This is a genomic window from Virgisporangium aurantiacum (genome assembly GCF_016863635.1).
GTDB lineage: Bacteria > Actinomycetota > Actinomycetes > Mycobacteriales > Micromonosporaceae > Virgisporangium > Virgisporangium aurantiacum.
On sequence record NZ_BOPG01000044.1, the window covers coordinates 1 to 57,671 of the forward strand.

The 57,671-nt window shown below is 67.1% G+C and carries 41 protein-coding genes and 3 pseudogenes (1 of these 44 running past the window's edge); 16 read left to right on the forward strand and 28 right to left on the reverse strand.

All coding sequences use genetic code 11. The features are described from left to right. Together Vau01_RS65705 and Vau01_RS65710 are read right to left on the reverse strand one after the other, a co-directional pair. A pseudogene (locus Vau01_RS65705) lies at positions 1 to 167 on the reverse strand (IS3-like element ISTesp3 family transposase); the annotation flags it as partial. Between the two features lie 27 nt (positions 168 to 194). Then, positions 195 to 377: pseudogene (locus Vau01_RS65710) on the reverse strand (transposase); the annotation flags it as partial. Between the two features lie 253 nt (positions 378 to 630). On the opposite strand from Vau01_RS65710, the gene Vau01_RS32080 reads away from it, so the two are divergent. Then, positions 631 to 861 carry a hypothetical protein gene (locus Vau01_RS32080; RefSeq protein WP_204000408.1) on the forward strand — a complete coding sequence of 77 codons (231 nt, stop codon included), beginning with the start codon at positions 631 to 633 and terminating at the stop codon, positions 859 to 861. Here Vau01_RS32080 and Vau01_RS32085 read toward each other — a convergent pair. Further along, on the reverse strand, positions 834 to 3,659 hold the full coding sequence (locus Vau01_RS32085; protein ID WP_204000410.1) for a class I SAM-dependent DNA methyltransferase: 2,826 nt from the start codon (positions 3,657 to 3,659) through the stop codon (positions 834 to 836). The two genes, Vau01_RS32080 and Vau01_RS32085, sit on opposite strands and share 28 nt — an antisense overlap. A gap of 583 nt (positions 3,660 to 4,242) precedes the next feature. Between Vau01_RS32085 and Vau01_RS32090 the strand changes: the two genes are divergently transcribed. Then, positions 4,243 to 7,683 (forward strand): PDDEXK family nuclease, encoded by a 3,441-nt coding sequence (locus Vau01_RS32090; protein WP_204000412.1) that lies wholly within the window; start codon positions 4,243 to 4,245, stop codon positions 7,681 to 7,683. 165 nt (positions 7,684 to 7,848) lie between these two features. On the opposite strand, the gene Vau01_RS32095 is transcribed toward Vau01_RS32090, so the two are convergent. From Vau01_RS32095 to Vau01_RS32110, 4 genes are all read right to left on the reverse strand, one after another. Further along, on the reverse strand, positions 7,849 to 8,427 hold the full coding sequence (locus tag Vau01_RS32095; RefSeq protein ID WP_204000415.1) for a hypothetical protein: 579 nt from the start codon (positions 8,425 to 8,427) through the stop codon (positions 7,849 to 7,851). Between the two features lie 296 nt (positions 8,428 to 8,723). Beyond that, positions 8,724 to 9,293 (reverse strand): hypothetical protein, encoded by a 570-nt coding sequence (locus tag Vau01_RS32100; protein WP_204000418.1) that lies wholly within the window; start codon positions 9,291 to 9,293, stop codon positions 8,724 to 8,726. A gap of 177 nt (positions 9,294 to 9,470) precedes the next feature. After that, the gene (locus Vau01_RS32105) at positions 9,471 to 9,977 is read right to left on the reverse strand and encodes an RNA recognition motif domain-containing protein (RefSeq protein ID WP_204000421.1); all 507 of its coding nucleotides are present in this window, start codon (positions 9,975 to 9,977) and stop codon (positions 9,471 to 9,473) included. A gap of 13 nt (positions 9,978 to 9,990) precedes the next feature. Then, positions 9,991 to 12,504, reverse strand: a complete 2,514-nt coding sequence (locus Vau01_RS32110; protein ID WP_204000424.1) for a tetratricopeptide repeat protein — start codon at positions 12,502 to 12,504, stop codon at positions 9,991 to 9,993. 160 nt (positions 12,505 to 12,664) lie between these two features. On the opposite strand from Vau01_RS32110, the gene Vau01_RS64735 reads away from it, so the two are divergent. After that, complete coding sequence (locus tag Vau01_RS64735; RefSeq protein ID WP_275423975.1) at positions 12,665 to 12,793, forward strand: hypothetical protein; 129 nt, start codon at positions 12,665 to 12,667, stop codon at positions 12,791 to 12,793. Positions 12,794 to 13,924: 1,131 nt separating this feature from the next. Here the strand turns inward: Vau01_RS64735 and Vau01_RS65330 are convergent. Beyond that, a pseudogene (locus Vau01_RS65330) lies at positions 13,925 to 15,757 on the reverse strand (glycosyltransferase family 4 protein). 880 nt (positions 15,758 to 16,637) lie between these two features. On the opposite strand from Vau01_RS65330, the gene Vau01_RS64740 reads away from it, so the two are divergent. Further along, positions 16,638 to 16,769, forward strand: a complete 132-nt coding sequence (locus Vau01_RS64740; protein ID WP_275423976.1) for a hypothetical protein — start codon at positions 16,638 to 16,640, stop codon at positions 16,767 to 16,769. A gap of 101 nt (positions 16,770 to 16,870) precedes the next feature. Here Vau01_RS64740 and Vau01_RS32120 read toward each other — a convergent pair whose 3' ends face one another. Together Vau01_RS32120 and Vau01_RS32125 are read right to left on the reverse strand one after the other, a co-directional pair. After that, the gene (locus Vau01_RS32120) at positions 16,871 to 17,707 is read right to left on the reverse strand and encodes a protein kinase family protein (RefSeq protein ID WP_204000430.1); all 837 of its coding nucleotides are present in this window, start codon (positions 17,705 to 17,707) and stop codon (positions 16,871 to 16,873) included. A 61-nt stretch (positions 17,708 to 17,768) separates the two neighbouring features. Continuing rightward, positions 17,769 to 18,149, reverse strand: a complete 381-nt coding sequence (locus tag Vau01_RS32125) for a hypothetical protein (RefSeq protein ID WP_204000433.1) — start codon at positions 18,147 to 18,149, stop codon at positions 17,769 to 17,771. A gap of 569 nt (positions 18,150 to 18,718) precedes the next feature. On the opposite strand from Vau01_RS32125, the gene Vau01_RS32130 reads away from it, so the two are divergent. From Vau01_RS32130 to Vau01_RS32145, 4 genes are all read left to right on the forward strand, one after another. Further along, positions 18,719 to 19,318: an RNA polymerase sigma factor gene (locus Vau01_RS32130; protein WP_204000436.1), complete on the forward strand. Its 600-nt coding sequence runs from the start codon at positions 18,719 to 18,721 to the stop codon at positions 19,316 to 19,318. Further along, on the forward strand, positions 19,315 to 19,791 hold the full coding sequence (locus Vau01_RS32135; RefSeq protein WP_204000439.1) for a hypothetical protein: 477 nt from the start codon (positions 19,315 to 19,317) through the stop codon (positions 19,789 to 19,791). Before Vau01_RS32130 ends, Vau01_RS32135 begins: the two co-directional genes overlap by 4 nt. Positions 19,792 to 19,820: 29 nt before the next feature. After that, complete coding sequence (locus tag Vau01_RS32140) at positions 19,821 to 21,440, forward strand: S8 family peptidase (protein WP_204000442.1); 1,620 nt, start codon at positions 19,821 to 19,823, stop codon at positions 21,438 to 21,440. Positions 21,441 to 21,509: 69 nt separating this feature from the next. Continuing rightward, the gene (locus Vau01_RS32145; protein ID WP_204000447.1) at positions 21,510 to 24,014 is read left to right on the forward strand and encodes a CHAT domain-containing protein; all 2,505 of its coding nucleotides are present in this window, start codon (positions 21,510 to 21,512) and stop codon (positions 24,012 to 24,014) included. Between the two features lie 653 nt (positions 24,015 to 24,667). On the opposite strand, the gene Vau01_RS32150 is transcribed toward Vau01_RS32145, so the two are convergent. After that, a complete protein-coding gene (locus Vau01_RS32150) occupies positions 24,668 to 24,889 on the reverse strand; it encodes a hypothetical protein (RefSeq protein WP_204000450.1) in 222 nt (73 codons plus the stop codon). A gap of 1,340 nt (positions 24,890 to 26,229) precedes the next feature. Further along, entirely contained in the window at positions 26,230 to 28,644 is a 2,415-nt protein-coding gene (locus Vau01_RS32155) for an NACHT domain-containing protein (protein ID WP_204000453.1), read from the reverse strand. 1,333 nt (positions 28,645 to 29,977) lie between these two features. Here Vau01_RS32155 and Vau01_RS32160 point away from each other — a divergent pair. Both Vau01_RS32160 and Vau01_RS32165 read left to right on the forward strand, forming a co-directional pair. Beyond that, positions 29,978 to 30,562 carry an RNA polymerase sigma factor gene (locus Vau01_RS32160; RefSeq protein ID WP_204000456.1) on the forward strand — a complete coding sequence of 195 codons (585 nt, stop codon included), beginning with the start codon at positions 29,978 to 29,980 and terminating at the stop codon, positions 30,560 to 30,562. Next, positions 30,543 to 31,415, forward strand: a complete 873-nt coding sequence (locus Vau01_RS32165; RefSeq protein WP_204000459.1) for a hypothetical protein — start codon at positions 30,543 to 30,545, stop codon at positions 31,413 to 31,415. Before Vau01_RS32160 ends, Vau01_RS32165 begins: the two co-directional genes overlap by 20 nt. A 426-nt stretch (positions 31,416 to 31,841) precedes the next feature. Here Vau01_RS32165 and Vau01_RS32170 read toward each other — a convergent pair whose 3' ends face one another. The 6 genes from Vau01_RS32170 to Vau01_RS32190 form a co-directional block, all read right to left on the reverse strand. Beyond that, positions 31,842 to 32,153 (reverse strand): hypothetical protein, encoded by a 312-nt coding sequence (locus Vau01_RS32170; protein WP_204000462.1) that lies wholly within the window; start codon positions 32,151 to 32,153, stop codon positions 31,842 to 31,844. A gap of 166 nt (positions 32,154 to 32,319) precedes the next feature. Beyond that, positions 32,320 to 32,829 (reverse strand): 3'-5' exonuclease, encoded by a 510-nt coding sequence (locus tag Vau01_RS63670; protein WP_239152020.1) that lies wholly within the window; start codon positions 32,827 to 32,829, stop codon positions 32,320 to 32,322. Next, a complete protein-coding gene (locus tag Vau01_RS32175; RefSeq protein ID WP_239152021.1) occupies positions 32,747 to 33,649 on the reverse strand; it encodes a UvrD-helicase domain-containing protein in 903 nt (300 codons plus the stop codon). The genes Vau01_RS63670 and Vau01_RS32175 overlap by 83 nt, the downstream gene beginning before the upstream one ends. Further along, on the reverse strand, positions 33,646 to 35,568 hold the full coding sequence (locus Vau01_RS32180; RefSeq protein WP_204000465.1) for an ATP-dependent nuclease: 1,923 nt from the start codon (positions 35,566 to 35,568) through the stop codon (positions 33,646 to 33,648). Before Vau01_RS32180 ends, Vau01_RS32175 begins: the two co-directional genes overlap by 4 nt. A 441-nt stretch (positions 35,569 to 36,009) precedes the next feature. After that, positions 36,010 to 36,183 (reverse strand): hypothetical protein, encoded by a 174-nt coding sequence (locus Vau01_RS32185; protein ID WP_204000468.1) that lies wholly within the window; start codon positions 36,181 to 36,183, stop codon positions 36,010 to 36,012. Between the two features lie 67 nt (positions 36,184 to 36,250). Continuing rightward, positions 36,251 to 36,955, reverse strand: a complete 705-nt coding sequence (locus Vau01_RS32190; RefSeq protein WP_204000471.1) for a hypothetical protein — start codon at positions 36,953 to 36,955, stop codon at positions 36,251 to 36,253. Positions 36,956 to 38,092: 1,137 nt separating this feature from the next. Between Vau01_RS32190 and Vau01_RS32195 the strand changes: the two genes are divergently transcribed. The 5 genes from Vau01_RS32195 (at position 38,093) to Vau01_RS32215 (ending at position 45,835) form a co-directional block, all read left to right on the forward strand. Beyond that, a complete protein-coding gene (locus tag Vau01_RS32195; RefSeq protein ID WP_239152022.1) occupies positions 38,093 to 38,818 on the forward strand; it encodes a transposase family protein in 726 nt (241 codons plus the stop codon). A gap of 60 nt (positions 38,819 to 38,878) precedes the next feature. After that, positions 38,879 to 41,449: a DUF8426 domain-containing protein gene (locus Vau01_RS32200; protein ID WP_204000474.1), complete on the forward strand. Its 2,571-nt coding sequence runs from the start codon at positions 38,879 to 38,881 to the stop codon at positions 41,447 to 41,449. A gap of 32 nt (positions 41,450 to 41,481) precedes the next feature. After that, entirely contained in the window at positions 41,482 to 42,747 is a 1,266-nt protein-coding gene (locus tag Vau01_RS32205) for an McrC family protein (RefSeq protein ID WP_204000477.1), read from the forward strand. 1,005 nt (positions 42,748 to 43,752) lie between these two features. Further along, positions 43,753 to 43,932: a hypothetical protein gene (locus Vau01_RS32210; protein WP_204000480.1), complete on the forward strand. Its 180-nt coding sequence runs from the start codon at positions 43,753 to 43,755 to the stop codon at positions 43,930 to 43,932. A gap of 55 nt (positions 43,933 to 43,987) precedes the next feature. Further along, entirely contained in the window at positions 43,988 to 45,835 is a 1,848-nt protein-coding gene (locus Vau01_RS32215) for an HEXXH motif domain-containing protein (protein ID WP_204000483.1), read from the forward strand. A gap of 15 nt (positions 45,836 to 45,850) precedes the next feature. Here Vau01_RS32215 and fxsT read toward each other — a convergent pair whose 3' ends face one another. From fxsT to Vau01_RS32245, 5 genes are all read right to left on the reverse strand, one after another. Further along, complete coding sequence (gene fxsT / locus Vau01_RS32220) at positions 45,851 to 49,690, reverse strand: FxSxx-COOH system tetratricopeptide repeat protein (protein WP_204000486.1); 3,840 nt, start codon at positions 49,688 to 49,690, stop codon at positions 45,851 to 45,853. Beyond that, the gene (locus Vau01_RS32225; protein WP_204000489.1) at positions 49,687 to 51,750 is read right to left on the reverse strand and encodes a VMAP-C domain-containing protein; all 2,064 of its coding nucleotides are present in this window, start codon (positions 51,748 to 51,750) and stop codon (positions 49,687 to 49,689) included. Before Vau01_RS32225 ends, fxsT begins: the two co-directional genes overlap by 4 nt. 13 nt (positions 51,751 to 51,763) lie before the next feature. Next, complete coding sequence (locus Vau01_RS32230; protein WP_204000492.1) at positions 51,764 to 51,964, reverse strand: hypothetical protein; 201 nt, start codon at positions 51,962 to 51,964, stop codon at positions 51,764 to 51,766. Positions 51,965 to 52,900: 936 nt separating this feature from the next. After that, a complete protein-coding gene (locus Vau01_RS32240; RefSeq protein ID WP_204000495.1) occupies positions 52,901 to 53,197 on the reverse strand; it encodes an AzlD domain-containing protein in 297 nt (98 codons plus the stop codon). Continuing rightward, positions 53,194 to 53,871, reverse strand: coding sequence for an AzlC family ABC transporter permease (locus tag Vau01_RS32245; RefSeq protein WP_239152023.1), 678 nt, complete (start codon positions 53,869 to 53,871; stop codon positions 53,194 to 53,196). Before Vau01_RS32245 ends, Vau01_RS32240 begins: the two co-directional genes overlap by 4 nt. Positions 53,872 to 53,923: 52 nt before the next feature. On the opposite strand from Vau01_RS32245, the gene Vau01_RS32250 reads away from it, so the two are divergent. Then, on the forward strand, positions 53,924 to 54,478 hold the full coding sequence (locus Vau01_RS32250) for a CGNR zinc finger domain-containing protein (protein WP_204000498.1): 555 nt from the start codon (positions 53,924 to 53,926) through the stop codon (positions 54,476 to 54,478). Here the strand turns inward: Vau01_RS32250 and Vau01_RS32255 are convergent. The 5 genes in view from Vau01_RS32255 to Vau01_RS32275 are tightly spaced (at most 12 nt apart) and all read right to left on the reverse strand, a layout consistent with a single transcriptional unit that may run on beyond the window. Further along, on the reverse strand, positions 54,475 to 55,284 hold the full coding sequence (locus Vau01_RS32255; RefSeq protein WP_204000500.1) for a phosphotransferase: 810 nt from the start codon (positions 55,282 to 55,284) through the stop codon (positions 54,475 to 54,477). The genes Vau01_RS32250 and Vau01_RS32255 overlap by 4 nt on opposite strands. Further along, complete coding sequence (locus tag Vau01_RS32260) at positions 55,281 to 56,060, reverse strand: class I SAM-dependent methyltransferase (protein ID WP_204000503.1); 780 nt, start codon at positions 56,058 to 56,060, stop codon at positions 55,281 to 55,283. The genes Vau01_RS32255 and Vau01_RS32260 overlap by 4 nt, the downstream gene beginning before the upstream one ends. Next, positions 56,060 to 56,470, reverse strand: a complete 411-nt coding sequence (gene tsaA / locus Vau01_RS32265; RefSeq protein WP_204000506.1) for a tRNA (N6-threonylcarbamoyladenosine(37)-N6)-methyltransferase TrmO — start codon at positions 56,468 to 56,470, stop codon at positions 56,060 to 56,062. The genes Vau01_RS32260 and tsaA overlap by 1 nt, the downstream gene beginning before the upstream one ends. A 12-nt stretch (positions 56,471 to 56,482) precedes the next feature. Further along, entirely contained in the window at positions 56,483 to 57,421 is a 939-nt protein-coding gene (locus tag Vau01_RS32270) for a cytochrome d ubiquinol oxidase subunit II (protein ID WP_204000509.1), read from the reverse strand. Beyond that, positions 57,418 to 57,671, reverse strand: the end of a protein-coding gene (locus Vau01_RS32275) for a cytochrome ubiquinol oxidase subunit I (RefSeq protein WP_204000511.1). Its footprint extends 1,030 nt past the window's final position; only the last 254 of its 1,284 coding nucleotides appear in the window; its start codon lies off the right edge, out of view; it ends in the stop codon at positions 57,418 to 57,420. Before Vau01_RS32275 ends, Vau01_RS32270 begins: the two co-directional genes overlap by 4 nt.

The following is a 57,671-nucleotide window of genomic DNA, read 5'->3' on the forward strand; positions in this document are numbered from 1 at the left end:
GATCTGACACAACCGCTTCACGCCGAAGCGCTCGGAGTGGTCGGCGACGAACTGGAAGCGGGTCACCAGCGCGTCTCCCCGGCGAAATACCGGGCCGCCTTCCTCAAGATGTCGCGTTCTTCCTCAAGCTCGCGGACCCGGCGTCGCAGTTCGGCGTTCTCGTCCTCAACCGAAGCCGGCGCCACCTGTGCCTGCCGCGCGGATCCGGCCGACGCGCCAGTACCGCGACGCTGATCGTCGGCACGGACCCAACTCCGCAACGTCTCCCGATTGATCCCCAGGTCATCGGCGATCGACGCGATCGTCGCGCCCGGCCGAGACCGGAACAACGCCACCGCATCGGCCTTGAACTGAACCGGGTAGTGCTTGTTCACCATCGTCTTCCAGGACTCCTGTCCACCAGGACCATCACGATCCCAGTCTCAGGTGTCCAAGATCAGGGGCAACTCCCATGCGCTCTTTCGAGCGTTGCTGGCAAAGTGACCTCCTGCTGGCGCACCAGCCGAGTCGGGATGGTGGTCAGCCAGTACCTGTGACGGCACCGATGTGGCGCCCTGAGCCCGCCGGGGGGCACGGGTCGGCCGTCCGGGCTGGGGGCGGCGGCGCGGCACCCGGGCGGTGGGTGTGCTGATGCGGCGCTGGTCGTTGGCGCCCGAGGCGGTGGCCGCCGGTCGGGACATCACCGGCACCGTGCACACCGGGCCGATGTACGTGCAGGTCCTCGCGGGCCGTTTCGACCGGCTGCACGATGCGATCTTCGACCCAGCGCCGTTGGAAGAGCAGTTGGACCTGGCCCGGCAATCCCAGGACGGCCGGTTCTGCACGGGCCGGTCTCAGATCAGAGCCTGCTCGATCTCGTGATCGCGGCCGCTGCGGAACGTCGCCACGTCGTCGTGGATGTCGTTGAGCACGAACAGCTCCCACTGACGGCAGTCGAGGCAGAGCCGGGTCTTCGCGACCGGCGCAAGCCGGATCGTCCGGGTCGAGGCGAGGTTGTTGACATAAACCTGGTTCGGTGCCACCGCCTCCGACACCAGGCGTTCGAAGGGCTCCCACTCCGGGTGACTGCCCCGCAGCCGCCGGCCGATCAATCGGAATGCACTGCCGGTGTACTCGCACCGGTCCACCAGGTCGAACTGCATCTGCGCGAGCCAGCTGACCGACTCGAGCGTGGAGACGACGACAGGCTCGATGCCCGCGATCTCCTCCTCGAGCTCGTGGGCGGCACGAACTCCGTAGGCGTGGCCCGAGCTGTTCCGGGCGCGCTGGATGCGGAGGAGAAGCTCGTGTGGGCCGTCGGCGCCGAGCACGACGTCGAACTCACTGAGTTCCGGCACTGGGCCCTGCTGAACGAGGTCGCGGATCAGGGCGGTCCAGGTGCCGAAGGTCGCACCCCGGCTGAACCGAGCGCGAAGCCTCCCGCTGAGGACGCCAGCGTTGCGCTCTGCCAGCACCGCGAGCGCCAAGACGCCCATCGTCCGCGCGATGCTCTCGCCGAGCTTGAGTAGGGCCTCCTTGCGCTGGGGCAGGGACGTGGCGATCCGGTACTGCCGGGCGAGGGTGGCAATGGGGAACGGGTAAGCCCACTCGGCGCTCCAGACCGGATCGGAGAGTGGCTGGACAAGCTCCGAGGCGAGCCTCGCCCGGGACGTCGTGGCCGCGAGGTTCCGCAGCAGTTGGGGAAAGTCGCCGCGCAGGTCGTCGAAGACGTTGGGCATGAGCGTCGATACGACGCGGGCGAGGTCGGCGCGCGTCTGTTGCAGATCGTCGAGCCAGTCGTCGACTTGCGGATCGTCGATGAGCGGCAGCGGAACGGGGACGTCCCGCAGGCGTCCGTGGGCGGCGACGTCGGCGTTCTGCGCGGAATCCAGCCACTCCTGGATCGCCCGCGCCGCGCCTTTGACCGGACGCAGAACGGTCAACGGGGTCACGGCGTCGCCGAACGCCGCTGGCAGGACCCGCCACAGCCCCGGGCGGCCGACGATGTCGCCGCCGGCGCACGGCCTCAGCCCAGCGGACGACTGCGGCTGCGAGTCACCGAGCCTCGGCAGGTCCGTCACCGACGACGCAGCCCCGAGATGCTGCACGGTCAACAGCGGGCTGTCCGGATCGGGCCGCCGGGCCGGGGAAACGAAATCCACTACCCCGCCTAGCGGAACATTCTCGACGCCGAGCGGAATAGCGAAGAAATGATATGGCCGGATCTCGTAGCCGATTTTGATCGTGTCCGGGTCGATCCAGGCATCCGGCGTCCGGGGTCTGATCTCTTCGGCGAGGAAGAGGTCCACGTCCCGGTTCAGTGGGAGCTCGTGGACGGTTCGGAGATGGGGGTCGGCCCCCGACTGTGCGCCGTCGCCGCGCGGGGGACGGTCGACGGTGACTCGTCGATAACCCAGGTTCACGGCAGGTATCACGATCGCCGGGCCGCCGCTCGGGGTGCGGCCGTCCACCGCCGCCCGGTAGATGCCGGTGATATAAGCCGTCTGCTCGTGGGTGATGTACTTTCGCTTCTGGTCCAGCTTGCCGCGCGTGATGGCGAAGCGCTGACGGCAGTCGAGCAGCACGACGTTGCCGTGCCGAGGACTTTCCTTACGGTTCGACAGGATCCAGACGTAGGTGCCGATGCCGGTATTGGGAAAGAGCTGATCGGGCAGCGCGACCACGGTCTCCAGCAGGTCCCGCTCGATCACCCATCGACGGATCTCGGACTCACCCGAGCCCGCGGCGCCCTCGAACAGCGGCCTCGATGCGAGGACGACGGCCGCTCGGGAACCACCCTGCTCGGCCGGCCGCATGTGGGCCACCAGGTGCTGGAGGAACAGGAGAGAGGAGTCGGAGACCCCGGGCAGCCCGGCACAGAATCGACCCGCGGCCCCCTGCGCCGCCTCCAGTCTGATCTGCTTCGCCGCTCTGGCCCAATCCATTCCGAAGGGCGGATGAGCCACCAGATAGTCGAATGTCTCCCCGGCGTGGCGATCGTCGGTGAGCGTGTCGCCGAGCAACACACCACCCGCGTCGATTCCCCTCATCGCGAGGTTCATGCGGCTCAACGCATAGCTGTGCGCGTTGATGTCCTGGCCGAAGACGTCCAGCCCCGTAACGCCGCCGAGAAAGTCGCTCGCTGCGGTGAAGGTTCCACCCGTCCCGCAGACCGGATCGTAGAGGCGGACCCTCGCCACCCGGCGGGAAAGCCTCTCGGCGTCCGGCGCGAACAGCACTCCGGCCACGAGCGCCGCCACGTCGGGCGGTGTAGAGAACTCCCCAGCCATGTGGGTGAACAGGTCCGTGCTATGCCGGACCAAACCCGTGAAGACGGCACCCATGTCTTCGTCCGGCACGGCGGCGCGGGTGAGGTCGATGGCGGCGAACCGCGCCGCGAAGTCCGAGAGTATGCGCACGTCAGCCAGCCGCTGGACGACCTGCTCGAACTCCAGGGAGCGAAAGACCGCCATATCGTCGACAAGATCCATGACGTCCGCCAGGAAGGGGTCCGCTCCCTCAACGCCGCCGAGGATGCTCGGCTGTCTGGGGCGGGCAAGACATTCGAGCCGTCGCAGGAAGGCGAAAGGCAGGAGGACGCGGTAGTACTCGCTCTGCTTGAAGTCGCCCCGCAGTAGGTCGGCCGCGGACCACAGCAACGATGTCAACTCCACCGTCACGCGTTCACCACCCCATCAGCCCGAGCCGATGTCACGTTAGAAGTTGTATCAGATGGTCGGGATGAGGCCTTCAGGCGTCGTCGACAACGGCGGGAATCACCGGCGTTCGCCGTGGTGGGGGACGCGGGGCATCCCGCACACCATCCCGGAGCGGGTCGATGTGCGGGCAAGCCGCGCCCGCAAGGATCGCGCGGCGGTCGGCCACCGAAGGTCAACCCGGTCCAGTACAAGACGCGTAACCGAATCGAACGCGGGTCGGCCGGCTCAAGCAGTTCCGGGCCGTGGCCACCCGCTACGACGAACTCAAAGGCCGTTACCTGGCAACGGTCACCATCGCCTCAATCATGATATGACTCCGCGCGGAACCCGACCGCACCTGCCCATGATCCACCAGATGCGCTCTAACATTGCGGCCTCGCCTTACCGTCGTCCGTCGAGTCGCCGCTGCGCGCCTGGTAGCGCCGTGCGCCGCTGGCCTCCCAAGAGTCCCAAGGCCGGCGAGAACAAGTAGCCCGTGGCTCTTGGCTGGCCGCGCTCGCGTCGGCGCACAATCGCCGGGATGACCCGAGCAACAATGTCCGACGTGAGTAACGAACCGAGCGGCGGACAGGGCAACGATGTCGGTACTGGTCCCGAGCGCACCCCAATCGCAGTCGATGTGGCCGAGGCGGTCTGGCGTCCTTTTTTCGTAGACCCGATCCTGTCTCGACCGCCGACGCCGGTCGGCCCAGGGAATGTCCCCGCCGGTGGCGACCTCGACCTGGGTATCGGGTGGGACCGGTTCGAGCAGCTGATGGTATTCGTCGCCCGGGGATTGCTGGGCCTCAACCGGGTGAAGTTTCGCCGCTATGGCCTGCCCGGTCAGGCTCAGCACGGCATCGACCTGGCCGGCCGGCACGCCGATGGGTCCTACACCGTCGTGCAGTGCAAGGAGTACGACGAGTTCAAGGCGGCGGATCTGCGGGAAGCGGTGAGCAAATTCGCCGTCGGCGATCGGCCGTTCGGTTCCCGGCGCCTGATCGTCGCGGTCAGTGTCGTTACCCGCGATACCCGGGTCGAGGAGGAACTGGGCCGGCTGCAGGACCAGTATCCGGACTTGGAGATCGAGTTGTGGGGCGCTGAGCAGATCAACGATGTGCTGCGCGAGCGCGCCGACATCGTGGCTCGGTTCTGGACTCGGGAGACCGCCGAGACGTTCTGCACCGGTGCGCCGCTACCGGGAGTGTCGGCCCCACCGCCGGACTGGGCCCGGGTCGCCGATCAGGTGCTGCTCACCCCGCTGGGCGTGGACGGCATGGACGAGGATCTCGCCCGGGCGGACGAACTACGGACTGATCAACCGCTGGCCGCCGCGCCGATCTACGCCGACCTGGCCGACCGGTTGGACGCCGACGGGTACACCGGCCACGCCAATCTCATGCGGCGCCGGCAGCTCGACGCCCTGGCCGCCGCCGGTGAGGAGGCCGCCTGGGCTGCTCTGACAGCGCAGTTGGCCGCCACCGCGCTGCACGAGGGTGACTGGTTCCGGGCCAGGTCGCTGCGCATGAACCTCGACCCTCGGGCGCCACGCCCAGTACGTGTCCCGCCGCCAGAACCGGGCGACGCCGACTCGGGCGCGGCTGGTGACCCCCAGACGCGTGCCATCACCGCGTGGCACCTACAGCTGATCGCTGCCGCAGTGACCGCCGCGACGCACCAACTCGCCGACAGCAGCGCGCTGATCACGGCGTTGCGGCAGCCGCTGCCCGCCGGTGTCGAGGTACCCACCTACCAGCCACTGCTGGTGCTGCTGGCCGCCGAACTGACCTACGCCGACGCGGTGATCACCCCGCAGGACCAACCCACCGCCGGCGGATCCGCACCGGTGGCGAACCCGGTCGTCCCGGCGGTGTCCGCTCTCGACGACCTGATCTCGGCGGCGTTGCGTCAGCTGGCCAGCGCCCCACCGTCGCCGGACACTAGGGACGTCGCGGTCCGGCTGCAGCTGGTCCGAGCTACTTACGATCCGCAGGCCAGGGCGGAGTTGGTGGCTCAGGCACGACAGCGACGGTTGCCGCGCCATCACGCCGCGCTTGTCCTGGCGGCACAGGCCCGCCGCGAAGCCATCGACGGTTTCGCCGAGGAGGCGGTCGAGCATTTCCGCCAAGCGGTCGAGCACGGCCTGCACGACGGCCGGACCGACCACGCCGCCGGATGGCTGTATGCCATCCGCGCTGTCGGCATCAGCTACGGGCCGTTGACCGACCGCATGGACGAGGAGCACATGCTGGCTCAGGCGCTCCCGAAGACCGGTGGCCGCCGGCTGATCCGCCGCGTGCGCGATCCACAGACCGATGCCCGGCGTGAGGCCCTCGACGGTGATGCGATCGACGCGATCCGCGCGGCGCGGCGGTGGCTGGCCGACTGCATCGTCACCGGCGACTGGGCCGACGAAGACGTCGCCGCCGAGCTGCTCGGCGATCTGTACGCCGCTAACCTGGAGCCGGACCGCGCCGCCTGCTGCTACCAGTGGGGCAACGCGTTGACCAAGGCCATCAAGCTCGCCAAGGACGTTGGCGACCACGTGCTGCCGCGAGCGGCTACCGGATCCGGCCCGTGGTGGCAACGGGCGGCCAGCCTCGCCATCGCCGCCGAACAGCAGGATTTGATCGACGACGCCACCGCCGCCGCGCTGCTGCGCGAGCTGTTCGACCTCGTCGTGCGCGGCCGCGCCGGCGAACTTGTCGAAGGCCCCGGCCAACCCCTCACACGCCGGACCACCGCCACGATGTTGATCTTCGCCGGCCGGGGCAGCAGCGAGGACGCCCGGAGGGTGCTGGACCTACTCGCCAACGATGTCACCCGAGCGGCCGACCACTACTTCCCCCACGATGAGCAGCACGTGCAGGCCTGCCTGGCCATCGCCGCCCACCACGCCGAACTCGCGTGGGCGGCGTTCGTGCGGCTGTTCGACCTCGCCGAGGCCGGCGCGCCGAAGGCGTTGGAAGCGTTGCGGCAGCCAGCGGTGCGCGCCGTGCTCGAAGAATCCGCGCCAGCCGCTGACGGTGCGCCGCTAGGTGCGTTGACCGAACAGCAGCGCCGGACCCTGCGGGATCGACTGCACGCGATGGCCGCTGCGGGCCGGTACGAGGCCGGGCTGGCCGCCGCCATGCTCGGCGACACAGATCCCGCCGTCACGCAGCGGGCACTCGCCGCGCGTAAGCGGCTGCTCAGCCGACCGGAGCCGGATGGACACGGTCACGCCTTCGGCACCGCCATGGTTTCCGACTCGTACCTGGTCGGCTTCCTCGCCCCCGACCAGCAGCGAGCGTGCCTAGACAAGGTACTGGCGGTGGCCTCGGACCGTCGCGAGGCCGCCGTGAACCGCCAGGATGCCCTGACGGCCGCTGCAAATCTGGTACGCACACAGCCGGATAGCGTGAAAGCTGACGTGCATGCTCGTAGCCGGCCATTCGTCACGGGTGATCAGGACGGCAGCGCGCTCGATGATGAGACGACCAATCCACACCCGCTGAGCTCCTTCAAGATCAACTTTGGGTCGCCGTCGCTGCAGGCCGAGGGTCTGCGACTTGCACTGGGCAGCGCGGTGTCCGCCGAGGAGATCGCGTGGGTGCGCGAAACGGCGATGGTACTGATCGGATCCGGTAACCAGCGCCTGGCTCGCGAGAGCGCGCAGGTGCTGTCGCGGATGGGCGTCGACGTGGTCCAAGACTTGGACGTGACTTTCCTCGTCGGACATCCGGACCGGGTGGTGCGCGAGTTCGCCGCGTTCGTCGCGGCGACCGCGCCCAGCCGCTACGCCAAGATCTTGCGGGTGCTGGCCGCCGATGCGGACTGGACGGTCCGATTGCAGCTCGCAATGCGGCTCAATGCCTTCGTGAAGTCCAGCGGCGGCATCGCCGGCGACCCCGAACCCGCACGGTTGGACCAGTCTGCCCTCACCATCGCCCAAGACGTGCTCACCGCGTTGTCTCGGGACGTCAGGCATCGAATCCGCCGAGCCGCAGCCGACCAATCGCGGTGACCGGAGACGTGCGGCCCGCTGAGCCTCATTGACATGCCGGCCGCCGTTTCGGCGCCGCACCGTCGGCGCCAGCGAGAACGTCGGCAACATTAGCCTCCCCCTCGCCGGTGACGGCAAATTCGCACCGGGAGCGTTCGGGGCGAGCCGGTGACCGGAACTGCCGTCTCATGACGCAGGCAAGGCTCGGCGTTCGTGCGAACGCCTCTGAATTTCGGCGATCTCGTTGATCGCGCGAATCAGACGCAATCCGTTCCACGGCATGGTGACCAACCGGCGAAGCCACGACCGGTGGGCGAAGATGATCGCGGTGTCGAACTGCGCAATCATGTCGCGCACGATCTCTGCTTTGCTTGTGCGATCCCGGGCCGACAACATCACCCCGTGAACAGTGCTGATGTACGGGGTGAGCACCTTCTCCGTCAGCATTGGCGGGTAGACGCTCAGGTAGCGCGTCTGCTTCACCGGTAGCTCGGCGGCGCGCTCCACCAGCTTGCGGTAGTTGTCGTCCCGCAGGCGGGCGATCCCCTCACGGACATGCCGGTCAGCGTCTGCGGGAGCCTCCATGGTGCAGAGGGCAACGGCGTAGGTGAGGAGGAGACGCGCCTCCTCTAGAACCTCGCCGCGGATTCCACGCTTGGCCGCTCGGCTTTCCGCCCACGGCCGAATTACAGCCTCGGTGAGAACCGCGATCGCTCCCCCGGCCACGCCACCGCTGATAATCGCTTCCCAGTCCAACAACGCCACGCCAACACAATGACAGCCGGGCACCACTGCGAAGGGGACAGGCGGAGATTACCCCAGCCGGGCATGCCTCCATGCTTGGCAAAGGCTGGGCCGAGAAGTCCTCGAACCGAACCGGGTGTGACCGATCGCCGTGATCAATTCGGGGAGCGCGTCACACTTTCTTCGAGCCCACCCCGTGCGCTGCTGACGAATGTACTCACGGATTGTCGTCTCGCGCTCTCTCCGTCACTCTCCGTCGCCGCGCTGTGTTTGGCTGCTATGTCGCGTACTCAACACGCCTAATGCGGGCAAAGCGTTCACCACGACCTTTGACGGAACCGCCCTGCCGGGCGTTCCTCCCTCGGGCGGGCGTAATTCACCACTAGGTCGCGCCCACCGAAGTCTTTGCCATTCAGCTCGGCCACCGCTTGTTCCGCGCTGTGAGTCCGCATCTCTACGAAGCCGAAGCCTTTCGACCGCCCGGTCTCCCGATCCACGACTAGTTGCGCCGACACGATCTCACCGATCCGTCCGAAGTAATCTGCGAGGCTTGGCTCGGTGAGCTGATAGGGAAGATTGCCGACATAAAGCCGCCTCGTCGGCCCGGACGGTTCGGTTCCGGTTGTCTCGGCGCGTGTGGTTCGGGTAGGCGGTACCAGCTGCGGTATATGTGCCAACATCACGTCGGGCTCAGGTGCAATGCCGCGTCTGTCGGCGCTCCACCGCATCCACCGTTCTGGCTCGGAAAAGCGGTTCGTGGACCGGTGGAAAATCATGATCTTCAACTGTTCGATGGTGATGTGGGTAGCGCTCGTCGCTACGAGGGCATCGATGCGCCTACGAGACTCGGTCCGGGAATCGATGCGTGGCGAACGAGTCAGGTCCACGTCCAGATGATATCCGCGCTGCCACTGACCAACACGGCGAACGTTGCCTCACCGCCGTGACCTCGCCGTCAAGGTTCTCGCCAACTTGAGTTCCCTGCCTGTCCCCCGACCGCGCGGCACGTCCTGATCCGATGAGACACTCAAACTCCGGCGGGACGGACCCTGCGCTGGAGGAGCTCAGAAGCGATTTGAGCGCGGTGACCGCGGCGGCATCGGTCTAGCGAAGTTCACGGACACGCGGCGTCCATCGAGTTCCTGATCGTTCAATCCGTCGACGGCCCGCTCGGCATCTTCGCGAGTCCGCATCTCCACGAAGGCAAAACCTTTGGACCGCATAGTATCTCGATCAACTATTACGGCTGCGGAGACCACTTCGCCGAACTTCGCGAAGTGATTGGCGAGAATCTCATTGGTACTGCTGTACGACAAGGCGCCGACGAACAGTTCCTTCCCGGGACCGAACGAGTCGGCGCCCATACCGGTGGGAGTACCCGCTGTGGGTGGCGCCGAGCCCGAGTTTACGACGCGGAGCGTTCCCAAGTGCGTTAGTCCGTTGGAGGTGCTCGCGTCCCATCGAATCCACCGCTCCGCCTCGGCGAACCGGTTGAAGGCTTTGTCGAAGACAATGATCTTAGACTTGGTGCCGGCGACACGATCCAGGCATGGCGAACTCGTCGGGTTCACATTCGGATGGTACCTAGTCCGACGCGCTCGGTCTGTTAGTCGCCTCATGCCGCCAGTGATCGAGATTGATCCGGGTGGTCCGCGTATCGAGGTGGCCAGGTCCTAGAACCCGCAGCTGGTCGCCGAGTAGATCATCTAGTGCGGCGGCGGCCACTTCCGGCTGGCCGGCCGCGCCACGCCACGCGGCCAGATTGCCCCGTGTGCCCAGGGTGTCGGGGTGGTCTGGCCCCAGGACGCGCAGCAGATCGGCCAGCAACGCCTCGGTGGCTGTGGCCGCGCCGTGCGGGTCGCCCGATTCGCCTCGCCAGTAGGCGAGGTTGTTGCGGGTGCCGAGCGTGTCGGGGTGATCTGCGCCCATAACCCGAATGCGGTCGGCGAGCAGTTCCTCCATCGCGGCGACGGCCGCGGCTGGGTCGCCGGCCTCTCCCCGCCACCGGGCCAGGTTGCCTCGGGTGGTCAGGGTGTCGGGGTGATCGGCCCCAAGCACCCGCAGCCGGTCGGCTAGCAGATCCTCGAATGCCGCAAGCGCACCGTCCGCGTCGCCAGCTTCCCCGCGCCACCGGGCCAGGTTGCCAAGCGCGGCCAGCGAGTCTAAGTGGTCGGGTCCCAGTACGCGCAGCAGGTCAGCCAGCAATCGCTCCGTCGCGGCGACGGCCGCGGCTGGGTTGCCGGCCTCTCCCTGCCACCGGGCCAGGTTGCCTCGGGTGATCAGGGTGTCGGGATGGTCGGCCCCAAGCACCCGCAGACGGTCGGCTAGCAGATCCTCGAATGCGGCCACGGCGCCAGCCAAGTCCCCCGCTCCGGCTCGCCACCTCGCCAGGTGGTTCCGAACCGCCATCGTCTCCGGGTGATCGGCGCCGAGCATCCGCGTCGCTACGACGCACATGTCACGCCAGAAGACGACCGCAGCGCTGACCAGTCCGGCATCGCCGAGGCTGGGGCCGGCGCGGATCAACGCCGGATGCGGGGCGGACGACCAGAGAAGATCGCCACCGAATTCGTATACTTTCTCGATGTTGGATCGCAACGCCTGCCCGACCGCAGGCTCCCGATCCAATGGTGGCCAGACCTCCGCGATGGCGTCAGCGGCAGATAAACACAGGTCCTGACGGCGGCTGTTTGCCTGTTCACGGGTCGCGCGCTGCACCAGGCCGTGCACCCGGACCGTCCTGGCAGGTTGACCGTCGATGCCGATCAGGCTGAGCCGGCGCAGACCGTGAAGTGCGTCCCGGGCCTGCTCCAAATCGACTGGCGCCCCGCCGCTGCGATGCCTTGCCAGATAGTCCCGGGCGGGCGCGGCGGTGACAAGGCCGATGGGAATGCCGTTGGGGTCGAGGACGCTGGCCAGCTCTAGCATCGGTCCGGCGACGCCTTTGGGCTTGAGTTCGTTGGCCCATTCGATGGACAGTGCCCAAGTCGCCGCAAGCGTTGTCCGGTGATCGTCCGGGAGGGCGCCGGGCTCCGGAACGAGATCATCAAGGAGCCTGCGGCGGTCATTGAACCGCTGGCGGTACTCGGCGCATCCTAATCGTCGATCGCGCATATACGCGGTGGCCTGAGCCAGCGCCAGCGGCAGATACTCTAGATCCGCAGCCAGTTTGTCAGCCTCGTCGTCTGGGCCGATGCGATCGTGAAGGTACGCGACCGCCTGCCCGGCTGTGAACAGCCCAACATCGACGACGTGGCGCCCGCCCGTGGAGAGCACGGAATCCTGACGCCGCGTGGTCACCAGGATTCGTCCCTCCGACCGGTGCGGTGGCCACAACCCGCGCAGGTCTCCCGGATCGGCGAGGTCGTCCAGCACGACCGTCCACCGACTGTGCGTCACGCCTAGCCAGTTGACGAGAGCCGCGGCGGCGGTCTCTGGGTCACCACGGTCAAGCCCGAGCATTGTCGCGGCGGCCGCAGCATAGGCGGTGACAACCGCTCCGCGGCTGGCCGCCGATACCCAGATCAGCGCGTGCGTATCGCCGACATTCCACAGCTGCCGGGCCACCCCAGCGGCGAGCTGAGTCTTTCCTACCCCTCCCAGTCCTGACAGCACGGCTGTTCCGGTGCCGGATGCCGCCAGTACGAGCTCCGCCAATTGCTCCCGCGGCTGGAAGCAATCCGGAGCGGCGGGAATCCACCCTATGAGCCTTCTCGGTGGCTTGACTTCGGATCGGTCGACCGCCTTGCGTCCCTGGCTGGACCGGCGTTCTTGTTGCGCTTCCCGACGCCACACCTCCCAGACGTGTAGCGCCGGCGGCGTGTAGGCGGCGCTGTTCGACTTCGCCCGAATCATTAGATATTGGACGACCAACCCGAAGGCGCGCCCGGAGCGCGGGACGACCTTGCCCGAGATCCACTCCTCGACCGAACTATCCGTCACCTTCACCCTGTTAGTGCCGCAGTAATCGACGATCTGCCTGTAACTCGGTCGGCCCGCCGCCCGATAGAGCGACGTCAGCTGACCGGACAGGGCAGCGGACTTCGGCCCCGCGCGACTCTCCGCCACATCCGCCTCCTGCTCCCATCCGGTTCGCATCCGACTCGGAACCTTTCCGGAACCTTCTCCGCCACACTCTGACCTGCAATGACGTGACTCGCTCGTACACAACGCTTCGCCGGAACGCCTGATGATCTTGCTCGATTGCCCTCACCGCGGCCCGCACCGGCGCGGGCAGCAGACCTAGAGGGAGAACGTCATGAAAAAGGGTAACGACGAGGCCGAGGGCTCCTGGCGGCAGCGGTTCGGCTGGTCCGCTGTTCGCGGTGCCGTATCCGGCGGCGTCCACTTTCTCCTCGCGCGGATCTGGGACCTACTCAATTCGTAGACCACGATCATCACGGACTGTCCCGGCTCGCCGAGCCGGGACTTTTCGTGTCGTCGATCGATGCGGAAGCGGGATTCACCGGCGGCTAAGGTCTGGGCACAACCCCAGCAACGAAGAGTCGGCGCGCACATGATGGCACGGCGGATCATCTCGTAATCAGTGCGGTGGCGGAGGTCCTTCAAGTTCGGCGAGCGTCCATCGGATTTCTAGAGCAACGCCGCGCTCGTCGGCCCGGAGCAGATCGGATTCCACCGGCCGCTGCGCCCAACCATCTCGGCAACCACCGACTCACGGCGGCCAACCTCGCCGCGCTGGGGCGGACCTACCAACCACGCCGCAGACGTGCGGCGTGCCGAACTTGAGCGCGTTCGCTGCGGTCAGCGCCGTTCTTCTGTGAAGAAGATCCCGCAGCAGGGCACGAACCTGCCCAACATCCGGTCCCAGGGCACAGGCACGGAACGGTGCCCCCCGTTTACCCCCCGAAAACCAGTCCCAAGCATCGACCGCCCGTGACAAGAGACGACCGTCCTGGCGGTGCGTTTGTGCAGGTCAGTGTTAAAAATCTGATGACTAGCGACAACCGTGAGAGGGTGACGGTCGGTAAGCGTAGGTCGACGGTTCAAGTACCGCCGCTCGTACAGTCCAGCCACCCGAATCACGTGGTGCTGCGTGCAAATGCCCGCGTCCGCCGACAACGTCGTCGCTATGGGCGACGGATGAGTTTCGGCCGTTCCGTCCGACCGTCAGATGCCCACCGGAATTGCTAGGGATCTTGCTAGGGAACGGCACCGAACCAGGGTGGCCACAGTGGGACCGGCCGGAACGTCGCCGGCATGAAACAGCAGGTCAGCGACATGAGCCGGGATCGACTGGGCCAATTTCGAATGATCACCGGGCAGCGACGCGAACGCCTCGGAAGGCACGAACCGCAGTAGCAGTACCAGCGGGGCGGGGTGTGGGTCGACGTCGTAGCCGAGGGCGTGGAGTGCGCGGAGATACGTGCGGATGGCACGTTGGGTGACGCCACTGGAGAATTGGCAGATCTCGTCCGACCGCCGATGCGCAGTGTCCGTGGATCCGAACAGGGGACTGGCAGTTGCGGTAGTCATACGGCTGGTCTACCCGCGTGTGTCACGCAGTTGCGGCCAGAATCGCTTGGGCAGCCTGAGACCAGGAGCGCCTTTCGGCCATGACCCGGCGTAGAGTCTCCGCTCGGGCGAATGCCTCTGCAGGGTTCGTCAGCACTGCCGCAATCGCCGTACCCCACGTCTGGAGGTCGCGAGCGTCGTCCTTGATCGGAACGACTATTTGGCGGGCTTCGGATGGAGCAACCTCCCGTATGAGTTCACCGAGTCCGCTCCTGTCACTGATCAGCACAGGCGTGCCGGCGACAATTGCCTCGAGACCAGCCATGCCGAAGCCCTCAGCCCGAGACGGCATCAGAAGAAGTACCGCCCGTCGTAGGTCGTACTCCCACTCGTCGCAACCAACTGTGTAGGAGCGCGTTGTCACGCGTAATCGAGCGCCAGCCCAATCCAGCACCGCTGTCCTGATCTCGTCAAACTCGGCTTCCGGCACACCGCGGAGCACCAGTTCGAGCGTGGAAGGATCCAGCTCGTGGATTCGAGTAGCTTCGGCCAGGGCCTTTGCGGCAAGGTCCAAACCTTTGACACCGCGATCTTCCATTCGTCCCAGCAGCAGCACACGGATCGGGCCCCCGCTCGGAGATTGCCTCGGAGGCATGTCCACAAGGTCGAATCCGGGATCGATACGCACCGGTTCCGGTGCATCAGCGAAGGCGGCCAACTCGGCTCGTACGCGATCGTACAGTTGAGGTCCGACACCGGCGCCGATTGCGGGCGGCCGCAACAGCCGCCGTTCTTCCTCCATTCGCCGCTCGGCTGATTGGCCAGCATCGTGCTTCTGGTCCAGCTTGAGCCACTCGATCTCGTCTGGGTCTTAGTTAACTATGTGTAGCCGCCGGGGCATGCCTCTTAAATGATCTTGCGCGATCACCGCCGCCGGACCGCCAGTAATGCGCCCATGGCCGATGATCAAGTCTGGAACAAGGTCGGCGGGCAGGCTCGGTCGGCCGCTTAGGGCTTGCTGCACAGAGGTACCCGGAGGCCTGACGGTTTGTATGAGCGTCACGCCTCGGGCGGCAGCTGCCGCCCGATCCGATTCGGATGAGTCGATGACGACGCAGTAAACGGTTGCTCCCGAAGCGGCGAGGGCCTCGCACAGGTTACGGTTAAATTTGTCGAGACCCTTGAATCGAGACCTCCATCCTGTGGCAATAACGAGGATCCGTCTCGATTCAAGGGGGTTGGACATCATCGGCCGATTACGGGGATTGGGCACCGCTGCCCCGGGAGCCTGCCGGACGGCCCGGTATGCCTCTTCCCGTGCGAGCCCAGACGAGTCAGTTACGAATCGTGAGACTGGACCACCGGGTGACTGCGAAGGGTCGGCGGAGGTGCGGTCTCCGGCGTGGCCGCTTTCTCTGCCCGCCTGTTCAATGACCTCTAGCCGCGTTCGCATGACCGAATCGAGCCAGCTAGCCAGTTCTGGAGCCTTAGCGATCGGTGAGTGACCGGCATGAAAGTGCTTCCGTTGAGACTCGGGAATGCCCACGTTCGCACTGAATGGGCTCACAAATGCGTCAATTCCACCCGAAACCGAGAATACCGGAAGCACTGTACGCCCTGCCGCACCCTGCGCAATGTTATATCTGTCCACGTAAGTTGAGTAGAATGTATCGATTTCGTAGCTTGCAGCACCGAGCCTCCGCAAAATCCTTGACTCGTCGGGAAACAAGATCTTGAGCGGTCCTGCCCACCCGCTGCCCGCTCTCGGCGACGCCACCACCACCAACGCGGCTAGCGGCCCCGCCCCACGCCGATGTTGCAGCGCTCGCGACCGGAGATGGTCCATGGCGACGGCCTCGATCAGCTTCCCGCCCATGCTGTGACCAATTAGGAATATATGCTCATATCGGGAAGCAAGATCATTTACATGTTCTCTGAGGTGCTTCCGCCAGAACTCGAACGCCGCCGCGCTCGCAGTAAACCGGCGAAAGCCGCTCGGATAGTCATAGATCCCAATATCAACTGGATTCTGGGTATCTCGGGAGAATAGGAGTTTGGGCACGCTCCGCCACGTTCCGTACCCGTCACCGCTCAGCCCGTGCACGAAAACGGCCACAATCCGGCGAGGCACCGCCGGGAACACATGTAGGTTGAACCGTCCAGCGCCGAACGGCTCGGCGGTGAAGGTTACTTGCTCCAGCCGGTTGAGCAACCTACCTCCGCAGGCATCCGCCGATCGTGTCCGTGGAGCGCCTCGCACGAGTCACAGTCGACGACCCGGCTCCCGGGATCGCGCAACTGTTGACCCGAGGTTCGGCCGGTCTCGACCAACGCGCTGGCGACCTACGGATGATACGAACTGCACCCGGGTCGACGTGCGCCGCCCCACCGGCCTCAGGACGAGACGATGCGCCGGAACCGAGCCCGGACGCACCCAGCCCGGGCACACCGGCTTCCCAGGCGGGACCAGCTCGCCGTGCGGCTGGACCCCCGCACGTGCGACCTGATGCCGCAGTAGATCGGCGCCGCGCTGACTGGATTGTGTTCGCGCCCTACTCATCCTGGCCACCGCCGCGATGACCTGACGACCGCCCCCGGAACCGCCCCGCATTAGCCCGGCGAGCACGTTTCGGAGTAGTCCATCTCGAAGCTGACACCGGACACAGGCACCGTTCCGCTAATCCAGCTGCGTGGGTCGCGGGGCCTAGCGGCGGCGACCATGCCCCCCGTTTACCCCCGAAAACCCCTGTTGGGCGTTGACCGTCAGTGGCCGCCCGGCCTTCACCGGACTCGTCGTCACCCTCGCCGCCGTGCTGCGCTCCGGCGGCGGACCGATCGACCCACCCGCCGAAGCCCGCCGACTGGCCGGCCTGCTCGACGGACCATGACTGCAGGTACTGATCGGCGCACTGACCCATCACGACGCGCTCGACGTCGTAGCCCGCCATCTCGACCAGATCCATTGACCGGCGGCAGAGTACGAACGTGATCATGGTGTGGCTCGGGGCCGTGCGTGCCGTTGGGGACGGGTCAGACCGGTGGTGGTGCTGAGCGCCCATTCCAGCAGATCCGGGCGGGTGCGGGCCGCAAACGTCAGGCGCTGCAGCGCGCCGAGCGCCAGCACGGCCCGGCGCACGTCATCGGGCATCGTCTCGACGGCGGCGGCGACCTTCCCCGTCGAAACGGCCACGACCCGGTCATCGTCGACCAGCACATTCGAGCGGTCGAAGTCGCCGTGTACCACGTCGCCGAACCGGAACATCCCGGGCTCGACGCGGTGACCGATCTCGACGGCGACTTCCAAAACAGCGCGGATCCGTGGGTCGGGCGACCGCCACAGCACCTCGTGGTCGATGATCATGCGCTCGGTCCCGGTACGCAGCCCGGTCACGATGTCCTCGGCCCGCGCTCGGCCCTCCTCGCACGCGTCCTCGTTCGCTTTCTCGGCCGTGCCGGCGAACCGCTGCCACACCTGCACCAGTTGCTCCGCGTGCGGCAGCCGCAGGATGGCCGGCACCGCACCGGCCACAAACTCTTGGATCGTGTAGACCCGCCCATCGACAGTCCCCGTTTGGAGGAACCGCGGCACCGGGCATCCGGCGGCGCGCGGTCGCGGCGAGTTCGACCGTACGGGCCACTCGGCCGACGCTGAACCCGGATGGTCAGGCAGCACCTTGAACACCACCGAGGCGCCGCCGGCCGTGCGAGCCGCCGCGAAGGAGCCGCCGCCGAACCGGTGCTCCACGGTCAGCCCGAGCCGCGTCGCCACCGGGTTGGGTACCGCGGCATCATATCGACGATCGACGCCGTCGCTGGGCGTCGCCACGCGCAGGGTCAGCCGGGTCTGCGCTGGTTGGTCCCCGCTGACCTGGTGTGGGCTCCCGTGGTCACGAATAGTGATTGACAAGAACTCCGATCGGGACGGAAAGAAGGGCGCCCGATACGCAGAACAGTAGCTGCTCACGCTGATTTTTCCGCTGCCTTTGTGCAAGCTCGCCTTTGAGTTCGATCAACTCGTCAAGAACGACTCTATTGGATTTGATCAGGCGATCCGCCAGATCTTGACTATCGGCCTCATCCACCGACACCAGTTCGGCCGCGATGTCGGATTGCTCTTCGACCTCATCCGCAATATTGCTTGCTGAGACCAGTTGATGCTCCACACGCTTCTCGGCGTCCCTCCGAGCCTTGGCGAACGCGCCCACTCCTAGAAGCCCGGACACGATGGGGATTATGGAGCCAAGCATTTCGAGAATCGCGGGTGTCATTCTTGCTCCTCCAGGCGAATGTGAAGATCGAGATCAAGATGCCCAATGGCAAGGCCCCTTCGTCACATGGCGAAGCCGACTCGGCCAGCGGTATGAATCCGGCGTTCCAGCACGGCGGTCCGCTCACGTCGTGACGCGACCCGCGTGTGTTCCTCCTGTCTCGCCACTAATGAGAAGGTCCAAGGCAGGCTTGATACGCGGTTCGTCGCGCGAACGCAGCCGATGGCACGGGGTGGGGCCGAGTGTGCAACGCTAGATGATCATTTCGAGGAGGGCTGCGCAGTCATACAGCTGCGACCGAATGTGTGGCAGCGGTCGTCAAAGGTGATCTGCGCGGTCCGTTGCCAAGGCCGAGACATTTCCTGGTCATTGCCGTGATCCGCTACGTGACAGCTCCACGGCTCGAAGACCTGGAGGAATCCATCTCGCCTCGTCACGTTCCGCTGTGGGACAGTCACTGTCGACGTGGAGAATCCGCGCGAATGTTCCACCTCTCGGCTGTATCAGGGCCTGCCGTCGAGATCCCCTGACGGTGATGGTCATCCGACGAGCACGGATGGGGAGGAACGATGACGGCACTTCAAGCGGACGACGCCGCCGATTCTCCATGGTCGGCCGCGGCGGAGGCGTTCGTCGCCTGGCGGGACGAGGGTCGTGTGGAAGGGCTTGACCGTTTGGTGCAGCTGGTCACACCCACGCTGTGGCACATGGCCCGCGGCCACGGTCTAAGCGCGGAGGAGTCCAAGGACGTGATCCAGTCGACGTGGCAAGCGCTGGTCACCGCGCGAACGTCGATCAGGGATCCGCAGGCGGTCTGGCGATGGATCACCGTTACCTGCCGGCGCTTCGCGGCGAAAGCCGCGCGCACCGGTCGGCGCGAGGAACCTGTCGAACTCATGCACCTCGACCGCCGGACAGCAGAGGACGCCGATCCGCAATCGCTGGTCGTGCGGGACGACACGGCGGATCGGCTGTGGCAGCACGTGGCGAAGTTGTCGGACCTGTGCCGTCGCATTCTGCGGATCATCGCCTTCGACATCCAGCCGGACTACCGGGCGCTCGCGACCGAACTGGGTATTCCGGTCGGATCAATTGGACCCAACCGCGGCCGGTGCCTGTTGAAGCTGCGTCAGCTGCTCGGTGCGGACCCCGGATGGAGTGACCGATGAACCCCGAGAACCGAAACCTGTACGCCCTCCTACGAGACATGTGGGATCGGCGTGACCCGTGCCCCGACGATCTGACGGAGCACGTTGTGGTGGGGCTCGCGATCGACAACCTCGACGACGAGGTGATGGCACTCCAGCCCGTTCTTTCCACCGCCGACGCACGTGGCCCCCAGGCCGGCTCCCGCTACACCTTCGAGTTGCGTGGCCTCGGAATGACTGTCCTGCAAGGAGCGGTCCTGGTGGCGATGTCCGGGCGACGGCATCGACGCATCGACGGCTGGATCGCGCCGGCGACGGTCTTCGGTGTCCAGTTGCACACCGGCTCGGGCATTCGCGAATCCACTACGGATCAGGATGGCCGGTTCTCCTTCGACCGGCTGCTAGCCGGCCCGGTTCGCCTCGTGTTCGAGCGTGTGCACGAGACCGCTGTGCCGCTGACCAGGCCCGTCGCCACCGCGCAGTTCTCTGTCTAGCCACTACCCACATCAGACGGGAGCCGATGATGACCAGACCCACCGAGCCCGTTCTCGGCGATGTCGATCCGGCGCTGCCACCGCCCGACGTCCTGGCCCGCGCGAGGGCGCGCGTGCTCGACCCGGCCACCGCCACGCGGTTCGACCGTCAGGTCCTCCGGCCGACCGTGTATGTGGCGGACGAACTGCTCGTGCTCCGCAGCCAGGTCGATCGGGTCAGCGGCTTCCTCGTGGAGGCCGCCAAGGCCCTCGGTATGGGACCGCAGGAACTGCGCGAGGGGCGCAGCTCCGATTCCGGCCTCGTGATGCGGTTCATCCCGCTGCCCAAGCGGGCCGTCGAGGTCGACGCGTGGGAGGTGCTCCAGCGTGCGCGCCAACTCGCTCTCGAGGCCGGCGCCGATCTGCGCGGTGTCGGGCTGAACCACCTCATGTCCGTCGGCGCGTTCGGACCTGTCCCGTATGACTCGCCACAGCCGTACGACCCCGCCTATTCGCCGGGGTCGCCATATGCGGACCTGGCCTACAGCGGGCCGAGGCCCGTCGCGCTGCCGTTGGTCAACAAGCCGGCTCGGGGCAAGAAGCGCGAGCGGGACCTCGAGCACGTCGGACGCAGGCCCGTCGTCGCGGTCGTCGACACCGGCTGCGGCTCTCATCCCTGGCTGAACCACGGCGTCTATCGCGAGACGCTCGGATCAATGGGAACGGTGGCGGGTGGCAACACGTTCGACCAGGCGGAGCAACTCGGTAACGCCTTGGGTCGCCTGGACGGTATGCGGGATCCGTTCGCCGGGCATGGCACGTTCATCTGCGGCCTGGTCCGCCAGGCCTGCCCCGAGGCCGAGATCGTGTCGCTCCCGATCGTCAGCTCCGACGGGAACAATGACAAGGGCGCCCTTGCCGCCGCACTGAACCGAATCTTGGACCTCATCAAGGCCGGCGTTATCGCCGGCGTCGACGTCGTGTCGTTGTCCATGGGCTCGTATCTAGAGGAAGAGGACGACCCCAACCTGCCGTGGCGACTGCCGCCCTCGTCCGGCGACGGCACCGGCGACTCGGACGAGGAGGACAGGCAGCAGGTTCTCGATGTCCTCCTGGACGCCATCCAGAAGCTGACCGACGAGGGCATCGTGGTCGTCGCCGCGGCGGGGAACGACGGCACCACACGCAAGTTCTACCCGGCGGCGTTTGTCGAGCTGGACGGAACTCAACTGCCTCACAACGCCGTGTTGAGCGTCGGTGCCCTCAACCCCAATCGCAGCTCGATCACGCTGTTCAGCAACGGCGGCTCGTGGGTCAAGGCGTGGGATGTGGGTGTCGCTGTGGTGAGCACCATGCCGGACAAGTACCAGCACAGCTTGCATGCCAGGGCCCGCACGATCGATCAGGAGACCGGCGCGGCGCGGGAAAGCGTCGATGAGGACGACTTCACCGGGTTGTTCGCTATCGCCTCGGGCACCTCATACGCGGCCCCCGTCATGGCCGGCCGCATCGCTGGGGCGATCTACGACCGCCGGCGCGAGAACTTCGAGGCAGCCCGCCAAGCTGGGACGACGGGGGAGGCGCTGAAGGACAGCGTGAAGCTGACCCCGGATCAGATCGCAACCTGCGTCCAGGATCAAATCGACGGCACGCACCCACCCAAGGCCTGATCGAGCGACGGCGCTTCGACACGCTTCATTGCTTGACGGAGCGCCGCCGCTGCCCATCACAATGGCTCCATGGCCGCCGCGACCGCTGTGGAGCTGCACCGGCGTGCTCAGCAGGAGACTGAGCGCGGGCGCCACGCGGTGGCACGACGGCTTTTGCATCGTGCGTTGGGGTTGAACCCGGATCCGGTCTCTCGGGCCCGCATTCTGATCACGCTTGCCTATCAGGAAGCCGATCGCATGCCGGCCACGGGTCTCGACCTGCTCGATCAGGCCGAGGCCCTGCCGGATCTGCCGCCTCAGCTGCAAGGGCTGGTGGCGAGCCAACGCGGTCTGCTACACCTGCGCGCCGGCATGGTGAACGAGGCGAGTGTGTCGTTCGACCGGGCCGCAAGCCTCCTTGACGACTCCACGCCGGAAATCTTGGGTCGGAACCTGCTCAACCGAGGACTGGTACACACCCGATGCGGCCGGCACCGCGCCGCCCGAGCCGACTATGCGCGGTGCGCGGAGCTGGCGCGTCGGCACGGGCTGGTGCTGCTCGCGGCCAAGGCGGCGCACAACCTCGGCTACCTCTACCTCTTGTCGGGGGACGTTCCCGCGGCGTTGCGGGCGATGGACGACGTCGCCTCGGTCTTGAGCACGCAGTCAGCTGCGCATGCCGCGGTCTACCACACCGACCGGGCGCAGGTCCTGCTCGCCGCAGGGCTTTTCGGTGAGGCCGACGAGGACCTGGCCCGGTCGGCGGAGCTCTACCAGGCCGCCGACCTGCGCCACGATCAAGCGGTAACCGAGCTCGAACGAGCGCAGCTGGCGCTGCGCGAAGAGCGTTGGACCGACGCGGACAAGCTGGCCGTGCGCGCCCGCCGCCGCTTCGCCAAGCGTGGCGCGGCCTACTGGGAGATGCTCAGCTCGCACGTTGTCCTCGCGGCGGGTGTTGGCGCCGGAAAGCACCAGGGTGTGGCCTCGCAGGCGACCCAACTCGCAGCCCGGCTGGCGGCGATCGGCCTGGTCGACGACGCCAGGGCCGCGCGGCGTACGGCGGCCTTCGCGGCGCTGGAGGACACATCACCGGACGCGGTCGCCCGGGCCGAGGAACTTGCCGCTGGTGCGATGCGGGCCCGCCGCGGCGATTCGATCGCGACCAGGCTGCACCTTCGGAGGCTGCGTGCGGCGCTCGCCCACGCACGCGGCGATGCGGCACGGGCGCAGCGGGAGCGGGTGGTCGCGCTCAACGAGCTGCACCGTCACCAGGCGTCGTTCGGCAGCCTGGACCTGCAGACCGCGACCGGTGGCCATGCGCGGCGCCTTGCCCGCGACGGGTTGACGTGGGCCCTGCGCACGGGCCGGCCCGCGGCCGTGTTCGCGTGGGCCGAGCGGGCGCGTGCGCTGTCCGCGCGCCTGCCGACGGTGCATCCACCCGCCGACGAGCGCGCGGCGGTCCTGCTCGAGGAACTGCGCCACGCGCGGCGCGAGCTCCGGATGCAGGTCCAGTCCGGCCGCGTGGATCCGGATCTCCGCAGCCGCTGCACGGAGCTGGAACAGGACATCCGCCGGAGATCCTGGTACCTGCCGGGTCCGATGCAGACGATCGCGCCGGCACCGTTGTCCCGCGTGCGTGAACACCTTGCATCGGCGTCCGCCACGCTCGTCGCTCATCTGATCATCGGGGGGCGGCTGTTTGCCTTGATTGTCACCGCCCGCCGCCAGGAGGTCCGCGATCTCGGCCCGGCCGAACCGGCCGTCGAAGCGGGTCGCCGGCTGCGGTCGGATTTGGACATGCTCGCCTTGGAAGCGCTTCCCGGGCCGCTGCGCGAGACGATCCGGGCGGCAAGCAGGTCCGCGTTGCGCCGGCTGGATGAGCTGTTGTGGCAGCCGCTACAGGACGTGGTGGCGGACGGTCCGCTGCTGCTTGCCCCGTCGGCCGGCCTCGTCACCACGCCGTGGCCGCTGATTCCGACGATCCGCGGCCGTGCGGTGGCGGTGGTCGCCTCGGTGACCGGCTGGCTTGCACATCGCGGCCAGACGCCGGTGGAGAACCCGACCGTCGCCCTCGCCGCCGGTCCGGAGATCGATCGGGCCGCCGACGAGTTGCGGCTGTTGCGCCTGGTCTGGTCACTACCCGCGACGAAGGAGTTGTCCACCACCGCCGACGTCCGTGCCGCGGCCATCAACGCCGACATTCTGCACGTCGCGGCACACGGCACGCATGAACCCGACAATCCCCTGTTCTCGCACCTCCATCTGGCGGATGGGCCGCTGTTCGGCTACGAACTCGAGCAGTTGCCCCGGCTGCCCGCACACGTCGTGCTGTCGGCCTGCGAACTCGGCCTGGCGGGAGCCAGGGCCGGTGACGAGACCCTCGGTATGACGGTCGCTCTGCTGCACGGAGGCGCCCGTAGCGTGGTCGCCGGCGTCGCCCAGGTGTCGGACCGGATCGCCTGTCGGGTGGCCCCGGCACACCATGCGGCGCTTCGCCGAAGGCTGTCGCCGGCGGCGGCGCTCGCCGGGGCGATCGCGATGCTGGACCGGGAGGACGACCCGCCGCCGCTGGTGTGCTTCGGCGCCGGGTGGTAGCCGGCCATCTCGCCGAAGGCGTGGATAAATCCGTCGACTCATCAGTATCAGGGCCTACATCACCCGGCTCCTGTCGGAGCAATACCCGACGGGCCCACCTGTGGGCCGAATCCTACGAGGTGCTCATGGACAGAACAGCAACGGCTCTTGCCGGCCGACATCAGGGTTGCCGAATACCGCGTCAGTCCCGACATCGAGCAGAAGCAGACCGGCGAAAAGCATTCACATGCGAAGCAGACTCTAAGCGGTTCGACCGCCGTGCGAGCACGGATGGCGGCCGCTCAAAGCCGGGCAACCGGATAAACGACCGGTTCGCAACCGGTCGAGCGGGCTGGAGTGGCGCATCTCCGGCCCGCTTCCGTTTCTGCTGACGACCTTCCCGTAGACCTGGCCGTCGCTGGCGGTTGCGCCGGGAGCATCCTCTGCGGCGGCGGCTTCGCCAGCGGTGGTCGGGGCGGGAGGGGCTTCGGCGTAGGCCGACCGCAGGCGTTGAGGACCAGCACCTGCACCCCGGACCGGGCCAGCACCGCCCCAACGCCGGCCCATCGACGAGTTGTTCGTTGCCCTGACGTCAGGGTCTTCGAACAGGAGAAATCCGTGCCGACCCGGTCGGGGTGGTGAGGCGAAGTTGCGGCCGGTGTAGCGGTTACGACTCACACCCCCGACCCTCCGGCCGCAGTGCCGGACCTGACGCCGGTTTCGGTGTCGAGGTTGAGGCAGGTGCCGTGACCGTCGAAGTGCACCACCTGAAACGGCCGACCAGCCCGATACGCCGCATCGACCACCTCGATGAGTCGGGCGAACGTCGGCGGCCGCAACGCGTGGATCGCCAACCCGCCGGAGTCGCCGCCGAAGTGGACCAGGTGGCTGGCCACTGATCGGAACGGCACATCGACCCGTCCGGCCGGACGGCAGATCACCAACAACACCCGCAACCCGTCCCCGCCGGTGTCGCCGTCGGTGGCCTGGCTACGGGAACGAGTTTTGGCTCCACCTACGGGCCAGATTTAGCCCCACTTCCCGATCTTGGTGGCGATGATCGGGAACTGGTTCTGGCCCCACCAGAAGCCTTCCTCGCGGCCAATGATGGCCGCCGCTCGTTCCAGGTCAACGCCGTTCGTCCTCGCTACGCTGCGGGCGCTCCACGTTGACCTGCGCCTCGCCGACGGCGGGATGGCAGCGATCGAGGAAAGCCAAGGACTGCCGCTGATCTCGCGCCCTGGGGCCAACACTCGCTGGAACTGATTCCGACCGGAGCCGCGTGGGGCCAGCATTCACTCCCAGGTGGGGCCAACAGACTCTCCTGGAGCCAGTGGCCGCATCGGTAACCGCCGGGACGGTCAACGGCATATCGTTATCCGGGTCCCGCAGCAACTCCCACGGCAGCGCCGTCGCATCCTCGACCTCGGTGGCCACCTCCGCCCGCATCTGGGGCAGCTGACCCTGCACCCGCCCCACAACCGTGCCCCGTCCCGGGAATCGAACAGCTCGGCGAAGAACTTCCGGCCCAGGTCCCCCAACCGGGTCTCGATCGACGAGGCCATGGTCGGCGCCGGGTCGACCGGCTACTCCAGGAAGTCGGGCGACCAACCTCACCCCAAGGCCCAGCGGCCGGCACCGGCCGTACGGGCCATCGTTGGGCCAAGTCGCGCGGCAGCACGCCGGGCCGCGAGCACGACTCGGCCAAACGGCACGACAAAGGGCCACTACCGGACGCGGTCCGTAACCTGGCCTGGCGGGCCGCGTGGACCCCAGCGACAGGCAACGGCGCCCCCGTTAACCCCCCGAAAATTCCTGCCGAGCGGTGACTGTCAGTGCCAATGTTGATGAGCCGACAAGCAAGATCGGGCAGGTCAACGCCAAAGTCCGACGATCGATGACAAGTCCGCGGCCGTGACGTTCGGTAAGCGTAGGTTGTCAACTCTTATCATCGTTGTGCAACGCTTGCAGAGCGCCACGAGCTGGGCATCGACGACCACGACCGGTTGCAGCTGGCCCTTGCCTGGGACAGCCCAGGCGAGGCCATCCCGGGCCTTCGTGGCCACGTCCCTCGGTCGATTGGCAAGGAGTTCACGAGGGCGTAGCGGCTCTTGTCAGGTCCTGCGGATAGTGACCGTCAGCAACAGAGAGCCGTCGGTTCAAGTCCTGCCATCCCCGACAGAGACATAAGCCGCGAGAAGCAACTTTCCGCTGACAGGACCACGGCGTTGAACGCCTAACGTTCGTGCCGTGGCGCCTCTTCGGTCGGAATCAGCCGTGCCCGGACCTCCTGATCGAACGGGACTGCGAGATGCTCCTGGATGAGCCGGTGTGGAAAGACGTATCCGCTGCCGGCACGGTGCAGCAGGCCGCGGCCTTCAACGTCGCGTAGAAAACGCGCGTAGCGAACCGGCGCAAACCTCGCTCGGGCCAGAGCCATTCGGACGGCCGCATACCTGAGGATCGCGTACCCGCCGAGACCTAACGCCCGAGAGAGGCCGACGTAGGCGCCGACGATCACTCCTACGAGGGCTACCCGTCGAGGTGCTGCGTCCGCCATCATGGCGGCCACACCGCTGGCAGCCGCCCCGAATCCCACGCCGAAGATCGTCAGCGCCCCCACTGAATGTCGCACGGACCGCCGAATGCCCTCAGTCGGTCTGGGTCGGCGGTCGACTACACGTGGGGCTAGGCGGTCCGACAGGCTGAGGTTGAGCGTTGAGAGCACCAGCACAGCTCCAAGCAGGCCGTATGTATAGAGCCCAGTCAGGAGCCAGAAGATCGCCACCCAGAACAGCGACTGGAGCCCGGACATGGCCGTCAGGATCGCCACCAATCCGAAGTAAACGCCTCTGGGCAACGAGTTGAGGAACCGGTTGTATGGGCTGTCAGATTTGGGTGGCGGCGCCAGGCCGAAGGTCCCCTTCCATGAGAAATTGAGTTCTCCGCTCCACCGCACCTCTTCCACCGGCTGAGGGCCTTTGGCTAACAGTTGGTCCCAGACCGCTCCGGTAAACCCCACGATGGCCAGGGTGAGGACGACGGACACCGCAGGCCAGGACGCGGACCGGTCGGCGGCGATTAGTGCGGTGGCGCCGAGGGTTGCGCCGAGGATCGCAACGACGAGATAGCCAAGATTGTCTATGGTCAGCAGGGCGCGCCGGCCAACTCCCGGTACGGCGAGGGTTGCGGTTGTCGAGTCCTCGCCGACCCAGGTCGGATCAAGGCGATCAAGGTATAGGACGTGCTCGCTGCGTGCGGTGAGTGTTCGCGCAAGCCAGGTCAACCAACGCAGCGTCGACTCATGGTCGTATGCGCTTTGCCGGTGAGTCAGCATGCGTCGGACGTAAGCATCGAAGATCGGGGCTCGGTCATGCTCGTCGGCACCCAGCGCACGAAGATCCGTGGCCTTGGCGTCGGCGTAGGCGCGGCGGATGACATTGAGCATGAATGGCGACACCAGCAGCTTCCATGCCGACCGGTCCTCGTCGAGTGCTGAGCGCACGTCTGCTAGCGCCTGTGGATGAGCGGAGACGAACTTCTGGACCTGCGGCCGCGTGAGCGGTGCGATCTCGACGTACGCCCCGGCCCGAATGGTTCGGGCGAGGTGGTAGTCCCGGGACCGGCAGGTGACGGCGAAGGCGCGCCCCAGCCGCTCCCAACCGCTGATCTGCCGGACGCACACGGCGCGGTGTGGTTCGGCCACCTCATCCAGCCCATCTAGAAGGGGTAGTACGCCGGGCGCCTGCAACCAGGATCGCGCCTGCCCGATTGCGTAGCCATACTGGCGGTTGATCGCCGTGGCGAGCCATTCCTCCAGCGGCTGGCCCTGATAGGTGTCCAGGCGTAGCAGGAACGGCACGGGTTGGATTTCCCACCAGGGTTCGTGGCCGGGCTCGCCCGGTTCGCCTAGTCGGGCGAGCTGTTCCTCGGCCAAGCCGCGGGCCAGATGCGCGAGCTGGTAGGTCTTGCCGAGACCGGGCTCGCTGAGCAGAACCAGCCGCATGCCGGCGTTCTCAAACAGGTCCCGCACGGAGGTTTCGGCTGCGCCGCTACGGTTCCGGTGACCTGCGGGACGGAAGGTCGGCCGGATGTCGTCCACGACCGTGTGGCCCAGCACCTCGGCAGCCTGGTCGCGGATCATCGTCAGAACCACCCGCCGTTCCCAGGCGGCGCCTCGACGATGCCTCCGGAACAGCCCTGCAAGATGGCCAACGAGCACGTTCAGTTTCGTCCGGCCGCGAGGCCAGGCGGCCCAATCTTCCACGGCCCGTTCCGCAATTGGTACATCATGATCTTTGTCGTCCAGCCAGGGCAAGGGATCGAGCCCATGTTGGCGTCGGCGCTCGTCCTCTTCGCGCCGGGCGGTCGCCCACCGGTTGCGCCAAATCTCAAGATCATCGTTACGGACGCCGAGTGCCGATAGCAAAGGCTGGCCCTTGGGCCACTTCCACGGCTCACCGACGAAAATGTTACGCACAGTGGTGTAGGCAACCGCACCACCGGTCTTGTTGGCCAGCTCGCGGTAGGACCATCTGCGCTCCCGGTCGTACAACTCATCCCACAGGCATGCGGCGAGCTGGGCGAATGGGCCGCCTTCCGGGTCAGCCCGCGTGACCCCTCTAGATCGTTTGCCGCCGCGTCGAGTCATCTCGCTGCATCTCCTCCAACAAGCGTTCAAGCAAAGCGTTCAAGCAGGTCAAGGCGCTTCCGCTGAACGCGCATCACACGTTGACTGGACGTCGGCCGGCCGAGTGGAATCCCGAAGTATCGACGTGAGAGGAATCGTGATGGTGGATGTCGTTAGCCTGACCGACGGCTACGCGCTAGTTGCTGCAGTCATGTGGATAGCACACATCGTGGTGCCGCGGGTGACCGCCTTAGCAGCTCTGGCTACTACGCTGCGTGGCAGTCACGGCACGGACCGGGCGTTGTTGCTTGCCCGCTACGCCGACTGCCTGCCCTACTGGTGCGCCGCGTACAGCGGCCCTGTGCCTGCCCAGGGGCGCCGCCGAACAGCGTAAGCAGCCGACCTCCTTGTCCCAGCCCTGGCGCCGTCATTTCGGCGTCCGGGCTGGGCGTTCGGTTCATCATGCAGGCGCCTCGTCCCAGATCACGAAGGTCGCGTGGCTTCGGTCGCGAGTTTGGGCACCGGATGGTCGCGGGTTTCGACACCATGATCGGGAGGTCGCGACGGTCGATGGTCGCGAGAAGTAGCCGCAGTCGGTGGTCAAGAACACGGGCAGCTCGCGATCGTTCGTCGCATGATGGTCGCCGCCGTTCGTCGCCCGTCAAGACCGTTCGTCCTCGCTACGCTGCGGGCGCTCCGTCTTGACGGACTCCTCACCGCCGGCAAGACCTTGCACCGGTCGAACGACGGCGAGCTCCATCACAAGCCGGAACCCGGTGGTGTCAGAACTCGTGACCACGGACTTCCGCCCGTCTGCGGGTGCGGTCGCCACTTGCGACCAAGTGGTGTCGCGACTGGCGACCATAACCAGTCGCGGGACACCGAGGTCTACACGAGTCGCAGAGCGGCAACAACCTCGACGACGGCGGCGAGTTGATGCCCTCCGCAATGCTCCGCACCGATACCACCTACCAACCAAACCGCCGGACGAACCCGGCCAAGCAACTTGAGAAATCCAGAGGGACACTCCCGGGAACAAGTTTCAAGGGAACCACAACCAGCGATAGACAGCGACCGCAGTGGGGACGCGCGTCCCCGCAGGTCAGCAACCGACGCGGGCCGGGTCTGCGGCCGAACCGGGCCAACCGATTGTTGACACGGAAAGATCACTTCCGGTCGACAGGATGGATCGCCGGCGTCCCGGAAAGAATCTTGACCCGAGATCGCAGATTTCGTCTCCCCGACGCTCTATCCCATGACAGCCCGCGTTGCTAGGAATACTAGACCGCGGCGACCCTTCGGAAAGAGCGGATATGTGAGCAAATTTCGAAACGGACGAAACAGGGAGGGCGCAGTGCCGGAGGACCTCGCCCCATCTCGACCAGCCAACATGTCGGAAGACTTCGACAGCTACTTTCGCGACGATGTTTCGCTACTGACCGCTTTCTTAATCAAGCTCGGCGCGGACCCGCAGGAGGCGGCGGACGCCGTTCAGGAAACCGGCCTGAAGATGTTTTCAATTTGGGGCAAGATCGATCATCCTCGCGCATACGCCCGCCGGACAGCCGAGCGAGTGTACTTACGAAGCAAAGCGCGAAGAGCCGACGAGGACACTCGGCTCATGCAGGGTGGCTGGGCGGTTCAAGGCCTTTCGGATCAGCCATCCGAGGTGCTGATCTTCAACGAGGAAGCGTCCGAGTTGATCAACATGATCCGGATGCTACCCCCTAAGCAGCGCCGTGTCTTCGCCTGGCGCTTGGATGGATTCACACCGGCAGAGGTTGCAACTGAACTGAAGGAACCGGTGGGGCGAGTCTATTCGGCACTCAGGGACGCAAATCAATCAATGCGGGAGATGTGGGACCGACTCAAACTGGAGCGCGAGCAGCGGGTCGAAGCGGCCGGAAGGGGGAAGACCGATGAGCGGCCCGGATTCTGAATTCGAGAAGTGGCTCCACGACGCCAACGCCGACATTACCGATTCGGTGCAACGCGCACAGAGCGCTCCCGCCTTCCAGAACTGGGTTGTCGATGCCGACCGCTCCATCAACGAGTCGCTGAGACGGGTCACCGATCCCGAAGCTGTCCTGCTGATGATCAGGAAGGCGGCGTACTCGAAGGCCGCCGATCTTGTTCAACGGGACGGCAACAGTGACGCTGAGCACGCAATCCGTTCGCTGCTGGCGCCTCAGACCGCCGCTGAGGACGCCGAGGATGAGAGACCCTGTTCACCTGCCAATCGCAAAGCGGCCCCGAATCCGACGACGCGTTCCCGTGACAATTCGTACGGGATGAACTCATCTTCGCCCGCTTCCCGGCATGTGAAGCATCGATTCGACCGGTGGGGGTTCATTATAGGAAATGTCCTGATCGCTTTCGGCGCCCCGGTATTTGTCACGAGCTTGATCGCATCGGTTGCAAGCCACCGGACGGGCATGGAAGTTCATCAGGCGGATATCGCCGCCGTCGTGGTTGGCGCAGCGTTTATGAGTGCCGGAACCGCGCTGATCGTGTTGGCCGGATGGATCTGGCCGGAACGTTCCGCACGGCTACCGAGCCGTCTTCAAGGTACGACCAGGGTCCGCTCCGGGACTGGCAACTCCTCGGGTGAAGTGGCGGCGTTGTTGGCAGACATGCCTGCGGTGTCTCCGCTGCTGGAGGTTGCCGAATCCGCCAACACGGATGGACTGCGGCCACGGCCGCGAAATAGCCGCTGGTCCTCAGATCGAGATTCCTCGAACCGCCCCGTTCAGATGCAACGAGCCAGCAGGGAGTCGCGGTATGGCGGTTGACTCAGATCGGCCACTGCGGCAGGGCCCCTCCGACGGGCGTCGCCCGCCGATGCGAGCCGCTACTGACGGGAGTGAAAACGAGGCGTCGGCATCCCTCTCGCGTTCCTTACCCGACCGTGTCATTCCACGCCAGTTCGACTCCTCTAAGCCCAGACAACGCAGGCGTGCGAGGCGGCGCGTCAGCGGGCCGGCAGTGCGCCAGATTCTGCCGGGTAGGGTCCTTCTTACCCTGGTCGCCATAGACCTGCTGCTCATGTCGTTCTGCATCATCCTCATCAAACTCCGCCAAGACCCGCTAGCGGCTACTGCGGGCACCGCGGCGGTGGTGTTGGCTGGCGAGATCGCCCGGCGCTTCCTGGCAGGCTACCCGGGCTCTACGAGCCGACGAGATGTAGACGACGAAGTGCATCCGTAGCGTCCCGGCGGTCAGCGCGGGCGTTTGTGCTCCTCGTAGAACCACCACCCGACCAACGTGCCATCCTCATCATGGACGGGTCGTTTGAACCACTTGGGTCCGGCCTTTGCCTGCACGCCGACCATCAGGCCCAGACTGAACCGTTGTTCGTCGCGTACCTGCACGAACATGTCTGTGCCGAGGTCGCCTCGCGCGTTGACCACCGGTGACCAGTGGATCCGCCGGAAGTCGAACGAGATCGCGTCGACGCCCAGTTCCCCGGTCTCGTCCTCAGCGGTTCCCTGCATATACCCCACCGCAGTTAATTTGGTGCCGTTGAGCACCGACCGACAAATCCGTCGTATCACGCCTGGGCTGTAGGAGGACGCTATCGGACAGCAGTTAGCAGCTGGTGACGGAGGTTCTCGCGGATCACGATTGTTCACCTCCAGCGAGCACGCCAAACACCTCCGAACCTGCAACCCCGCCGCACAAGTTTAAAGATCAAGTTTAATCCTCGTGTGCAAAGGTCAACAGTCTCGCGTGGGGCGTTCGCCATTCGTCCCATCTCCTTGGGGCGCCACTTGGCCTTTTGCGGTAGCCGGCATGGGTCAGTATGAGATGCCGTTTGGCGCGGGATACTGCGACAAAGAATTCGGACATGATCGTAGTGACATTGTCGCCCCAGAAAAGTTGTTCCTCAACTCCCAAAACGACAACCTTCTCGAATTCTAGGCCCTTGCACTTGTGGATCGTCAGGAAGCGGATTGCATCCTCGTCTGATAGCCGTCTGAGTGCGGAGGCGGGCTTGCCGTCAACGGCAAGTTCTCTGCTGAAGGCGCCCAGTGCTTGGGTGATTAGGTTGTCGAGTCGCTTTCCTTGCTTGTAACCAGGTGACAAAGCGTTCAGCACGGACCGGGACACGAGACGTAGAAAGTCAAGGACGAGGTCTTTCCACGCCGTGGGGTCCTCCACCTTGAACGCGGGGCTGCGAACAGTAGTGCGGGCTGCGCAGAGCATCCGCTTCAACCTGCTGTCGAACGATGACGCCCTCGTCGCCAGCCAGATCTTCATCTGAGCTTGCCGCTTTGGGGTCCATCTCTATGACCATGCGGTTCTGCATTCGTCGTAGGTGAGGTGCAGACCGGCGATTCTGATACAGGGGCAGGGGTTCGGCGGAGAAATCATTGGCGAAGGTTTCCAGCACTCCGTCGAGGGCACCGGCCCAAGCCATGATGCGCTGTTTAGTGTCGCCGACTGCGGTCAGGATTGCTGTCGATTCGCTGAAGGCGGCCTTGATCAGGCGGTACTGCTGCTCGGTGCAGTCCTGAAATTCATCTAGGAAGACGTGGCTGTAAGTTTGGCGGATGCCTCTGCTGGCGTAGGCGTTGGCCTCGAGGATTTCCAGCGCTAACGGCACCAAGTCCTTAAAGGTGATCTGTTTACGCGCGACGCGGGTGTCAGGGTCGATTTGGTAGTCCGGGTCGAGGGCGTTCTGTCCCGTGAGCGCGGGCCGGAAGTTGTCGATAAGACGCTTGGCAAAAGCATCGAAGGTGAAGCTGTCGAAACGCGCCGCAAGTTGCGGGCCGGAACGACTACGGACACGCTCGCGCAGGTTTCGCGCAGCGTCGACCTTGAAGGACACCGCCAGTATCCGGCGTGGATACCGGCACTGCCCTGTGCGCAGGAGAAAGTCGGCTCGTTGCGCAAGTAGCTCGGTTTTCCCTGCTCCTGGACCAGCAGAGACGACAGCGTTGGTGCCCAAGATCGTAGCGGCCGTCATCGCATTGGGTTCGAGGACGAGGCCGTCGACCGGGCGCCATTGCTCGGGGCGAATCATTCCGGCAGCCCGGCCAGGCTCTCACGCACATATTCCACCAGCCGGTTGAGCACCGCCGGAAGGTCGCTCAACAGCTCCTCGTCGCTCAGGTCGGCAAGGGCGGCCAGATGAGTAGCAGGCTTGCTGGCGAGGTCGAACTTGCGGTGGTAGTCGTCGAAGAGTCGACGAACGTCGCCCGGGAGGTGCTCCTCGTTCCTGTGCTTCTTGCCGAGTACGGCCACGGTGATCTTCTCGTCTGGGCCCGTCGGCTTGACGTTGTAGGCGTCGGGGTACGCCTCCAACATCATCAGATCAAGGTCGACCGGGTGCGAGAAGAAGACGCCGCGTCGCTCAAGGCGCCAGATCGATCCACGCCCGTCTTCGTAGGTTGGGAAGCTTCGGTTGGCATCCCACGTGGGGAGACTGTCGGTCTTGTCCTGTTGGAAGGTCCCCGGCCTGACTTTGTTGAACTGGTTCCGGGCATTGCGCACTCGGCCCCACCCACCCTGGTAGCGACCGCTGTCGAGGTCGAGCAGGGTGGCATGTGGGACCTCCAGTTCGTTGAGTAGCCGCCAGAAGTGGTTGACGTGCCGGCCGCCCAGCGGGACCACAGACACCGAGGCGTCGTCCTCGGCGATCCCGGCGGCTGCCAAGACTCGGGGCAGGACCACCTGTTCGCTGTCACCTTCACCGAGTACGACAAACCGGGAAAAATACAGCTCGGGGTATGCCTGAACCGCCTCCCGTACGTACTTGGCGGCCTCTTGATCATTGTCGGGAAGGACGATGCGGTGGACGGTCGTCTCCCGGGCCTCGTCAAGTCGCAGGAAGCGGATTGTGTGGGGGTCGACTCGCCGCAGCAGCGTGGGTGCATGGGTGGCGATCAGGGACTGGACGTCCCCATGCGAGCAAGCACCGCGGAGTTGACGGATGATTCGTCCGAGATACTGCGGTGCCAGGCTGTTCTCGGGTTCCTCCAGCGCGACCACCGTGTGCACCGACGGACGCAGGCGGTCCGGGTCGAGAGATGTCTCGGTACCGTCGAGCACACGTCTGGCCAGGGACTGCCACGCCAGCACGAGCGAGATGTAGAGCAACGATTTTTGCCCGTCGCTCAACCGTTCAAAGGGCAGCGACGCGCCGCCAGGCGAGGGCGAGAACGTCACGGTGAGCTGGCGCAGCACGCCCTCCAGGTCGCCCCGCCCGAAGCTGATCGATGGGTCTTTGAAGTAGGCGCCGCGGTGCAGGCCGTGCCATTCGCCCGTCAGATGAACGCCGACACCGGCCACCGCAGCGTTAGCGACGAGCGACGCGGTGATTTGATCACTGAGGCTGCTCAACGTCTTGCGTTCGCTCGTCCAGTCGGCGGCTCGCAGGATGCGTCCGACGAGCGAGGCTGTCGTGTACGAGATGTGATCAGCCGGGTCGCGTCGGGCCGGCAGGTAGTACACCTCGATGTGTCGGCGGTCGTAGCGCGACATGTCTGCCGCGCGGGTGGGTTCGCCGGCGTCGTCGGCCTCCAGCACGTACTGGATCTTCTCGTCGATGACACCGTCCGGAGCGAGCGAGGCTGTCAGCCGGACACGGATCCGCGGAATCCCGCCCGGCTCGTGAATGGCCATGTGCGTGAAGCTCGGCGGGACGGAGGCGTGCTGCCCATCGGCTCCTGCCTCCGGACACTCGATGTCGATCTCCAGCCACAGCTCCGGTATGTCGATCTCCTCGTCGCTCGCGGACTGACCCAGCGGCACATGGAAGTCTTCAAGGCGAATCCTGCGCTGGGCTTCGAGTGGACTGAACAAACGCGAAAGCGCCTCAAGAACGGCGGTCTTTCCGGCACCGTTGGGGCCGAGAATATAGGTCACATCGTCAAGATCAATAACTCTCGGTTCGGGGCCGAAGGACTGAAAGTTGCTCAGCCGCAATGTCGTGATCTTCATCGGCGGTCGTTCGCCTTTCACTACCTCGGTGCTACGACCGCACACCCAGTCGCTCTTTGCGATGCGCCTCGCGGGCGATCGACGTGTCCTAGCGACAGAGCGAGAACATCACCCTGGCATATCGACTTCGATCACCTTGGCGGGGGGATGAATCCAATAGCCAACGCCCGTGGCGGGTCGCGCCGACGCGATCACCCTATTGCTTGATCGTCAATGGATCTGGTGCAGACGATGGACCCGCAACGATCACGGGGTGGCAGCCGCGTCGGTCGCGAGAACAAGCAACACCGCGCGGCGCATGATTCGCTCGGCGTCGTCGAGCATCTCGCGTAGTGACCATCGCACCCAACGCCGGTCACACCACCGCGAGCATGGACAGGTGATGCCGGCGGCATCGCGCCGCTGTCACCCACTCCGTCATCCGGGTATGCAGACCGAGCGTCAGGGCCGCCACTGGCGAGTTACGAACTCAGCCACAGCCATCTGGAACAACACCACGGTGATGAAGCAACCAGCACCGGCGAAGATCGCCGCTGGCGGCGACATCCCAGACAACCACATCAACACACCGCCCGCCGTGCCCGACAGCGCGCCGACGATGACGAAGATTGCCAACCATAATCCTGGATTCGACACCGAAACTCCCTGCCCACAAAGGAATCCAGTGGGCAGGAACGGTCAACTACGCCGTACTCAACACCCCACCGGAACGCCAGAACGTCACCAGCACGGAGCCGAGCGCCGGTGCCCGTGGCGAACGGGGGTGCGCTCGAACGATCTCTCCCGGCGCCTCGGCCGGCGCCGGAACCCGGGCCAGACCCGCCAGCGACCGGGCAACCATCGCCAACTCGAACAGAGCACGAACCAGCGCCGCCGACACTCGCACGGCCGGAGCTATGTGGGTAACCGGCAACCGCGCGTCACCTACGACGAGAGCAGCACCGAGCGCGAGGAACTGGGTGGCCAGGTCCAACGGCTCCCGCTCGACCGCGGGACATCCGACGGACTTCTCTGCCGCACTCCGCCTATCGATGTGAGTCCACGCGCGTTCCGGCCGCTTCCAAGCAGGATCCCGCAGGTCAGCAAACCCATGATCGAGAATAATGTTGAGCGGCGGCGGCCAACTGCCCTCATCGCTGCATCGAATGATCGATATAAAGCGATCGCGGTCTGAGGTCTCGAACCGTGACGTGGATCTTGCAGCACGGTTCAAGCTCCTGCTGGAGGCGGAAAACCCGTTATATGGCGATTTGCACTGGATAAGCATGGCCAACGGTGACTGGTCGGAGTCTTCGACGCTGGCGAGGACCATCACGTCCGCAACTTCGCCAGCGGTCACCTGAGGAATGCCATTGCCCCGCGTCAGCGACGTGCACAGCAGATCCACGAGACAACGCTCGAAATCCGCCGACCGGGACACAACCACGCACTGAGAGTAATAGCTAAACACCAATCGCGTGGTCCGGTCCGCCGCGAACGCTTGACATCGACACTCGATCGCCCGCTATGGGCTCAATACGCGTCCGGAACCCGTCCTGCGGGCGTCCGCGATGGTCGTCGCGCACCAGACCCGCTGCTCTCGCAACCACCAGGATCGACGCCCCACGAGCCGACCTCTGTGACCTGTCCCCGAAACTGGCCCTCACGCCGCTGAGCGGTAGCGCCGCTGGTGTAGCCCAGCCGCACCGGGCACCAGGCACCGGAATGGTCCCCGTTTACCCCCCGAAAACCGCTGATCGGCGTCGACAACCAGTAACAAGAGACGACCACCGAATTGGCGCGTCCGTGCAGCTCACTGCGAATGCATGACTAGCAACGACAACTTCAAGATCGTGACGTTCGGTAAGCGTAGGTTGACGGTTCAGTTTCGGCCCGGTCGAAGCAGACCTTTCCACTGCTCCACGTGCCGCGACACGCGCGCCCATGGTCCTCCGACAGACAAGCTTCGCTGTACCCCATTGGTGGACGGACGAGGGCTGGACGCGTTGCTTCACCGCCAGGTTGCACGCAGAAATTGCTAGGGATCTTGCTAGGGAACCGAACGGAACCACGGTCAGCGCAGTGGGACCAACCGGAACCTCGCCGGAATGAAAGAGCAGGTCAGGGGCGTAGACAGGGGTCCAACCGGGACGGCGCAGGATGATTAACGGGCAGCTTCCAACCTGATTACGCGAGTTCGAGTCGCGTCGCCCGGTCCACGTTTATGCTGCTCAGCGCAACATTGATCTTGGGGTTAGTCCTATTAGGACGATCGTTTGCTAGGGATCTTACTCGCGGGCCGAGAGAGGCCCATGCCCATCTTCTCGCTTGTCGAGCTGGTGAAGCGACTTCCAAACGCGCCGATACCGCCGCCACGAATATGGGTTATATCGGTGCATAACAGTGACACTGAGCCAATTCCAACCTGATGGTGCAGGTCAGCTGGGCTGGCGGTGAGGTGGGATCGATCGGGGTCGACAGAGCGAGAGGCTCCCGGTAAGGCAGCAGTCGACCAAGATCTACCCCTCGCCAGGGAGCCTCTCGCATGCTGTCTTACCCGTCGTCGATCTCGTTGTCCACCCGCAGCCTCAACCACCTGGCCGACCTGATCCGGGCCCGCCGCAAGGAACTGCGGTCACGATGGCGCCGGCTGACAACCAGTCGGCAGGCGCTGCTCGCGTTGGCGCATCTACGAAACGGCGACACCCCGGCCCAGCTGGCGGCCGGGTTCGAGATCGGCTCCACGACCGCGTGGCGCTACATCCGCGAGGCCGTCGATCTCCTCGCCACGACCGCGCCGACCCTGGCGCAGGCGATGACCTCGATCGCCCGGCTGGCGTACGCGATCCTCGACGGCACCCTCGTGCGGACAGACCGGCTCGGCGGCACCGCGAACCGGCGCTACTACGCAGGCAAGCCCCGCCACCACGCCGTCAACATCCAGGTGATCGCCGACTGCGCGGGCCGGCTGAAGTGGGTCTCACCAGCGCTGCCCGGCTCGACTCACGATCTGACCGCCGCCCGCGAGCACGGCATCATCGACGCCCTGGCCGAGATGAACGTGATGACGTTCGCGGACAAGACATCCGATGGGCGTAACTGTCAAGCCCCACCAACGAACCCGTCACGCGCCTCTGGGAATGCCGCACCACGCCCGACGCAGACCTGTTCGAACTCGACCGCGACCTCCTCACCTGGGGAGTCCCCCACACGTTCGGCGATTCCTCATAGCCTGGGCGCGTGGGGACTTCAGCGTGACCGAGATCAGTAGCGACCCTTAATCCCTCGAAGTCGACATCCGTCGTGAAGGGAAACTCAGTAGCCTCGGGACGTGGCGTCCAACGTGCAGGCGAACCTGGATGAGGCAGTGGGACTGTTCGACCGAGGCGCGGTCGCGTCTCGGGTTGCAGGGGCGGATGGGCATGCGAAGGAGATCCGGACGCTGTTCCCGCTGGCGGACTGGCCGGCGCTGGCGGTGGAGCGGTATGCACTGGGCCCACCGGACAGCAAGGCATCGTTCTGCTACCGGCTGGAGTACGGGTCGGCGGAGTTGGGCAGTATCCGGGGCCGTAACTCCCGCAAGTTGATCATCTATGCGCGGCAGGACGGGTCGGGCTGGTTCTACGACCAGCAGGCGTACGCCACGCACGAAGAGGCATGGACGGCGGTCCGGGAGGGCTTCGTCCGCGCGTTCGCCTTGGCCGCTGAGGGGCGGGTGGATGCGGTCGACGACATCGCGGCATTGCGGTCGGGACCGGCGGTGACCGCGAAGGCGGTGTTCGTTTACCACCCCGACCAGCTACTGCCCATCTACTCGCAGGCCCACTTGCGGCACTTCCTGTACCGGATGACTGGCGACAACCATGCGACGCTGTCCCCGCTGACGGCGAACCGGCGCCTGCTGGATCTGCTTCGGGGCACCGGCCGGTTCGACGGCTGGCACCCGATCGAGATCATGAACTTCCTGTACTGGTGGGCGGACCCGCGCGCTGCGCCAGCGGTGGTGAAGATCGCGCCGGGTGAGGCGGCCCGGTTATGGCCGGAGTGCCGCGACGGTGGGTTCATCTGTGTGGGCTGGGACGAGGTCGGTGACCTGAGTGCCTACGCCTCGGAGGAAGAGTTCCGGGCGGCGTTCGCCGAGCGATTTCCGTATAACGGCAACCAGTCGGCGGTGACCCGCAAGGCCCGGGAGGTGTGGCGGCTCGCCTCGCTGGAGCCGGGTGACCGGGTGGTCGCCAACGACGGGATCACGAAGGTCCTGGCGGTGGGAACGGTGGTGGAGCCGGGTTACGTGTGGCGGCCGGAACGCAGCGAGTTCAAGCACACGGTGTCGGTGGACTGGGACGAGTCGTACGCCCGCACGCTCGCCGAGCCGGTCAAGCGGTGGGGGGTCACCACCGTTGCCGAAGTGCCGGCCACAGTGTGGCGGGCGATCACCGGTGAACAGCCGGTGATCGCCCAGCCGGGTGTCGAGGCTGAGTCGACCGCGGCGGCACCGCGGGCTGCCGAGGATCAACAGTTGCAGGCCCTCGCCGCGGCGCTGGACCGCAAGGGTCAGGTTGTCCTCTACGGCCCGCCTGGCACCGGCAAAACCTACACGGCACTGCGGTTCGCTGTCTGGTGGCTCGGCCAAGACCGCGCGGACCTGGACCCGTTGGCCCGTTTCGGTACGGACGCCTTCTCCGCAGCCGTGACCGCGCTGTCGTCCCCGCCGGCCGGATCGGCGGCGTGGTGGATGGTGGCCAACCCTGCTGAATGGTCGTGGGAGCAGATGTTCGCCGACGGGTCGGTCGACTACCGGTTCGGACGGATTGCCCGCAACTTCGCCCAGATCCGGCCCGGGGACGTGGTGTTTTGCTACGAGTCGCAGCCGGTCCAGCGGGTCGTCGGTATTGCCCGGGTCCTCGACGTGACCCCGGCCAGCGCGAACCCGGTGCGGTTGACGCCGCTCGCGCGGGTGGCTGACGGCCCCACCTGGGCGCAGCTGCGCGACAATCCGGTGTTGGCCGCCAGCGAACCGGTGGTCAATCGCAGCCAGGGCACCCTGTTCGCGCTCACTGCCGAGGAGGCGACCGAGCTGGCCGGTCTGGTCGACGGTGTCGGCGGCCAGGTCACTACGGCCTTGTCCCACAGCAGTGATGTCGGTCAGCTTACTCAGGTCACCTTCCACCCCTCCTACGGCTACGAGGACTTCATCGAAGGCTTCAAACCAGTCGCCGCCACAGGCGGGGGCCTCAACCTGCGGTTGGTGGATGGCATCTTCAAGCGGGTCTGCCACACCGCTGCCACCGACCCCGCCCGGCCGTATCTGGTGGTGATTGACGAGATCAACCGGGGGAACCTTCCGAAGATCCTCGGCGAGCTGCTCACCCTGCTGGAGGAGGACAAACGCGGGTTCACGGTGCGGCTGCCGCAGAGCAGGGAGATCTTCGCCGTGCCGCGAAACGTCTACGTCCTCGGCACGATGAATACCGCCGACCGCAGCATCCGCCTGCTCGACGCCGCTTTGCGCCGCCGGTTCGCGTTCCACGAGTTGCTGCCCGACCGGGAACCGCTCGAGGGCGCTTTCGTCGGCAAGCTGCACCTGGCCGACCTGCTCACCGCGCTCAACACGCGGATCCGCCGAGAGGTCGGACGCGAACGGCAGGTCGGACACGCATTCTTCCTCCGCCACGGGCAACCGGTGGCGACCGAGGAGGAGTTCGGCGCGGCGTTCCGCGGTGACGTGCTCCCGCTGCTGCAGGAGTACGCCGCCGACGACTACGGCCTGCTCGTCCGGCTACTCGGCCAGGCCCTGATCGACGAGGGCGAGCAACGCCTACGGGACCTGCCCGACGGGGACCTCGTCGACGCCCTCTACACCGAACTGCGGGCCAGCCCGGACGCGCAGCCGCTGCCGTGACAGTCCACGTGCTCGGTGAGTACCAAACCAGAGTGGTTCCATGGCCACAGCCGAGCCCCGCCGACCGGCGGCTGGGCCAGGCCATCGATGCGAACCGGCGGCGACTACAGATCCGCTGGCTCGCCGACGGCCAGGCCGAGATCACCACCTACTCCTGGATCGGAGTCGTCCGGTTCGACAAGCACGAGCTGCACATCGTCCCCAAAGCCTGTGGCGGCAACCTCGGCGTCCTCCAGATGCTGGACTACGCTAGCGGCCTCGACGCCGTCCGCGAACTCGACGCCGTGCGCCACCTGGCCGGTGCCGGGGCACACCTACGAGACCTGGTCTGCCATCTGCTGACCCGCCAATCCGACGCCATCCTGCGCCGCGGACCCAATCGCGAGTACGTCACCCGGGAGGACACCCTGCCCGCGGTGCGGGGCCGACTGCTGGCCGACCGGCAACTCCTGCGCCGGTTCGGGCAACTCGACAAACTGGAGTGCCGCTACGACGAGTACGAGACGGACACCCTGGATAACCAGGTCCTGGCCGCCGGACTCTCCCTGGCGGCCCGTACCGCATCGGCGCCCACCGTACGGGTCCACGCGCGTCGAGTGGCAACCGACTTCGCCGACCTATGCGACCCGACCTGCCTCGACCCGACGGCAGCCGCCACCCTGCTGCACTACACCCGGCAGAACGCGCACTACCGCCACGCCCACTACTGGAGTCTGCTCCTGCTGCACGGCGGCGCCGTCGAAGACCTGTACCGCGCCGGTGCCGGCCGGGCACCGGTGTTCCTACTGGACATGAACCGGCTGTTCGAAGACTTCGTCACCCGCCTCGTCATCGACGCCATGGCCGGTACCGACGTGCGGGTACGACCTCAAGCCCGCAACACGTCCGTCCTCATCGACGAATCCACCGGCCGCCCGTACGGAACCGTTATCCCCGACCTCATCCTCACCCGCGGCACACGGCGACTTGTCATCGACGTCAAGTACAAGCTCTACGACGAACGCAACATCGACCCCAGTGACCTGTACCAGGCGTTCCTCTACACCCAGGCATTCAGCCACGCCGACACGTCTCCGCAGCTTCCCACCGCCGTCCTCGTCTACCCGGGCGACACCGGCAGCGGGGACCGCGTCCTGATCCGAAGCAGCAATGGCAGGCCCGCCGCTCGGGTCCGCACCACGGCGATCGACCTCCACGCGATCATGCCCGCCCTGCGCGACCCGAACGCACGAATACGATTAAACGAGACTATTCGAGCAACCTTGACGTCGGACACCCTGAGCGACGTGAACGTCTGAGCCTGGCCGCTTCGCGGACTGCGACCTCCGGACGTCGGCGTGCCGGCCTGGCCGGTGCTGTTCTGGTTGCCGAGTGCCAGACGGGAGGCGAACCCGCTCACCGGTTGGGTTCGGCGCCGCTCGGGATCCCGATGGCCACGGCCAACCGGGAGCAGGCCGCAGCTCACGGTCCGGACGGTCCGGTGTGGACGGTCGTGGTAGACGGACGGCGGCACGCTCGGCTCGCGGGACTGCCCGCTGACCCTGGGATCGCCCATGTGTTCTACCCCTGGCCCGGCGAGGCCGGATGAGGAGGATCCGCTATACCTGTCGGATCCGGCATCGGCCGCCGGCTGATGCGCCAGTTACCCAACCATGCAGGTCAAGACGGTTCGCAACCGGATGGTCAAGATCAGCACGGGAACCAACCTCGGCCACGGACCGTACTTTGCGAAAGACGGGGCCGACGTGCGGAAGCGTCTAATGGGGAACGGTTGCGTAACAACACCTCGCGAGGCTCCCGTGCTACGTGGGACTCGTGCAAAATTCGGCCGCACGACTCTGACCCGAACTCCCCATCGGGTCCATCGGTTCTCGCCGCGACTGGGTGCGGGCCTTGGTAGGGCACCAACCAGTGATCCGCGTCCCCGACGTCGAAAGGACCGGCGACCGATGGCAACGCAGTTGTGCCGCCCTTTCGAATGTGGGTGTTTCGCGCCCGAATGTTCTGACTCTGCCGAAGCCCTTCGGTCGACCCGGCTCCGTCCCCAGCCGCCGGGTTACGGCGTACGGGGTCGCCGGAACGGCTTAAGCCCGACGCGGTTCCAATCCTCCGCCCGCACGACACGGGGATCGGTCGTTCGTGCTCGGCGGACGCGACCACCGGTGGCCGAACGAGCGATCACGCCGGTGCGCCTCACGTCGGTTGAACGACTGTCCCCCTAATCTAACGATGCCCGAATAGACGCATTAGTACCATCAGCACCTTTTTCTCATTCCCCGCCTCACCCTGACCGAAAGAGTGACATGCCGCAAGAAGACGGTCTCATCGAGACAGAATTAGAGAACCTCGGCCACGGGCTGCTTCGCGACATCCGGGTGCGCCAGGACGACCACCTCCGGGCGGCCGTCGAGCAGGCCGTCTCCCAGGTTGCGCGTCCGCGGAAGAACCTCGGAAGTTCCGGTCCGCCCGGCCGGGCGGACTGATGACCCGCGCCAGCGCCTCGACATCACACACTTTCTGGACGGAGTGCCGGTCCCCGTGCCACCAGACAACGCGGCTGACAGCCGCACCGACTCCGGGCCGCATGCCCGACACACGCTGACCCAGCACGCGTTCGACGAACTCGCCGCCGGCAAGGGCGGGCGGCGTACCGTCGCGGCGCTGTGGGACAGCGAGTTGAGCCGGCGACTGATCTTGCTGCGTGGGTTGTATGACCTTCTTGACGATCAACCGGACGGCCCGCTGCTGCCGCCGATGCACGCCTGGCACGCGCTGGAGCGGGCGCAGGAGGGCGCACCGGCCGCGGTGACCGAGATCCTGCTGTCGCCCAGCGTCGGGGCCTGGCTTTCATTCGTCTTCCGCGAGCACGCCCGCGACCACGCCTCGCGCGGCGTCGTCGGTCACCTGAATGTCGTGGCATTGGCGTGTGCGGCGTCGGCGGGCCAGTCGTTCGCGACGCGGATCCCGCTGCGGGACGGCCGTGCCTATGTGCCGTTGCGGGGGCTCGTTCACTTCGGCGCCGCAGAGCCCTGGGCCGTCGCTGATGCGAAGACCGAGGACGGTCGGATCACCATCGCGTTCCGGGGCGAGGAACTCGCGATCCCCGACGACGGCACCGACACCGACGCGTGGTACTCGTTGCGTCGGATCTCCACCGGTGACGCAGCGGCCGGAACGTTGACCGTCTGGCTGGATGATCTCGACCCGCTACGCGATCTCGCCGATCCCATCCCGCCGTCCCGTCTGAACGACGAAGAAGTCCTGCATTGGCAACAGCTACTGGCCTTGGCCTGGGAAGTGTTGACCACTCATCATGGCGACGTCGCCGGGGCGATGATCGGTGGTTTCACGACCCTGGTGCCGTTGCCCATGGGGCCCAGCGGCGAGACGCGCAGTGCCTCGTCCGGAGATGCCTTCGGCTCGATCATGTGCTCCCCACCCCCGGATCCGGTGACGTTTGCCGTTTCCCTCGTTCACGAGTTCGCTCATATTCGCCTCGGTGGATTGATGCATCTGCTACGCCTGACCGAGGGTGACGAGAGTTCGATCCTTTACGCACCCTGGCGGGACGACCCGCGTCCGCTCGGCGGTCTGATGCAGGGTGTGTACGCCTTCTTCGCGATTGCCGACTTCTGGCGACGGCACCGCGTCGTGGCCAAGTCCGATAAGTCTGCCGAGTCCGCGGACGCCGCGTTGGCCGAGTTCGAGTATGCCTACGCCCGCGCCCAGGCGGCGGATGGGCTGGCGACCGTCCAGGCGTCGGGCGGGCTCACTTCGAACGGCGTCGCGTTCACCGACCGCTTGGCGGAGGAACTGGGATCGTGGGCCGGCGACGCCGTCGAGCCGGCGATTGCCCGCCTGGCGCAACTCGTGTCCGACGCGCACCGCGCGGGCTGGCGGATCCGGCACTGCACGCCGCCGACTGACGACGTCATGAAGATGGTCGGACTGTGGGACATGCGATTCACCGACAGCGTCCACATTGGACTGTCCACTGTGGACTCTGATCCGGGGATGCGGCAGTGGTCGCACGGCCGCCTGGGGTTGGCTCGCAGGTCGATTCTCGCACCGGACCAGTGCCACGCCGCGACGCGCGAGACTTGGGCGGCCGAACTGACCGACGCCGATTTCGCACTGTTCACCGGCGACGCGCTCTCGGCCCGCAAGGGATTCGCCGACCAGATCGTGGAGGATCCGGACCGGGTCGACGCCTGGACCGGGCTCGGTCTGGCCTTGGCCTGCGAAGGACAGCGAGGGGCGAGCCTGGCCCTGCTGCGGCGGCCGGAGGTCGTGCTCGCGGTGTACCGGCGGATCAACGCGGCCGCGCCGCGTCAGGTGTCACCGGTCGACCTCACCGCGTGGATCGCCCAGGTGATCACGCCCTGACGCCAGGGCGAGACGTCACAGCGGCATCGGGTCCACGTCGCAGTTGGCGCGCACCCGTGCCAGTGCCGCGGTGATCGCCGGGTGTTCGTCACCGAGCGCCCGGCGGTAGCCCGCGAGCACCTCACCGAACCGGCGCTCCCCCTCCCCCGTTCTGCCCAGTGCGATCAGATCCAGCGCGAGATTCAACTCGCAGGCCAGGGTCGACGGATGCCCGGCACCGAGTTGTCGCCGGGACCGCTCGAGGGTGTCGACGTCGAGGTCGTACGCGCCCTGATGGTCGCCGCGGGCAGCCAGGTCGCTCGCGAGGTTCGTGGCACAGGTCAGGGTCAGAACATGGTCATATCCCAGGCTGTCGCGCAGCAGGGTGAATGCGGTCGAGTCGTGATCGTGCGCCGCGTCGAGGTCGCCCAGGAGACGCAGGACGATGCCGAGGTTGGTGCGGGCGTACAGCGTGAACGGATGCTGCGGACCCAATGAGTTCTCGTACTCCTGATAGGTCTGAGCCGCCAGGTCCCGGGAGCGTTCGAGTTCGTCGTTCTCACGCAGATCGACGGCGAAGTTCAGCGCCGCGGCGATGGTGACGGGATTTGTTGTGGTGCTGAACTTCTGCCGCAGGCGCTGGAGGGTGTCCTCGGCGAGCTTGCGGGCCCGTTCGTGGAAGCCGGCCCGGCGGCAGGCCACGGCGAGATTGCGCGCGGCGCTGAGGGTGTACGGGTGGTCGGTGCCGAAGATGCGCTGGAACCGCTCGTAGACCAGTTCCTGCTCGGTGAACGCCCGCCGGTACTGGCCGATCTCCCGCAGGTCGAGGGTGAGTCCGTTGAGTGTCAGGAGGGTCAGCATGTGGTCGAGGCCGAGGACCTCGCCGCGGCGCTGGTAGGTTTCGGCATCCAGATCCAGCGCCGCCTGGAACTCGCCGGTGAGCCGCATGCTGATTCCGAGGCTGTGCGCGGCCGTCAGCGTGATCGGGTCGTCGGGTCCGAATTCGACGATGCAGCGGTCGAACGCCTCGCGGTCGAGGTCACGGGCGCGGGTGAACTCGCCGGCGGCGCGGTGGTCGGCCGCGACCAGACTCATCGCGTCGAGTGTCTCCTCGTCCTCGGGGCCGAACCGGGCCTCGAGCCGCTCCAGGCAGTCGGCGTTGATCTGCCTCGCCTCCGCGAACGCACCGAGAAGCCGCTGTTCGTATCCGAGCCACCGGGCCGCCTTGAGGGTCTGCAGATCGTCGGCACCGAGGGTGGATCGCCATTCGGTGACGACCTGACGGGCGAGGTCACGGCAGCTCTCGTGGTCGCCCCAGTAGTAGTAGAACTCGATGACGTCGAGTACGAGTTGGCGGGCCCAGGCGTCTTCGCATCCGACCGCGTTGGACGCCACCACGTGCGGCAGCAGGGCGTGGTACCGGGGCCATTGCGGCGAGCCGTCCGGGTTGCCGGGATTGCCGCCGGCGAGCAGGACGTGTGCGCCGTGTTCGCGCGCGGTCCGTTCCGGCGGCGTGAGCTGGCTGACAACGACGGTGCGGACCAGACGGTGCAGTTGGACCGTCCGTTCCCGGTGGTCGATGCGGGCCAGGCCGTAGCGTTGGATGTCGCGGATGGCCCGGTTGAGTTTGCTCGGGTTCTGCAGGGTCTCGTCGAGTTCCGGGGAGATCCGCGCGTTCCGCGGCCCGATCAGCAGTTCGCGGGCGATCGGTTCCGGGGCGAAGAACGAGCAGACCTGCAGCAGTTGCAGGGCCGCCGGGTTCTCGATGCCGAGCCGGTCCAACGCCACGGTCCACGCGGCCGCGACGGCGATCTCGTAACCCTCGGCCGCGGCCTCGGCGGCGAGCGCTTCGCGTTTCTCGCTGAGCAGCCGTATGTATTCGGCGACGGGTGTTCCCGTGGTGGCGCGCCAGGCCGATGCCTGCCCGACCGCGAGCGGCAGGTCGTCGAGGACGGCGGCGAGCTGGTCGGCCTCCTCGACGGTCATGTCGGGGTTGCGTTTGCGCAGCAGTTCGATGCTCTCCGCGCGGCTGAAGACGTCGATCTCCAGCGACTGCGCGACTTCGCTCCACTGCTCGTTGCGCGAGGTGATGAGCACCTTGCCCGGCCCGCCCCGCGGCAGATAGGGATTGACCGTGTCCAGGGTTTCGGCGTTGTCGAAGATGAGCAGCCACTTCGTGTACGGCGCACCGCGTCGCAGGGCTTCACGCACGGCGGACACGGCGACGCTCGCCTCGAGGCCGGTCTCCAGGTTCAGCTGCTCGCCGAGCTCCATCATGGCGCGGAGGATCTGTGCCGGTTGTTCGGCGGGGATCCACCACACGACCTCGTACTCGTTGCGATGCCGGTAGGCGTACTCGATGGCCATCTGCGACTTCCCGACCCCGCCCATGCCGTGCAGGGCCTGTGGGAGCACCGCGGTGACGCTCTCGGCCTGTAACCGGTCCTCCAGCGAACGCAGCAACTCGTCGCGCCCGGTGAAGTCGGTGTTGCGGGGCGGAACGTTGCCCCACACCGTGTCGTGCTGGGCGGCGTCGGTCTCGCCGAGCAACGCGTTGATCGAGCCCACCGGTGACGCGTGCTCCGGCAGCTGCCGGAAGAACGAGGGGGGCACGTTGCTGGGTGGCGTCGGAACGGACATAGTCCCACCGCTTTCGGTGTGGGCGGACACTCTTTCCGGACCGTCCTGGATGGACGGAACGGGAACTGGGCCGGATGAGAGCCGGATGGCTTCTCTGAGCCGGTGGGCGCGGTGCCCGTACGGGCCGGACAGGGCCCGTAGGACCGCGAGTTCCACTTCGGCGAACGGCAACGTCTCATTGGTGACTACCGTGTCGGGAACGTCGTCGGGTGCGTCCAGAAGCCGAAAGAGGGCCTGTGCAGCCGGGACCCGGTCGCCGTAATGGGTGGACACCACCTCCATCACCCGCGCCGACTCGGCCCGCGTGGCGCAGGCGAGCAACGTTCCGCGCACACCGGTGCGGAAACTCAGCTCGGGGGCGAACGGGCCACCGTCGTCGGTGACGCCTGGGGCCATGAGGAGTGGGTTGCTGACGACCTCGGCCAGGTGCGCCGGGGTGGATTCGGGCAGGAGGGCACCCTGCACGGATCGCAGGACAGGAAGTTCCAGGGGTGCCGCGGCGATGTAGGTCGCGAGCCGGAACGCCTCGGCCGAGGCGCGGGCGCGGAAGGCGTAGACGCGGTCCTGCGGGGACAGTTCGTCGGAGTCCGCGGCAACGGGAGGATCCGCGGCAGCGGAAGGCTCGTCGGCCGACGCGACGAACACGGTGCTTTCGAGCCACGTGTCGCGCCGGCCGCCGATCAGCGCCGCCCACCAGGCCAGCCACCGCGCGTGCAGTTCCAGCAGCGGCACGTACAGGTCGTCGGGGCGCAGGCGCCGCGCGAACGGGTCGCGCCGTCGCCGGTCTTCGCGGACGCGCAGGTCCTTGTTGGCGACGGCGTTGCGGTCGGCGGACAGCTGCACCGCGCGTTGCACGAGGTTCGTCAGGTGCCATTGCCGCTGCGGGAACGGATTCACCAGCGCGACCGGGACGTGCTGCCCCCAATGGCGCAGCAGGCGGGCGGCGGCACCGTCGCGCCAGAACGGGTCGAGGCCGTCGGTGACGACCAGGGTCGGCCGGGTCAGCGGCGGTCCACCGGCGTCGGTGCGGCGACTGCCCGGCAGCAACGTCGACAGGCTCACGTCCTCGAACGCGCGGGTGGTGATCTCCTGGAACGCCGCGATCGTGGGCCGCCACACCTGCATCGACGGCCCGTCGTCGAGGACCAGCGCCAGCCGTGGCACCTGCCGTCGTAGCGACCGCATGGCCTCGGCGATGCTGTCGGCGCCGGGCAACGGGTTGACGGGGCGGATCATGGTTGCACCGTGTCCGGCGGGACGGTCCGTTCCGGATCGTCCCAGAGCAGGGCGACGAACTGGCCGGGATGCTCGGCGTCGCCGCGGCTGATCCGGCCGGCCGCCTCGGCCCGCAGGTCGCGGATGCGTTTCGGCAGGTTCATCAGGGCGCCGCCGACCAGCCGGCGGATGGTTTCCTTGCTTTCGGGAACCGGTGGGACGTGACGGTCCCAGACGATGACGGGGACTTCGGCCTGCAACGCCGTGTCGAGTTCGTCCTCGCCCGGCCACGAGTCGGGGGAACTGCTGAGCACGACCGAGGTGAGGCCCTGGTCCGCTCGCAGCTGCACCTCCCATGCAGCCAGGTCCTGCATGGTTTTCGGGTCGGCGCCCCAGTGCACGTTCCGCAGCTGCGCCGAGGAGAGGGCGTTCCACCGGTTGCGCCAGATCCGGGGACGGGCGCTGCGGTGCATCCGTTCGAGGCTGCGCACGACCACGGGGTAGTCGACGCACAGCGGTGGCAGTGGGCGTTGACGGGTGGTGTGCGGGCGCCACCATTCGACCGGCAGGTTCAGCAGCCCGACGGGGAGGAAGAACTCGATCGTGACCTGGCCGGAGTGCCATTCCTCCTGTTCCAGCCGGTCGACGAGTTCACCGACGCGCTGCTCAGCGGCGTCCAATCGCACCTGCTCGAAGCCCGGGCCCGGACGCGGCCGCCAGCTACCGACGGCATCCTGCAGGTACGAGCCGATGTTGCACATCTGTCCGTCGATGCCGTCCCAGTCGATCTCGATCATCAGGCAGGGCTGTGACCGGTCCGGGTCGGGCTCGGGCGGGAACGGCCGGCGGCGCCAGGCCTCGAGTTCGCGGCCGCTTCGGGTCAGTGCGGCCAACGCTTCCGCGTCCTGGTGCAGGCGTTGGGCGGTCTCGACGTCGGCGCAGGCATCGCCCAGGCCGTCGACGAACCGGACGGTCGGGTGCAGGCCGGCGGTGTCGGCGTTCATCGCCGACAGATGCGAAAACGCCCGCTCAGGTGTGTCGAACACACCGGCGGGCGGCTCCGGCAGGTCGGGCACGGTGGCCCGCCAGACTCTGCCGACGTCGACTCCGGACACATGCCGCAGCACCTTGCGGACCCGGTCGTGAACCTCGCGCGGGAACAGCGGCAGCACCCGCACGTTCGGTGGCGCGGCCGCCAGCAGCGCCTTGACGTATGCCGCGGCGGCGTATGCGGCGTACGGGTGCCAGACGTCGTTCTTGCCGACGTTGTCGCAGTAGTCGGTGATGCCGCGGACCATGAACCACGGCAGGTCGTGGGCGGCTGTGCTCGCCGCGATCCCCGCGCCCTCCATCTCGATGGCCATGAGGTCGGGAAACTCGGTGGCGAGGTTGTCGCGGGCGACCTCGTCGCGCACCAGCACGTCGGCCGATGCGACCGCGCCGTAGTGGATCTTCGGATAGGACGCCGGATGCCCGGACTCGGTGTGATCCGGGTGCTGCACGACCAGCCCGCGGGCGTACAGGACGTCGGCGTCGGCGCTCGGCCGGGGGGATTGGCCCGCCTGCGAGGTGCGGTGCGGATCGAGCAGCTGCTCCCACGGCCGGCGGCCGCGCGCGTGCTCGGTGCGCAGCGCGCTGACGGCGCGGCTGAGCCAACTGGAGACCATGCCGTCGGTCTGGCGGCGGGGGTGGTGCTCGCCGTCGACCTGCCGGCCGTGGCCATAGTCGACGATGCCCTTGGTCGCGACGACGACGTCGCCGAGGCGGACGTGCTTGGGCGGGTTGTGCGGCTTGGGGATGCCGCCCGCGATGCCGACCATGATCACGCACTTGATGGCGGGGAACGACCGGAGCATGTCAGAGCACGTCACGGCCGCCGAGCGGGTGCCGACCTGCTCCGGAAGCGTCACGAGGGCGACCCGGTGCGACTGGTCATCGTCGTTGCTGGGCAGGGTCGCCACGCTGTAGGTGTTCGGGTCGCCAGGCGGGTGAACCTGCCGCACACCGATCAGCAGGCTTTCCATCGCCGCGAACTCGATCGGCAGCGCGGTGATGATGCCGACGTTTACTTCGCCGAGCATCCAGTCCGATTCGTCAGCCGGTCTTCCCGGAGGCGAAGACGATATTGACATCGAAAGGGCTCCTGGATCGTGCGCAAATATGATCGTTGTGCACGATCGCCGAAAGGATCTCGACATCAGCATCTGCGCAGGTCATTGGCGGTGTGCGCGCATCATTGCGCGGATTCCGATTCGCGATCAGTTTCGCGTTGCCGCCGAACTCGATCACATTCATCCCGTCACCTCCCGATCATTTGATCGCGACGACCCCAAGCGTGGCGGGACGCCAGTATCGCTTACCCCGGCACCATTCGTATAGGCCTCTATAGCTTGGTGAATAACCTTCCAAATTCCTTCCGCCTGTGTGTCGTCGATAGGCTGAATCTCTGGTCGAGCCAGGGAGTGGACGATGACTGGGCGGGTCGTGCGGGTGTTCGTCCGGTCGACGTTTCGGGACCTGCACGCCGAACGGGAGGAGTTGGTCAAGCGGGTGTTCCCCCGTCCGCGGGCGGCCTGCGAGGAACGCGCGGTCGCGTGGTCGGGGGTCGACCTGCGCCGAGATCGACAACTGCCGTCCGTACTTCATCGGGATTCTCGCTGGGCGGTACGGCTGGGTTCCGGAGGGCGGCGGACGGTCGCTGACCGAACTCGAAATCGCGCACGGCGCTCTCGATGACCCTCGTGCGGCGCATCACACGCGTTCTTCTTCCGCGAGCCGAACGCGACCGGCGATGAACCCGAGGTGGGACGACTCAAGGAGCGCCGGCGGCGGCGTCGCGGTCCACCTCACCACCCGGCCGTACCAGCTACCGCCGGCCAGGAGGCGGTACCCGATGGTCAGAGACGACACCCTGCGGATGCGAGTGGGCCGTCATGGCCGGCAGCGACGGCGGTGCCATCGGCAGGCTGAGCGAGGAAGGGGTCCCGCCGGCAGGTTGCGCGCAGCAATTGCTAGGGATCTTGCTAGGGAACCGAACCGAACCACGGTTGCCGCAGTGGGACCGACCGGAACCTAGCCGGAATAAACCCGCAGGTCAGCGACATAAGCAGGGAACTAGCCGGGACCGCACGGGACGATCATCGGGCAGCTTCCAAACTGATTACGCGAGTTCGATTCTCGTCGCCCGCTCCACCACTTCAGTCCGCCTCCGGCCGGCTCGCCATGCCCGGCTCAGCCCACAACGGCGCGCAGCACCGCCGTCGTGACAATGGCGGCCAGTACCGACACCAGCATCGGCGCCCGCAGCAGGTGCGCGACGACCACCGCCGCCAGCCCGGCCAGCACCGCCACGCTGAAGTCCTCGATGACGTGCACCACCACCAGCGCGGCGAGCAGGCACGGTGCCAGCAGCGCGATCACGCCGCCGGTCCACGCCGGCAGGTCGCGGCCGGTCAGGAGCGCCGGGCCGGCGGCCTTGATCGCGAAGCTGATGACCGCGACGGAGATGATCACGATCCACAGTGTCATGACGGCTTCTCCTCCGAAGGCGGGCGCAGGCCGGTCAGCGCACCGACCGTGGAACCCAGCAGCGCCAGGCCGGCCGGCACCAGCCACAGCAGGGCGCCCGCCGTGGCCGCTCCGATGCCCGCGGCCAGCGCGGCCCGGCGCGACCCCCGCACCTCCTCGATGAGCAGCAGCAGGAAGAACGCGGGGAACACGACGTCGAGGCCGAGCGTCTCGGTGAGGTCGGGCGGAGGCGCGATCAGCACGCCGACGATGGTGCCGGCGACCCAGGCGGGCCACTGCACGATCGTCGAGCCGATCAGCAACTCGCGGTCGAAGCGTCCGTCGCCCTGATGCGCGGCCACCCAGGATGCGTCGACGACGGCCTGCGCCTCGACGGCCCGGCGCCACCGGTTCCCCTTGAGGCTGCCGGTGACCGCGACGCCCATCGGCAGGAAGCGGGCGTTGATGAGCGCGGCCGACGCGATCGCCGGCGCGATACCACCGCCGCCCGCGAGCGTGGCGACCAGCGCGAACTGCGCCGACCCGGAGAAGACGACGATCGAGCAGACCACCGGCGCGAGGATCCCCCAGCCCTGCGCCCGCACGATCGCCCCGAACGTGATGGCAAGCAGGAACGCCGGCGCCGCCAGGCTGAGACCGATCCGCAGGCCGGCCCGGAAACCTTGATCGACCATGCCCGCTAGACTAACAGCCATAGAGTCTTATGACCGTTAGAGAGGCCACATCGTGGAGCCGTGGACGCCGGAACTGGTGGGTGGCCACCTCGCCGTCGACCTCGTGAACACGGTCTCCTGGCGGCTCGACCCGGCCCGCACCGTCGACCGGATCGCCGGGCCCGAAGAGCTGCGGCGGTGGCTGCGCGCGGCCGACCTGGTCGGGCCGGAATGGCGCGCGGACGACGACGATCTCCCGGCCGTCCGGCGGCTGCGGGAGGTGGTGCACCGGTTGCTGGTGTCGGTGGTCGCGCGCTCACGCCCGTCACAAAAAGATCTTGACGCGATGTGGCGCGCGACCGTCGACGCGCGCCGCCACGCCCGACCCCGCCCGGAGCTTCCGCTCCGGTGGGAGCTCGCGCCGGCCGACGTTGCCCGGCGGTTGGCGGTGTCGGCGGAGGACCTGCTGTCGGACGGTGCGCGGTTGAAGACTCTGGGACGCTGTGCCGACGCGGGCTGCGGGTGGTTCTTCCTCGACACGAGCCGCAGCCACACGCGGCGCTGGTGCAGCTCGGCCGACTGCGGGAACCGGGAGCGGGCCCGCCGCCACTACGCGCGCAACCGCTAGGACAGCAGCGCGGCGAGCAGGTTCGCCTTCTCGTCGGCCAGCCACCGCTGGCGGCGCCGGATCGCGTCGCCGACGCCCTCGGCCCACATCCGGGCCCAGCCGCCGCCCAGTTGCTCGGCCGACGCCTTCATCCGGTGCCAGGTCCCGTCGGCCCGGGTGATTCCCAGGTCGGGAACGGCGGCGCGCTCGTCGGCGGTGAGGCCGTAGGCGTCGGCGAAGCGGCGCAGCCGGGCGAACCGGTCGACGCCCCGCCAGGTCGGCCAGACGTCGGCCGCCGGGCGCAACGGCACCCAGTGCATGGCGGTGTTGTACGCGTCGATCAGGCGGGTGGTCGGCCCGGCCAGGTCGAAATCGATGACGCCGACCGCGCGGCCTTCGCGCACCACGACGTTCTGCGGGGTGACGTCGCAGTGCGAGACCAGCTCCGGCTCGGGGTCCTCGATCGGCGGGTCGAGCGTCACGAGTGCCCGCCGCCAGACGGCGTCGGCCGGCGGCACGTATCCCGCGGACGCCGCATGCAGCCGGCGGACCAGCACCGCGACGCTGGCCAGCAGGTCGTCGTCGGCCGCCCACGGCTCCGGCGGATCGCCGGCGCAGTCGCCCTCGAGGTAGGTGAGGACGTCGCGGCCGCGGTCGTCGCGGCCGAGGTAGCGGGGGCTGGCGTCGAACCCGACCCGGTCCAGGTGTCGCAGGTAACCGGCGACCGCGTCGCTCTGCGGCTGGTGCGGCCGGCGCACGGTATCGCCGACCCGCACGACGCCCTCGGTGACGTCGCCGCGCGGGAGCGGAATCTCCTCCTCGGTCATGGCGTGCCGCGCACGGCCCAGGCGCGGGCGGTCAACCGGATCGAGCCGTCGGGCTCGCGCGGGAGGCGGGCCAGCAGGTTCTCGCGGAGGGCCGCCTGGCGGTCGACCGGCAGCGCCGCCAGGTAGCCCGGCGCGGCGCCCTGGCCGCCCATGAACGGGTCCCAGTAGTCGTCGGCGTCGCGGAAGTGGGTGGGGATGTCGATCGGACGGACGTCGACGTCGGTCAGGCCGGCGTTCGTCCAGAGGTCGCGCAGCGGGTCGGGGCGGCAGATCGGGAAGCGGCTGCCCTCGTCGAGTTCGGCGCCGGCCGGGTCGGTGTCGGCGGCGGCGTCCCAGAAGAGCCGCATCATCTCCATGCCCTCGGCGTAGTCCCACACGTAGGCCGCGACGCTTCCGCCGGGCACGGTGACGCGGGCGAACTCGGCCGCCGCGCGGGGCGGATCGGGGACGAAGTTGAGCGCCAGCCCGCTGACGACGACGTCGAACCGGTGGTCGGTGAACGGCAGGTCCTGCGCGTCGCCGACGACGAACTGGACGTCTTCGACCCGCTGCCGGGCGCTGCGCAGGAAACCCTCCGACGGGTCGACGCCGGTCAGTTCGGCCGGCGCCGCCGACGCGCGCACGGCGGACGTCAAGGCGCCCGTGCCGCACCCGGCGTCGAGCCACCGCAGCCCGGGCGGGCACCCCAGCCACGTCACGAACGTCTCCGCGATCTTGCGGCTCCACCGGCCCACGTACCGCTCGTACGGCTCGCCGGCCGACCACACGTCGTACATCACCGGTCGGCCGGGTCGCCGAGCACGGGCTTGACGTCGAGCACCGGCGTGCCGTCGAGCGCCTCCAGGTCGCGGACCCGGACGCGGAGGCCGTCGACGGCGGCGATCGTCACCCGGTGCAGGCCGATCGGGTTCGGGCGATGTGGAGACCGGGTGCTGAACACCCCGGTGAGCGGTCGGCTCCCGTCGCCGCGCGGATGCACGGCGAGCACGTCGCGGTCGGCCCGGTCGAGCCAGGTGAGCACGATGACGTCGGTGCCGGGCCGGAGATCGGCGAGGGCCTCGGCCACCTCGGGTTCGAACACGATCGTGGATTCGGGCGCGCCCTCGTCGCCCTGCTTCGGCGCGGTGGCGGGATCGGTCAGCGGCGACTCGACCCGCCCGACCGCCCGCACGTGGAACTCGGTCACGCCCAGATCATGTCAGTCCGGCTCGGGATGGCCGAAGACGCGGAACAGGAATGCGACGGCCGGAAGGGTGACGGCGAAGCCGCCGATCAGGACGCCGAGCGTCACCGGCAGGGTCTGCGCCGGCGCGGCCGCCTCGGTGAGGGTCAGGTCGGGCGGGACGAGCACCGGGTACTGCGCCAGCCCCCAGCCCGCCACCACGGCGGCGACGGCCGTCGCGGCGAACACCCGCGCGGTGCGGTAGCGGTGCCGCAGCAGCGCCACGATCGTCCCGATGCCCGCGACCACCGAGACCCCGAGGGGCGGTGCGATCAGGTCGGCCGCGAGGTCCGGGGCGTCGTGGGCGAGGACCGGGAGCGCGCCGACGGCCAGGACCCCGGTGACGATCGCGCTGGCGAGGGCGCGGCGGCGGAAGTCGGCGGCGAGGCGGGGTTCGGCCCGGACGACCGCCTCGCGGCACAGGAACACAGCGGCGAGGTACGCGCAGCAGGCGAGCGCGAGGCCGGCGCTCGCGACGGGGAACCAGCCGCCGACCCGGCCGATCGCGAGGCTGCCGGCGCAGTAGCCGAGGCTCGCGGGCGCCAGCACCGACGCCATCGCGAAGACGCGTCCCCAGCTTGTCGTCATTTCCGACGGCTCCCCGTACTGGCGGAACACGAACGCCGCCCCGCGCATGACGATGCCGAGCAGCGCGATCGCCAACGGCACGGTGAGCATCCGGGCCAGCTGACCGAACGCGACCGGGAACCCGCTGAACAGCCCGATGAGGACGAACACCAGCCACACGTGGTTGGCCTCCCACACCGGACCCATCGTCGACGCGATGAGGTCGCGCTGCCGCTTGTCCTTCGCCAGCAGGTCCCAGACGCCGCCGCCGAAGTCGGCCCCGCCGAGCACGGTGTACGCCACGACGCCCGCACCGATGATGACGAGAATCCCGTCGGCGGCGGTCATGCGGAGACCTTGTCGATGGGAGCCGCCGCCAGGCGGCGGAGGATGGTGATCAGAGACGTCGCCAGGATCGCGTAGACGAGCAGGGTTCCGTAGAAGTACCAGTACAGGCCGGGCTGGTCCGAAACGGCGTCGGCGGTTCTCAGTCGCATGTGGACGATCCACGGCTGCCGGCCGACCTCGGTGACGATCCACCCCGCGATCAGCGCCACCACCGACGCCGGACCGCCGGCCGCGATGGCGCGGAGGAACC

What these genes read in the sequence shown, in the direction of transcription:
- Vau01_RS32155 (WP_204000453.1), bottom strand. Translation starts at nt 28,644, where the DNA reads ATGACTCGACGCGGCGGCAAACGATCTAGAGGGGTCACGCGGGCTGAC.
- Vau01_RS63670 (WP_239152020.1), bottom strand. Translation starts at nt 32,829, where the DNA reads ATGCTCTGCGCAGCCCGCACTACTGTTCGCAGCCCCGCGTTCAAGGTG.
- Vau01_RS32210 (WP_204000480.1), top strand. Translation starts at nt 43,753, where the DNA reads ATGCCGCAAGAAGACGGTCTCATCGAGACAGAATTAGAGAACCTCGGC.
- Vau01_RS32145 (WP_204000447.1), top strand. Translation starts at nt 21,510, where the DNA reads ATGGCCGCCGCGACCGCTGTGGAGCTGCACCGGCGTGCTCAGCAGGAG.
- Vau01_RS32225 (WP_204000489.1), bottom strand. Translation starts at nt 51,750, where the DNA reads ATGCTCGGCGAAGTAAACGTCGGCATCATCACCGCGCTGCCGATCGAG.
- fxsT (WP_204000486.1), bottom strand. Translation starts at nt 49,690, where the DNA reads ATGATCCGCCCCGTCAACCCGTTGCCCGGCGCCGACAGCATCGCCGAG.
- Vau01_RS32080 (WP_204000408.1), top strand. Translation starts at nt 631, where the DNA reads ATGCGGCGCTGGTCGTTGGCGCCCGAGGCGGTGGCCGCCGGTCGGGAC.
- Vau01_RS32110 (WP_204000424.1), bottom strand. Translation starts at nt 12,504, where the DNA reads ATGCGAACCGGATGGGAGCAGGAGGCGGATGTGGCGGAGAGTCGCGCG.
- Vau01_RS64735 (WP_275423975.1), top strand. Translation starts at nt 12,665, where the DNA reads ATGAAAAAGGGTAACGACGAGGCCGAGGGCTCCTGGCGGCAGCGGTTC.
- Vau01_RS32175 (WP_239152021.1), bottom strand. Translation starts at nt 33,649, where the DNA reads ATGATTCGCCCCGAGCAATGGCGCCCGGTCGACGGCCTCGTCCTCGAA.
- Vau01_RS32180 (WP_204000465.1), bottom strand. Translation starts at nt 35,568, where the DNA reads ATGAAGATCACGACATTGCGGCTGAGCAACTTTCAGTCCTTCGGCCCC.
- Vau01_RS32140 (WP_204000442.1), top strand. Translation starts at nt 19,821, where the DNA reads ATGACCAGACCCACCGAGCCCGTTCTCGGCGATGTCGATCCGGCGCTG.
- Vau01_RS32260 (WP_204000503.1), bottom strand. Translation starts at nt 56,060, where the DNA reads ATGTACGACGTGTGGTCGGCCGGCGAGCCGTACGAGCGGTACGTGGGC.
- Vau01_RS32195 (WP_239152022.1), top strand. Translation starts at nt 38,093, where the DNA reads ATGCTGTCTTACCCGTCGTCGATCTCGTTGTCCACCCGCAGCCTCAAC.
- Vau01_RS32255 (WP_204000500.1), bottom strand. Translation starts at nt 55,284, where the DNA reads ATGACCGAGGAGGAGATTCCGCTCCCGCGCGGCGACGTCACCGAGGGC.
- Vau01_RS32125 (WP_204000433.1), bottom strand. Translation starts at nt 18,149, where the DNA reads ATGACACCCGCGATTCTCGAAATGCTTGGCTCCATAATCCCCATCGTG.
- Vau01_RS32135 (WP_204000439.1), top strand. Translation starts at nt 19,315, where the DNA reads ATGAACCCCGAGAACCGAAACCTGTACGCCCTCCTACGAGACATGTGG.
- Vau01_RS32270 (WP_204000509.1), bottom strand. Translation starts at nt 57,421, where the DNA reads ATGACCGCCGCCGACGGGATTCTCGTCATCATCGGTGCGGGCGTCGTG.
- Vau01_RS32230 (WP_204000492.1), bottom strand. Translation starts at nt 51,964, where the DNA reads ATGAATGTGATCGAGTTCGGCGGCAACGCGAAACTGATCGCGAATCGG.
- Vau01_RS32240 (WP_204000495.1), bottom strand. Translation starts at nt 53,197, where the DNA reads ATGACACTGTGGATCGTGATCATCTCCGTCGCGGTCATCAGCTTCGCG.
- Vau01_RS32245 (WP_239152023.1), bottom strand. Translation starts at nt 53,871, where the DNA reads ATGGTCGATCAAGGTTTCCGGGCCGGCCTGCGGATCGGTCTCAGCCTG.
- Vau01_RS32165 (WP_204000459.1), top strand. Translation starts at nt 30,543, where the DNA reads ATGAGCGGCCCGGATTCTGAATTCGAGAAGTGGCTCCACGACGCCAAC.
- Vau01_RS32130 (WP_204000436.1), top strand. Translation starts at nt 18,719, where the DNA reads ATGACGGCACTTCAAGCGGACGACGCCGCCGATTCTCCATGGTCGGCC.